The organism is Corynebacterium sp. 22-2729 (assembly GCF_053479475.1).
In genome coordinates, this window is record NZ_JBRBCA010000010.1 from 1 (window position 1) to 56352 (window position 56352).

Genomic DNA, 56352 nt, shown 5'->3' on the forward strand with positions numbered 1-56352 from the left:
AGGTGGTACAACACCGAACGCATCCAACAACGACTAAAGGGCCTGACCCCGATGCAATATCGGAATCAGACCCTTGAACCCCTCACCGCCTAGAATTAAACTAGTCCAACTTTCGGGGGCTAGTTCATAGGGTGCCGGGGACTTTTTCTGTTGTAGAGGTGGGGTAAACTGGCCACCAGTTTGAACCACGTCGAAAAATCGAAACTGTCGAAACTAAGGAGCAACTACGGTGACTACAGCCGAAAACCGTGAAGGCTACAAGCGCGTCATGCTGAAGCTGGGAGGTGAGATGTTCGGCGGTGGCAAGGTCGGCATCGATCCCGATGTTGTGCAGAATGTCGCGCGTCAGATCGCCGAGGTCTCCAAGTCCGGCGTGGAAGTAGCGGTGGTAATCGGCGGTGGCAACTTCTTCCGTGGCGCTGAATTGCAGCAGCGGGGCCTGGATCGTTCCCGCTCCGATTACATGGGCATGCTCGGCACGGTCATGAACTGCCTGGCTCTGCAGGATTTCCTGGAGCAAGAAGGCGTGGACTGCCGCGTACAGACCGCTATCCAGATGACGCAGGTGGCGGAGCCGTACCTCCCGTTGCGCGCATCTCGTCACCTGGAGAAGGGGCGCGTTGTTATCTTCGGTGCAGGTATGGGTATGCCGTACTTCTCCACTGACACCACCGCTGCTCAGCGTGCCTTGGAGATCGGTTGTGAGGTGCTGCTTATGGCCAAGGCTGTCGACGGCGTATACAGCGACGATCCGCGCACGAACCCGGATGCGGAGTTGTTCCACGAGATCACTCCGTGGGAGGTTATCGAAAAGAGCCTAAAGGTTGCCGACGCCACCGCGTTCTCCCTTTGCATGGACAACAAGATGCCGATTCTGGTGTTCAATCTACTGACCGAGGGCAATATTGCCCGTGCCGTCGCCGGCGAGCGCATCGGCACCCTCGTCGACAGCAATGTCAGCGCAAACTAGTGCCAACACGACCCCGACACCTCAACACTTTCCCCACCATAGGCTGGTAAATTCTTAAACATGATTGACGATATTCTGCTTGAGTCCGAAGAGCGCATGACCAGCTCTGTGGAGCACGCCCGCGAAGACCTGACGACCATTCGTACCGGTCGCGCGAACCCGTCTATGTTCAACGGCGTGGTAGCTGAGTACTACGGGGTTCCCACCCCGATCACCCAGATGGCTACCATTAGTGTGCCGGAGCCGCGCATGCTGCTGATCAAGCCCTACGAGCAGTCCACCATGGGAGAGATCGAGAACGCTATCCGCAACTCCGACTTGGGCGTCAACCCCACCAACGATGGCCAGGTGCTGCGTGTGACCATTCCGCAGCTTACCGAGGAGCGTCGTAAGGACATGGTTAAGATGGCTAAGTCCAAGGGCGAGGATGCAAAGATCGCCATCCGTAATATCCGCCGCAAGGGCATGGAACAGCTGGGGAAGATCCAGAAGGACGGCGAGGCCGGCGAAGACGAGGTTCGTGCAGCCGAGAAGGATCTGGAGAAGATCACTCACAGCTACGTCGATCGTGTCGATGAGCTGGTTGAGGCTAAGGAAAAGGAACTGCTGGAGGTTTAGCTCTCCTGCACTCTTTTGTGCCCGCGCAAGAAAGGCTCTGTACCCATCTCTGCTCGCCCGAAACCAAAGAATGGTCCCGGCCGTGACCTCAAGCAGGCTATAGCCGTTGGAGTTTTTCTAGGGGCCATTGCCATCGCGGGGTTGTTCACTCCCTTTGCGTGGTACCCCCTGGTCGCCCTTGCCATGTCGCTGGCCGTCTACGAAGTATGGCGACGTCTGTACGAGGGCGGGTATGTACTGAACCTTCCTGTGCTCTTCCTAGGCGCGCAGGTGATCGTGTGGCTATCCTGGCCTTTCGGACCAACGGGAGCCCTGGCGGGCTTTGTTATCAGTGTGCTGATGGTAATGGTCACGCGTCTTTTCCACTATGGGCGCTCCTCACCACCGCATAACTACCTGCGGGATACCGCGGTCGGCATTTTCGTTCTGACCTGGATCCCGCTGTTCGGCAGCTTCGCCGCGATGCTCTCGAGAATGCAGCGGGATCACATTGACGGTTGGGCTTTCATTGTCACATTCATGCTGTGCGTTGTCTGCTCCGACGTGGGTGGATATATCGCTGGTGTGCTCTTCGGATCCCACCCAATGGCGCCTGCCGTCAGTCCGAAGAAGTCCTGGGAGGGCTTCGTCGGTTCGCTTATTCTATCCACCGCCATTGGCGTGGCGTGTGTGACCTTGCTTCTTTCCGGCCCGTTCTGGATCGGCTTGTTACTCGGGCCCGGCCTTGCCTGCTGCGCCACGCTCGGTGACCTCGTGGAGTCGCAGTTCAAGCGCGATCTCGGCATCAAGGACATGTCAGGAATGCTGCCGGGACACGGTGGCCTCATGGATCGCCTGGATGGCATGCTGCCATCGGCGATGATCACCTGGGTCGTGCTGAATATGCTCAGCGGTGTGTAGAAGGCGGAAGTGTAGTTACTCCCGAACCTGCTTTCGTAGCTGTACGATGCGCACGCCTCCAACCAGCGCCATAATCAGTGCTCCGATGATCGCTGCGATCAGCATGCCCACGCCAATTGGGAAGGTCATCGTCCATGCAAAGAGCTGCAGCTCGGCGGATTCTTGATTCTGGAGGATGAAAACGAGCAACACAATCAGCAGCAGCACACCGACGATCAATCCGACCCACGTGGTGCCCGCCAGGGATTTCTTAACCTCGCGATGCTCTGGCTTTTGTACCGGTGCTGGAGTTGGTGTTGGAGTTGGTGTTGGAGTTGGTGTTGGGGTCGGTGCCGACGTTGGTCGTTGTACCGGTTCTGGCGTCTTTTCTGGTGACGCCGACTGCGGTGTCGGCTCGGGCTGCTGATTTAGGTTCTCGTTCATACCCACCATTCAACGGCAAAAGCACCCTGGGTTCAGATTTCGGCGATGTGAGGGTTACCCCCGGCCCGTGCAATAATGGGGCGCATAATGGCTACACCAGTGAAACTTCAGTTTGCAGCACCCAAAAGGGGAATGCCGCCGGCGCATATGGCGGATTTTGATTCGGAGACCTTGCAGCAGAAGGTCCAGGAGCTCGGTTTGCCGAAGTTCCGGGCAGATCAGATTCGGCGTCAATACTTCGGTCGCCTGCAGGGCGACCCGATGAAGATGACGGATCTGCCCGAGGCGAAGCGCGCAGCGGTGAAGGAGGCGCTGTTCCCAGAGCTTATGCAGCCCATCCGCAACATGGAGGCCGACGACGGGGAGACGCGGAAGACCTTGTGGCGCTTGCACGATGGCACGATGCTGGAAAGCGTTCTCATGCGCTACCCGGATCGGGCGACGTTGTGCATTTCCTCTCAGGCCGGCTGCGGTATGGCCTGTCCCTTCTGTGCGACGGGGCAGGGAGGACTGGACCGTAACCTATCCATCGGTGAAATGGTGGAACAGGCTCGCGCAGCTGCTGAGGTAATGCAGGACGAGGGCGGGCGCCTCTCCAATATTGTTTTTATGGGTATGGGTGAGCCGCTGGCGAACTATAAGCGCGTGGTGGAGACGATCCACAAGATCTCCGCTCCAGCTCCGGATGGCTTTGGCATTTCCCAGCGCAACATCACTGTCTCGACGGTGGGGCTGGCCCCGGCGATTCGCAAATTGGCGGACGAGCAGATGAAGGTTCGTCTGGCGGTTTCCCTCCACACTCCGGACGACGAGCTGCGCGATGAACTCGTTCCCGTCAACAACCGTTGGTCGGTGGAGGAGGTACTGGATGCTGCCCGTTATTACGCCGACACCTCCGGGCGCCGCGTTTCCATCGAGTACGCCTTGATCCGCGATATGAATGATCAGCCTTGGCGCGCCGACCTACTGGGCAAGAAATTGCGTGGGGCGCTGGGCACGAAGGTGCATGTGAACGTTATTCCACTGAACTCAACTCCAGGCTCGAAGTGGGATGCCTCGCCAAAGGAAAGGCAGGATGAGTTCGTCCGCCGTGTGGAGGCTCAAGGTGTGCCCTGTACGGTGCGTGACACTAAGGGGCAGGAAATCGCCGCTGCCTGTGGCCAGCTAGCGGCAGAGGAACGCTAAAAAACTGCGCAGGCTGTTGAAAGCCTGCGCAGTGTAAGGGGGAAGCTAAAACTAGCGGGTTACCGATGCCGGATCGATGTTCTGTGCACGCAGCTCATCGTCGGACAGGTTGGAGTATGCGCCCGTGAGGTTCAGCTGGTCAGCGGACCATACCGGCTCTACGTGACCCTCGGGCTTGTTGCGAGCGGTCACAGTCTTGCGGGGCTTGCCCAAAGACGGACGAGTAGCCCACAGACCCACACCGAGAAAGACCACAACTGCCAGGGCAATCAGCCAGATGTTTTCCACATTGCCCTTGTGGTTGCCGAACAGCATGCCCAGCAAGAACAGGCCGCCGATAACACCGGCGGTGATGATTCCGCGACGCGGAAGCTCGCTCCAGCCCCAAGCCGCAGACGGAACGTCCGCGGTGGATACGCCGTTGTAAACTTCAGCTTCCTTAGAGTGGTGCGCCACCGTTTCCTCCTGAAGGTCAAAAAAATTCTATCTCTCGTATTTTGACACATCGTGCCCGGTTTTTCCCTATCCGCACGCGTGCGTGGCCAGGAAAGTACCCAATTTAGGTGTGGAGGCTGGGCGTCCAGAAGAAAAGAAATAGAATAGGCCGCGTGAAAAAGCGAGTAATAGTCCTTGGTAGCACCGGTTCTATCGGCACACAGGCACTAGAGGTCATAGCGGATAACCCGGAGCGATTTGAGCTTGTAGGCATCTCCGCACACGGCTCCAAACCCGACGTGTTGGCGCAGCAGGTGCGCGAGTTTGGCCTGGATCTGCAATGCGTTGCTGTGGCCTCGGCGCGCACGGCGGATTGGTTGGACGGGGAATTCGGCAGCCGTTGCATCCGCGGGAAGGACTCTGCCCGCATGCTGGTCGAGGAGATCGGCCCGACGCTGGGGGAGAGCGACGTCATCCTTAATGCTCTCGTCGGTTCTTTGGGGCTTGACGCCACGTTGGCGACACTCGGCACGCAGGCCAAACTCGCCCTTGCTAACAAGGAATCGCTCGTCGCTGGCGGCCAGCTGGTGTTGAAGGCCGCGGACTCGGATCAGTTGATTCCCGTGGATTCCGAACACTCTGCAATGGCTCAGTGCCTCCGTTCAGGACGGGTAGACGAAGTGGACTCTCTGGTTCTGACTGCTTCCGGCGGCCCGTTCCGTGGCTATACGCGTGCGCAGTTGGAGGACGTCACTCCGCTGCAGGCCGCCAACCATCCCACCTGGTCTATGGGGCAAATGAATACTCTGAACTCGGCCACCATGGTGAACAAGGGCCTGGAGCTCATTGAAGCAAGCCTGCTGTTCGGTATTCCCGCGGAAAAGATCGAAGTGACCGTTCACCCGCAGTCGATCGTGCACTCCATGGTTACTTTCATCGATGGTGCGACCATCGCTCAGGCCTCCCCACCATCGATGAAGCTGCCGATCTCGCTAGCTCTCGGCTGGCCGGATCGAATTGCCGACGCCCAACCCAAGCTGGACTTTTCCGGTGCCACCGACTGGCACTTCGAGCCCTTGGACGATGATGTCTTCCCGGCCGTGATGTTGGCGCGCCAGGCAGTCACTTCCGGCGGCACCATGCCTGCGGTCTATAATGCAGCGAACGAGGAAGCTGCTGTCGAGTTCCTAAACGGCAGGCTTAGCTTCCCCCGCATCGTGGATACGGTCGCAGCAACCATGGAGGCCTGCCAGCACCTGTCCGCCGAACCCAATGACTTGGAGGATGTGCTGGCCGCGGAGCGCGAAGCTCGCGCGAAGGCACACGAAAGGATGGCCACGTGGCTTTCGGACTAGGGGTATTTCTCTTCGCCCTAGGCATTGCCCTTTCCATCGCCCTGCACGAGGCTGGGCACCTTATCGCCGCCCGTATGTCCGGCATGCGGGTGAGGCGCTACTTCATCGGCTTTGGCCCGACGCTCTTTAGCTTCCGCAAGGGGCACACTGAGTACGGGCTGAAAGCCATTCCCCTCGGCGGCTTTTGTGACATCGCCGGCATGACGAAGCTGGATGAAATGACCGACGAGGAGCGCCCGTACGCCATGTACGACAAACCGGCGCACCGTCGCATCTTCGTGATGCTCGGCGGCATCATCATGAACATCCTTCTGGCACTGGGAATTCTCTATGGAGTGGCTCTGGCCTGGGGACTGCCGGATCGCAGTGTGGTCTTCACTCCCACCGTCGAATCCACCCAGTGCGCCCCTGCAAAGCAAAATGCGGACGGAACATTGCAGAAGTGTACGGGTGACGGTCCGGCGGCGGAGTCGGGCGTCAAGACTGGCGATACATTCCTTTCCGTCAACGGCGAAGAGACAGAAGATTTCCAAGCCTTCACCAAGGCCATTGCTGCCGAGGCCGAGCGCGCAAGCGACGACGGCAAGAAGGTCGGGGATCGCATTACCGTCCCCGCAGTCGTCGATCGCGGTGGTCAGCACAAGAATTTGGATCTCCAGATTCAACTTGTTGAGCGAGTAAACTCCGCGGGCAACACCATGACCTCAGGTGCTGTCGGCATTCGGGCGAAGCGTCCACAGCTCGTGATGAATCACTACAATCCCGCCAGCGCAGTCGGCGGAACCCTGGCTTTTACCGGGGGAATGGTCAATGACACTTTCCACGGACTCATTGAGCTGCCACAGCGCGTGCCCGGCGTGGTCGAATCCATCTTCGGTGGCCACCGTGCCGATGATTCTCCCATGAGTGTGGTGGGTGCTTCTCGCGTTGGTGGCGAGTTGGTGCAGTACCAGCAGTGGATGAGCTTCCTTTTGACCTTGGCGAGCCTGAATCTCTTCCTCGCCGCCTTTAACCTGGTGCCGCTGCCCCCGCTGGACGGCGGTCACATTGCCGTAGTGATCTACGAAAAGATTCGGGATTTCTTCCGCCGTATGCGTGGTAAGCAGCCGGGTGGTCCTGCCGACTACACCAAGCTCATGCCCCTGACCTATGCGGCCACAGCGGTTTTGTTGGTATTCGGCATCATCGTCATCATCGCCGATGTAGTGAACCCAATCCGGATCTTCTAGATTCTCGCGGTAGAATCGGAAGGCAGTTTAACGGCATTCACGACTGAAAGGTTGTCTTCGTTCATGTCTGGTATTTCCCTGGGTATCCCCGACGGTCCGCCTCCGGTTTTGGCGCCGCGCCGCAAGACGCGCCAACTGATGGTCGGCGGGGTAGGGGTCGGCAGCGATCACCCTATCTCGGTGCAGTCGATGACCACGACGAAGACGCACGACGTCAACGCAACACTGCAGCAGATCGCCCAGCTGACCGCTTCCGGTTGCGATATTGTTCGCGTGGCATGCCCTAAAACCGTCGACGCCGAGGCTCTGCCCGCCATTGCCAAGAAGTCCCCGATCCCGGTGATTGCGGATATTCACTTCCAGCCGAAGTACATCTTCAGTGCTATCGACGCTGGTTGTGCTGCAGTGCGCGTGAACCCGGGCAATATCAAGGAATTTGACGGTCGAGTCAAGGAAGTTGCCAAGGCCGCTGGGGACGCCGGCATTCCGATCCGCATTGGCGTCAATGCCGGCTCGCTAGACAAGCGCATCATGGAAAAGTACGGAAAGGCCACGCCCGAGGCTCTTGTGGAGTCTGCGCTGTGGGAGGCTAGCCTGTTTGAGGAGCACGGTTTCGGCGATATCGCGATTTCCGTCAAGCACAACGACCCGGTCGTGATGGTGGAGGCCTACCGCCAGCTTGCCGCTAAGTCGGATTACCCGCTGCACTTGGGAGTCACGGAAGCAGGCCCGGCTTTCCAAGGAACTATCAAGTCCTCCGTGGCTTTCGGTGCGCTGCTGGCCGAGGGCATCGGCGATACGATCCGCGTGTCTCTCTCCGCCGACCCTGTGGAGGAGATCAAGGTGGGCGACCAGATCCTGCAGTCGCTCAACCTGCGCCCCCGCAAGCTGGAGATCGTGTCCTGCCCGTCCTGTGGCCGCGCCCAGGTGGATGTGTACAAGTTGGCCGACGAGGTCACCGCGGGCCTCGAGGGCATGGAGTTCCCGCTGCGTGTGGCCGTTATGGGCTGCGTGGTGAACGGCCCGGGTGAGGCCCGTGACGCCGACCTGGGCGTGGCCTCCGGCAACGGCAAGGGACAGATTTTCGTCAAGGGCGAGGTCATCAAGACTGTGCCCGAGGATCAGATTGTGGAAACCCTCATCGAGGAAGCTATGCGCATCGCCGATGAGGAGGGCCTTGAGGCTGTCGAAGGCCAGAAGGCCGATGTACGGGTGACTAACTAGTCGCCATTTCTACCTCGCGGACCTTGCCGTCGACTAGTTCGATGCGGCGGTCCAGCGTGGCCAGCTGCTCCTGATCGTGGGAGACATAGAGCACAGGCGTGTTTCGCTCGCGCGCCAGATCCACGATCAATTCGGTGACTCGCTGTGCATTGGTGGTATCCAGGGCCGCGGTCGGCTCATCAACCAGCAGCAGGGAGGGGTCATTCATTAGCGCGCGAGCCAGGTTTACACGAGCCTGCTGGCCGCCGGAAAGTTCGGAGACTTTCGCATCCTCGCGCCCTTCCAGGCCCACTTCCTTCAGCAAACGCTCGGCCTTTTCTTCCTGTTGACGCCACCTTTTCCCGCTGATACCGAATGGCTTATCCAGACGGTTCATCACCATGAGCTGTTCCTTAGCCGTCAGCGACGGCAGCAGGTTTGGCTGCTGGAACACGATGCCGAGGTGGCGACGACGGATTTCCGCAGCCTGGCGCCCCGCGACGGTGCCAAGTTCCAAAGTGGTTTCACCATGCAGAACGGCGGAGCCGGAGGTAGCGGTTTCCAGGCAGCCGATAATGGACAGCAGGGTAGATTTACCGGAGCCGGAGGGACCGGTGATGCCTACGACCTCACCGGGGTCAACGTTGAAAGAAACGTCCGTGAGTAGGTTGCGCTTTGTGGTGCCGTCGGTGATCTCGAGGGAGATGTTCTTTACTTCAAGTGCTGGGAAGATCATGAGTTCATTGCCTTTCGCGGATCGACCTTCATAACGGGGATGATGGATAGGCCGGCGCCGAGCAGACCCGCAAGCAGCAGGATGGCAGCCGGAATAAGAGTGGTGTGGGTGGAGACATCCATGGGGATTCCCTCCAAGAACCCACCGACACCGACGGTGAGCAGGGTGCCCGCGGAAATGCCGACGATAAGGACGACCAATGCTTGGCCGACGGCGTCGGTCAGGATGCTGGAGCGGGTACCACCCAGGGCGACGGTGATCGCTACGCCGCGTAGGCGCTGCATTGTCCACACCGTGAAGAATGCGCCGAGCACCAGTGCGGAGATGACGTAGAGCAGTACGATCATCAGATTCAGGGAGGACTGCTCGCCCTTGTAGGATGCGCTGGCGTTCAGCGCCTCCTTGTCCTTCAACATGACCGTGCCGGCGATTGGCTCCGCGTCGCTGGAGACCACGCCAAAGGTGGAGCTGCCGGGCAGTTTTTCTACCTCTTCGGTGCTCATCCAGTGGATGGGCTGGTGCTCTAGGTAAAGCTCTTCGCTGGGCTTGTTGCCGTTATCGGACATGGCGATGAATGACTGACCATCTGAATCTTTCGAGCGGGCCATAGTGACGACCTCGCCGTCGTGGCTTTCAACCTCGCGGGCTTGGGCGTCACTAAGCGAACCAGTGCTGAGGGAAACAGTGCCGCCAGCATCGTTGAGCACGAGCTGTTGGTTGCTACCGACCTTGTACTCCAGTGCAGAGGCGGATTGGAAGCTCAGACCTGCGGACAGGGAGCTCAGCAGAGTGACCATAGCGGTGATCAGCAAAACGGTGGTGATGATGAGCGCCGTTTTGCCACGGGAAGCGCGCAGTTCGCGTATCCCTTGGAACATAAATCCCCGGGTTGGGGTTAACGACTTATTGCTTAACATGCTCCTAATTCTGCGCGGGCAATAAGAAAAGCACATCGGGCAAAGTAGTAGTCCTCGACTCATACTTTAGGTGGAGGCGGGCTACACCCTGCGCTCGCTAAACTTAGAAGCGACTATGATTCACCAAGCTAAATCGAACAAGGTCGTAGCGCTGAATCGTGCGTGGTCCTACCTTGGGGTGGGCATACACCTGCTGATGGCGCTGCTGATGGCCGTGACCGTCATTAGGGACGGCTGGTCGTGGAATGCCGCTGCCCTGTGTTTTATTTATGTGATGGGTCTGTGGCTGCGCCCCACTTGGCTGTGGCTGACTTTGGTTATCGCCACCTGGGCGTGCCTACTACTAGTTGCTCCGAGCGCGGCATTTATGGCGTTTGCGCTGTTCTTCCTATGCGTTGGTGTGCTACCAATGTGGCCAGCAATCGTCTGCAATGTAGTGGTGACGTTCCTGTCTATCTACCAGAGTGGCGAGGCCCTGGGGCCTATCGTTGCCGCAGTGGTGGCCACTGTCGTTGGCCTGGGCTTTAAGGAATTGCGCGACGAGGCCAGTGCCCGGGAGGCTGCGAGCCGACATGCCGGGGAGATGGGTGAGCGCACGCGCCTGGCAGGGGAGATCCACGATACGGTCGCACAAGGCCTAAGCTCCATTCACATGATTCTGCAGGCCGTAGAAAAGCGGGTGGAAGATCCGGAGATCCTGGAAGATCTTCGCCTCGCCCGCACAACTGCCGAGGACAACCTGGCGGAAACTCGGCGCATTATCGCAGCCCTGCAGCCCGGCCCGCTGGTCGGCGGTGACCTGCCTATCGCATTGGCTCGAGTGTGCTCCGGCACGCCGATGGGGGAATCCCTAAGCTTTGAGGTCGAGGGGGCGCCCTACGATCTGGATGAAAAGGCTGAACAGGAGCTGACGCGTATTACGCAATCGCTGGTTTCCAATGTGGTGAAGCACTCCGAGGCCACGCAGGCGCGAGTGACCTTGACCTACCAGGAGGATCTGCTGAGCCTGGATGTTGTCGACAATGGTCGTGGCATGGATGAGGAGCAGGTTCGCAAGATCGCCGCTGAAAAGCTGAGCCTCTCGCCGGTAGGTCTAGCTGGTGTACGCCGCCGCGCTAACCTCATCGGTGCGACCATGCATGTAGAAAGCGCGCCCGACGCCGGCTGCGGCGTGTCTATCCAAATGCCGATCCGTTAGGAGTAGAGGATGCCAGGAAATCTTCGCGTTCTGATCTGCGATGATCACCCGGTTGTTCGCGCTGGGATCGAGGCTATGCTGCGGGGAGCGAGCGATGTGGAGATCATCGGCTCTGTCGGTGAACCCGAGCAAGCCGTCGCAATTGCTGCCGCAGAGCAGCCCGATGTTGTGCTGATGGATCTGCGTTTTGGCGAAGGCCCCGGCAGTGAGGGCGCCGAGTCCGGGGGAGTGTGGGCAACCCGTGCAATCCGCAAGAATAGACCTGCCCCGCAGGTGTTGATTCTGACCAACTACTCCACGGACAGTGACGTGCTCGGCGCTATTTCCGCTGGCGCAGTTGGTTACCTCCTAAAGGACTGTGCCCCAGAAGAACTGGCCGAGGGAATCCGCCAGGCCGCTGGCGGACAAACAGTGATGAACAATAACATCATCGGCAAGCTTCGGGGTCGCCTGGCCAATCCCTTTGAGTCCCTGACGAACCGCGAGCAGGAGGTCCTTACGCTTGCTAGCCAAGGCCTGTCGAACCGCGCAATTGCGAAGAGCTTGATCCTCACCGAGGCAACGGTGAAGTCCCACATGGCGCATGTCTTCTCCAAACTCAACGTAAAAAATAGGACAGCTGCGGTTGCTGTGGCGAGGGAGCGCGGAATTATCGATTAGCCCTGTTAATCTCTGGGGCTATGCGCACCACCTCTTGGACTCCTCGCCGCGCCATCACCGCCGCCGTCACGACGGCTGGGCTCGCTCTGGGCGTTGCTGCCTGCACCCCGAAACCCGATGTTGCTGATGACGCCGCACAGGCCTTCCTAGCGGCTCTTTCCAATCCCGGCGAGGCTTCCACCGCGGGAGGGGAAACCGATAACCCTGACAAGGCCACGCAAGCTATCTCACAGGCGTGGGCGTCTCTGCAGGCCGAAGGCCTGCAGACCGAACTGAAGGGCGTCAATACCCAGGACAATCAGGCAACCGCACAGTACGAACTGCGCTGGGACCTGCCCGGCGGACGTAAGTTCGCCTATGAGTCCTCCATGACTCTTACTCGCACGGGGAACGATTGGTCCGTACGCTGGCAGCCGGCGGTTCTCCACCCGGAGCTGGGTGCGAACCAACACCTGGAGCTGCGTAGCGTGCCGGCGAAAGTGGCAAATGTCGTAGGGTCCGATGGTGCGGTGCTGTTGGAACCTGGTACGCAGTACCGCATTCTTGTCGACAAGGACAAGGTCGCCGATGTTCTCGGAACTATGCGGCGCATTGCCGGCGAGCTCGACGCTTTGCGTGGTGCCGATAAGTCGGTTCCGAGTATCGACCCGGTGAAGAAGGCCGACGAGGCCAAAGACGTAGATGGTGAGTACTCGGTACTGACGGTCAATCAGGCCCAAGGTAAGCGTTTGGAAGGTGCCCTTGGTGGCGTTGAGGGCGTGCGGATGAACGAAGAGCCTTCCCTGGTGCGCCCGGATCCGTCCTTTGCGCCGGACATCATGGCCCGCGTGCGCAGCGTTGTTGAAGAAGACCTGCAGGGAGAAAATGGCTGGAAGGTAGTCGCTGCTACCAGCGAGGGGAATGAAGTTGCGAAGGTCGGGGGAGAGGACCCGAAGGCTTCTCCAAGCGTGCACGTGTCTCTGTCGCGCAAGGTGCAGGAGGCAGCGCAGAAGGCAGTGGATACTCGCGCCGATTCGAAGACGATGATGGTTGTCATGCGTCCTTCCACTGGCGAGGTGTTGGCCGTCGCGCAGTCGGAGAAGGCCGACGAAGATGGAAACGTCGCCCTCATGGGACAGTATCCTCCGGGTTCGACGTTCAAGATGCTCACGGCCTATGCGGGTCTGCAGAAGCAGGGCCTGACTCCGGATTCCATTGTCGGCTGCCCCGGCACTCAGGATATTGGCGGGCGTATCGTGACGAATTACAACAGTTTCTCTCTGGGAAGCACGCAACTGGAAAATGCTTTCGCTAAATCGTGCAACACTACCTTCGCGGATATCTCTACCAAGCTGAAGCCTGGCGAACTGAAGGACGTTGCCTCGCAGTTTGGCCTGGGAGCCGATTACGACATCGAGGGGCTAGATACCATCACCGGTTCCGTGCCCGAGGGCGAAAAGATGCTCGACCGTACTGAGGCGGGGTATGGCCAGGGTCTCGACCTGGCAAGCCCGTTTGGTATGGCCATGGTGGCCTCCAGCGTGGCTGCGGGACGGGCACCGACTCCTTATCTGATCAGCGGTGAGAACCATCACACGAAGGCTCAGAACGAAGAGGCCAAGACGGATGCTAAAAAGAAGCTGGATCCCAAGGTCATTGAACAGCTGCGGCGGATGATGCGCGCCGTGGTCACGAACGGCTCTGGATCTGGCGTAGCCGATGCCGGCGAGGTGTACGCCAAGACCGGTGAGGCGGAAATCAATGGGGGTTCGCACAGTTGGCTTGCCGGTTATCGCGGTGACCTGGCTTTCGCCACTCTGGTTGTGCTGGGCGGCGGGTCCGAACATGCCACGGCGGTAACGTCCAACTTCTTCAAGAACCTCGACGGGTCAGGAGCCAAGCGCCCGGAGTAGAATGGTGCGACATGACTCGAGCACCATTGACCCCTGGAAAGCCCACCCCCATCCGCACCGTGCCGGCCAATATTGAGCGCCCGGAGTACGCATGGAAGGACAGCGTTCAAGAAAACATTGGTGAGCCGTGGGTGCAGACGCCCGAGACGATCGAAAAGATGCGTGAAGCTAGCCGCATCGCCGCCGACGCACTGCACGCCGCCGGGGCTGCCGTCGCCCCCGGTGTGACCACCGACGAGATCGATCGCGTGGCGCACGAATACATGTGCGACCACGGCGCGTACCCCTCCACCCTCGGCTACCGGCACTTCCCGAAGTCCTGCTGCGTGAGCCTCAACGAGATCATCTGCCACGGCATCCCCGACAGCACCGTTATCCAGGACGGCGACATCGTCAACATCGACGTCACCGCCTACAAGAACGGCGTGCACGGCGATACCAACGCGACCTTCCTAGCCGGTGACGTCTCCGAAGAGCACCGCCTGCTGGTCGAACGCACCGAAAAGGCCATGTGGCGCGGCATTAAGGCCGTCAAGCCGGGCCGCCAGATCAACATCATCGGCCGCGTGATCGAGAGCTACGCCAAGCGCTTCGGCTACAACGTCGTGGAGGACTTCACCGGCCACGGCGTTGGTCCGACCTTCCACAACGGCCTTGTTGTGCTGCACTACGACCGCCCAACCATGTACACCGACCTGCTGGAACCGGGCATGACCCTGACAATCGAGCCGATGATCAACCTCGGCGGCCTTGACTACGAAGTCTGGGACGACGACTGGACCGTCCAGACCAAGGACCGCCAGTGGACCGCGCAGTTCGAGCACACCCTGCTGGTCACCGAAGATGGCTACGAAGTTCTCACGATCCCCAGCGAGTCCTAAGTCGACCGACTAACCTCCCAGAAGTATGGGAGACAAAACTATACCGCTGGGTCCAGGTCCCGTTTCACGCCGTGATCACCTACGTCGATTAGGTCCTTTCGGGGCTTTCGCCACCCGCGTGGGTGCGCGCGTGACCAAAAAGAAGAACCTCGGAGTGTTCGCCACCATCGGCCGCGCCCCGCGGTTGTTCTTCTTTTGGCTGCTCTACGGCGGCTCGATGATGCCCTTCGGCTACCTTTCGCGCGTCGAAACCGAAATGATCATCCTCCGCGTCGCCTACCTGCGCGGCAGCGCCTACGAAGCCGACCAGCACCGTGCCCTCGCGGCGAGGGTTGGGGTTAAGGATATTGACGCCCTGTTCCAGCCCGACCACGGCTTCACCGGCCGCCATGGCACCCTACTGGACGCCGCCGAGCAGCTCGTCCGCGATCGTGGGCTTTCCGCCGATATGGCTCAGCGCGTGCGGGATCTGCTGAGCGAGCGGGAGCAGGTTGCGTTCGTCATGCTAGTCACAAACTACGACGGCCTGGCCACGGCGCTGGACGTCATGGGAGTCCCGGTCGACGAGCCACGCTAGGCCGCCCGTCGACGATTCTCTGCCCGCTGGGCGAAGGTTTCTCGTCCTAGCGGACCGTTCGGTGCCGTCATCACCGTGTGCCCGTCGCCGTGGCTTGTCCAGGTCTCGTTGCCGTCGGGGTGGATGGTGACGTCCCAGGATCCTGTCGTCTTCGCGTTGTGGTGCTTCGTGCACAGGCAATGAAGGTTTGAGGTGGACGTAGGCCCTCCTGCCTGCGGGTTTTCGTGGTCGTAGCGCTGCACGTGGTCCAGCTGGCACTTGTGTGCGGGCACCGAACATCCCGGGAAGCGGCAGGTTCCGTCGCGGCCCTCCACGCTGGCCCGCACCAGAGGTGTGGGGGAGTAGCCCTCGTTGCTCGCCGTACCGGGGAACTGGACGTGCGTAACGCGGTCCTTCCATCTCTGCGTGGCCTTTGAGCTGACCCAGCCACCCGCGGCCCAGATCTGGGCATCCGGCTGATCCGTACTTTGATACAGGTTTAGCGTGATGTCTGCCGTGGTCTGCCTGCGCACCAGGCGCATCAGGGCTTCGGCGCGGGAACAGGAGTTGTTCTTCACCACGTTGTTGAGTGTCCGTTGAAGCTCTAGCCCTTCGAGCTTGGGTAGCGTCAAGAAGAAAACAGTGGTGGTATCCGGGCGATCGTCGATTTCTAGGCGCTTGTTGGAGCCGTCTTCGGTGTCGGCCGAGTCTTCCGGGAGTGCAAGGGGGTCGTACTTGCGAATGATTCTTTCTAGCCGGCTGCGGATCGTGGCCCTGGCTAGCATTGCCTGGTTGGGCACGGTGGGGGAGATCGCTTGAAAAATTTTTTCCTCGAAGATTTCAGGGATGTTCTGGCTGACCGGGCTGAGGCATTCGGCCATGCATCGAAGCAGGTCAAGAGAGTAAGCGCCCGTATTTGCTGCCTCACGGATAGTGGGGAATCGGCGGAACATGTGGCCGATCTCAACCAGAGTGAGTGCCCTGTATTCCGTTAAACCCAAGCGCACTGCGAGGCGTGTGGAAACGTCGATAACACACTCGTCTATCTCGGGAGTGCAGGCCACGGCGAGTTTGACGTGGCCGCGGTTGATTTCGCATGTTGCGGCACTCAATGGATCGCACGGATCGGTGACGCGCCAGCAGGGTGTGGTGGTGGAATGCTCGAACACGGTATTGCCCCTTTTTGCCTGTTCGCAGGTGGTGTGGTGGTGTTGCCAAAAAATTTTTCTTGGCTTGTGTGGGCAGTATATAAACCGCTCCGGACAACCCCTTTGCGTAGAGGAGTAATTAATCGAACAGCGAACTAGAAATTTTTTGTATTACCCGTAGTAACACAGTGTGTGTTAGTATATGTAATACAGATTCTGAAGGAGGCTTTCCGCACCGTGTATCTCACAGTGGATCCTGACTCGCCTGTACCGATCGCCCAGCAGATCCACGACGGTATCGTGGCGGGGCTCGTCTCCGGCGAACTGCAGGACGGGCAACCTTTGCTTTCGGTGAGACGGCTGGCGGTGGAATATGGCGTCAATCCCGCAACCGTGAAGAAAGCATATGACCAGCTACAAGAAGACGGATTAGTACGCACGGCCGCGCGATCGGGCACCGTGATTGCGCGGCCTAAGCGGCCTAGTGCACAGCAGCGTGAACAGCTGCGCGAGGACCTCCGAGCCACGGTGTGGCGGGCACTCGCGCAGGGTTTCAAGACTGATGACATCTGCGCGACGGTTGACGACCTTACGGTGAAGTGGGATTAGGAGAACCATCATGACTACATTCGATCCATTCCTTGCAGGAGTGTTCTGCGTGACAGCACTGCTTGTAGGGCTGATCCTGGTGTGCACGCCGAAGCTGTCGTCGCCGGGCGTACGGTTGGGCGTGCGCGTGCCGGAGACACATTGGGGCGACGATGTTGTGCGGCGACAAGAGGGTACGTTCCTTAAACGCCAGGTTGCGGCGACTGTGGTCTCTGCGCTGCTCGCGATACCGGCCGCTGTGGTGCCAGTAGTTGGCGCAGTGCTGACCCTCGTGCCGGTGGGTTTCTTTATGTGGAATCTCAACCAGGCCGGGCAGCCAATACGCGAGGCCAAGCAGCGAGAAGGCTGGTTCGACGGCGTGCGCACGGTCGTGGCCGGGGAGATCACGCCGGCAGAGGACACATTCCCGCAACGTGCATGGGTTTTCACCTGGGCGGCGCTGGCTGTGCTCACTGTCGCAGCCGGGTACGTGGCCGCGCGGTGGGGTGATATTCCGGAGCGCTTCGCCACTCATTTCGGCAGTGGCTTCGAACCGGATAGCTGGGATAGCAAATCTGTGGGTTCGGTGTTCTTCCCGACGTTCTTTGGTGTGGGAATGGTGCTGCTTTTTGCGCTGATTACGGTCGCATTGTTGCGCGTTAGCGTGCCGGCCCGAGCGGATACGTCGCTGCGGGGGAAGGTTTCGCAGAAGATTGTTTGGCGTCATACGGCGATGTGGCTGGCGGTGATGAACGTTGCGGTGGCCATCTTGCTCGCTAGCCTGCAGGTTGTGACCGTGCTGCACACGGACTGGGTGGCTCCGGCCATAATCGGTTCGCTCGTGCTCGTGTTTGCGGTTTGTCTGGCCATGGTCGTGGCTCTGGCGAGGAAGCAGTCCGCGCTAGCGAACACGAGCGGCGAGGGGCGGGACAACGACGAGCACTACAAGTGGGGCATGTTTTACCACAACCCGGAGGATCCGGCCGTGATGGTCGACAAGCGCTTCGGGGTCGGCATGGACTTCAACTACGCCCACTGGCAGGGCAAGGTGTTCCTCGCTTTTATTGCGCTCGTGTTGCTCGCCTCGATCTCGTTGCCGTTCTTACTTTGACGCCCATCGGAACCCAGCGTTAAGCGCCTTCATCGCTCCCTTGTAGGCCCAGGGGGCGTTAACTTGTGCCCAGCGGGCCACTGGGATGTCGGGGCTGGTGTTGATGAGGTACTTGCCCTTGTCCACGCCCTTCAAAATTTTTTGAGCCGCCTTGGCGGGAGTGACCGCGTGGCCCTGGAACAGGGCCGTTGCTTTCTGTATGCGCTTCTTGGAGCGATCCACGCCGTGGATGTCAATGGTGCGTACCAGGGGAGTGTCCACCGCGCCGGGGGCAACGGCGTGCACGTCCACGCCGTAAGGGGCCAGGTCGAAGCGCAGCACCTCGCACATGCCAAGTACACCACCCTTGGAGGCGGAATACGCCGCGTGCCACGGCAGCCCGATGATGCCGGCGGCGGAGGAGACGAACACGAACTTCCGGCGCCCCTCGCCGCGTTCCATGAGCCCCGGTGCGAAGGCCTCCACCATGTGCACGGACCCCATCAGGTTCACGTCGATCACGCGCTGCCATTTCTCGTGCGGCATCGTTCGCACGTCGCCCCAGATGGCAATGCCAGCCACGTGGTGCACCTGGTCGGGAATGCCGTGGGCGGCAATGATGTCCTCCGCCCAGGCCTTTACAGCATCCACGTCAGTGACGTCGACAGTGCGCTGATCGGCGACGGTGCCGCCACGAGTGGAGATGTCACTGGCGGTGGAGGCGAGTCCTTTCTCGTCGCGGTCGCTGATGGCGACTGCATAGCCCCGTTCTGCCAGTTGCAGTGCTACCTCCCGACCGATTCCCGAGGCGGCTCCAGTGACGACTGCGAACATGGCGAAGGCTCCTTCATTAGTTTTCGAGATCTAACCCCAGCAGGGCGTTCTCGACCAATTCTGTCAGAGCAGGGTGGGGCCAATACTGCTTTTCGGCGAAATCGCGTGCAGTGATGCCGAAGGTCATGGCGGTGACAAAGCTTTGGATCAACGAGCTGGCCTCTGGCCCCATTATGTGTGCTCCGAGGATCTCGCCGGTGGTGCGGTCGGCAATTACCTTGCAGAAACCAGTGGTGTCTTCCATTGCCCAGCCGTAGGCCACGTCGCCGTACTTTTGGATCTTTACGGCGATGGGGCGGTCAGTCGCGCGGGCTTCGGCCTCGGTCATGCCCACTACGCCGATCTGCGGATGTGTGAACACACCGCTCGGAACCACCTCGTGATTGAACTTCCGCAGGTCGTCGGAGTGTGCGAGATTGTGCGCCACCACGCGAGCCTCGGCGTTGGCCACATGCTTGAGCTCGAAATCATTGCAGGCATCGCCCAGCGCCCACACACCCTCGGCGCTGGTGCGGCCGTACTCGTCGACCTCTATTCGGCCGTTCTCGGTGGTATTGACGCCACCCTTTTCACAATCCAACGTGTCCGAATTATTGACCCGACCCATCGCTACAAGAACCTCCTCGCCAGTGACGATGGTTCCATCGTCCAGGGTGAGAGAGACCTGCCCGTCGGCGGTTTCCTCGGCAGCGGTAATGGTGCGCCCGAGGTGGTTAGTCCACTGAGAGTCTGCCTGAGTTGTAAATGCCTCGGAGATGTCGGCGTCCAACTTCCGCAACAGCTTGTCCGAGCGATTGATAAGCGTGACTTGGGTGCCGAGGCCAGAAAACATCGCTGCGAACTCGACGGCGACGATGCCACCGCCGACGATGATGAGGGACTTAGGCAGTTCGGCGAGACGCATGATGTCCTCGTTCGTGCGGTAACGCACATTGGCTAGCGCGGGGTGGGGGCGTGGGCGACCACCGGTGGCGAGAACGATATTGGTGCCCGTGATGGTGGGGCCATCGTCGATCTGCAGAGTGCGTGGGCCGACGAAACGGGCAGTGCCTTCGAAGAGGGTGATATTTGGGGTTTCGTTCCCTGCGCGGTACTCCGCACCGGCATGACTAATGGGATCAATGCGGTCGCCGAAGACGCGCTGCTGGATACCCTTCCAATCGACGTGCTCGAGCGAGCCGGTGAGGCTTAGACGGGATGCCTCGGAGAAACCGCGGGCGACGTCGGCGGTGTGGACGAACATCTTGGTAGGGATGCAACCGACGTTGATGCAAGTGCCGCCGAAAATGCCCTTTTCAACGATGGCGATTCTTTGGTGCTCGTTGGCTGGGCTGGGCAAAGAGTTACCAGAGCCCGTGCCAACGATGATGAGGTCAAAATTATCCATGATGGATCTTCCTTTCATTGAAGACATCCGTGAGCCACTCGTCGGCGGCGGCGAATGCTCGCGCGCGAACCGAGGGCCGGGAGAGGAAAACATCGTGCAGGGCACCCTCGATGACAATGGTGGTGGAAAGGGATGCGGCATTGGAAGCCTGCTGCCACATCTGGCTGGGCATAAGGATGAGATCGGCGTTATAGGACTGCCGGGAGAGCGTTTTGGAAAAGTGGTGAGTGTGGCTAGTGAGGATCAGCGTAGGAACGCCGGTGTCACCCTTGCCAGAGTGCAGGCGGCGGATTTCTCGGGCGACGCCGAGTAGCCATTGGATGTACTTGGGGCGAGGTTCTAGAGGCTTGAGACGCAGGTTGTAGTTCCACTCACCGGCCTCGGTGACGTGCAGAGATTTGCCGTAGACCGGGTTGATGCCACCAGGAAGCAGGAGGTTGGGCCTTAGCTTGTTGATGACAGGCAGCACGCGGTTAATGGCGAAGCGGACCACCGGATTGAACTGAAGACCAAACCACGGCGAGTTCAAGACGATGGCGGCGATGGAGTTGTGGAGAGGGGAATTGGCGTCATAAAGGCGATGAGCCCACATCGTCACATCCAACCCGCCGGTCGAGTGTCCGACAGGAACCACCGTGCCGTGGGCGGCGGCCAAGAGCGCGGCGGCGGTAGAGAGATCCTCGTCGTAGAGCGACTGATCGCTGACATGGTGCCATGTCTGGCCTTCGCGCCAGGAGCGGCCACACTTGCGAAGATCGATACCGTAGACGGCGAAGCCACGTTCATGGAAATGACGGGCGACGTGATCTTGGAAGAAATAATCCGTCATTCCATGGACAAAAAGCATGGCGGGGCGAGCGAAAAAGGAATCGTCGGCGGCGCCCGGGCAGTAACGCACCAGGGTGCAGCGAATGGGGGATTCGCCATCCGGGTCTGCGCCTAGTTCAAGGAAGCATTGTCCAAAGCCTTCGCCCAGTTCATCGGGTAAAAATGTGAGATCTGCGGCGGATGGTGGAATCGCGGGACTAGTAACCATGCCCTCATGCTAGCGCCACAGGTAGGCGGATATCGTTGAAACCTCGGCCTATAGGCGTAGAGTAAATATGACGCAATAACAGTCTAACTTTGACGCCTCCGAAGGAATGAATACATAGTGGCAAATAAAGATTCTGTGGATGTAGCACTAATTGGTGCAGGTGTTATCTCCACCACGCTGTCCGTCATGCTGAAGCAGCTGCAGCCGGACTGGAGCCAGGTGATCATCGAACGGCTGGACACCCCGGGCGCGGAATCGTCCGACCCGTGGAACAACGCAGGCACCGGGCACTCTGCACTGTGCGAGCTGAACTACACCCCAGAGGTTAATGGGAAGATCGACATTTCCAAGGCCGTTGGTGTGAACGAGAAGTTCCAGGTTTCTCGCCAGTTCTGGAGCTACCTGGTGGAGCAGAACGTGCTGGGCGACCCGTCTGAGTTCATCAACAAGGTGCCGCACGTCTCCTTCGCTCAGGGTATGGATCAGGTCGACTACCTGAAGGCTCGCTACGAGGCGCTGAAGGATCACCCGCTGTTCCCGAACATGCAGTTCAGCGATTCCGATGAAAAGTTTGCCGAGTTCCTGCCGCTGATGGCTAAGGGCCGCGACTTCAACAACCCAGTCGCGATCTCCTGGTTCGATGAGGGTACCGATATTAACTACGGTGCGCTGACTCGCCAGTACCTGGATGCTGTCACCGCCCAGGGCGTGGAGGTGCGCTACGGCAACGAGGTCAAGAACATCTCTCGCGACGGCGAGAAGTGGAAGATCACTTCCAAGAACCTGCACACCGGCGACACGTCTGTGATCACCGCGAACTTCGTCTTCGTCGGCGCGGGCGGCATGGCTCTGCCGCTGCTGCAGAAGGCCGGTATCCCGGAGATCAAGGGTTACGGTGGCTTCCCGGTATCCGGCCAATGGCTGCGCTGCACCAACCCCGAGCTTGTGGAACAGCACCAGGCGAAGGTCTACGGCAAGGCTTCCGTGGGCGCACCGCCGATGTCCGTTCCGCACCTGGATACCCGCGTGATCGACGGTAAGAAGGGACTGCTGTTCGGCCCCTACGCAGGGTGGACTCCGAAGTTCCTGAAGAAGGGCAGCTACCTGGATCTGTTCAAGTCCCTGCGTGTGGGCAACATCCCGTCCTACCTGGGTGTGGGCGTGCAGGAGATGGGTCTGACGAAGTACCTCATCGAAGAGGTTCTGAAGGATCAGGCGGCTCGCGTGGAATCCCTGCGCGAGTACATGCCGCAGGCTCGTGCAGAGGATTGGGAGCTGGTTACCGCTGGCCAGCGTGTGCAGGTGATTAAGCCGATCGGTGCGCCGAAGTTCGGCTCCCTGGAGTTCGGTACTGCACTGATTAACTCCAACGACGGCACCATCGCCGGCCTGATGGGCGCATCCCCGGGTGCTTCCATTGCGCCGTCCGCGATGCTGGAGGTTCTGGAGCGCTGCTTCGGCAACCGCATCGCCGACTGGGCACCGAAGTTGAAGGAGATGATTCCTTCCTACGGCACCCGCCTGGCCAAGGACTCCAACCTGTTCAACGAGCAGTGGGATCGTTCCCAGAAGGCTCTGAAGCTGGTCTAAGTACCGCAGTAGGTCGTGAACTCGGCTTCCTCGCGCGGCACTGCCGCATGGAGGCCGAGTTTTTCGTATTTATCGTCCCATTCAAAGGGATTTTGCAGCGCCTCCAGCGCCAGTAGATAGCGGGTCATGTCACCCTTTTCGGCCTGTTCGAGCGCTGCCTGCATGCCGTGATTGCGTGGGAGGTAGATCGGGTTACGAGGATGCGGATCGGACTCCGACCAGCGTTCCGTCCACTCAGCGGCGCCGGGAGTGGACTCCAGACCCTGAGGAATAACACCGGGGGTCAAGTTCGCCAGCATTGCGTTGTAATCGGGCGCGGCGACCTGCAACAGATCCAGCAATTGCTCTGCACAATCCGGCGCTCCGAGTGCAGCTGCCATCTGCGCGTCCCACGCCTCGGCATACTGCGGCTGGAAGCGGTAAAGGCGCTCTGTAAATTTTTTGACGCCCTCATCCACCAGTGGCACCAGCGCCTCAGCTAGGCGTGCGAGGTTCCACATCATGACGGCGGGCTGCTGGCCGTATGCGTAGCGGCCACGGGTATCGATCGAGCTATACACCGTGTCGGTGGCGAAGTAGTCCATGAAAGCGCAAGGGCCGAAGTCTATCGTTTCGCCGGAAATCGCGACGTTGTCAGTATTCATCACACCGTGGATAAAGCCGAAGCGCATCCACTGGGCGACGAGTTCGGCTTGGCGGGTGATGGTGGCGTCAAAAAGGTCGAGGGGAGAAGAATCATCCGGAAAGTGGCGGGCAAGTGTGTAGTCGACGAGGCGCTCGGTGACTGTCGGCCCCATCAGGGCGGCGTATTGGAAGGTACCGATACGGATATGGGAGCTGGCGACGCGCACGCCAATGGCACCGGGGTGAAGTCCATTGCGCATGATGGTGCCGCCAGTGGTGAGGACTGCCAGCGAGCGGGCAGTAGGCACACCGAGAGCGTGGAGAGACTCGGCGAAGGCATACTCCTTCAGCGCCGCATCGAGGGGGTAATGGCCGTCACCACCGCGTGAGAAGGGGGTGCGACCAGTTCCTTTGGCATGGATATCCCGGCCGTCTTCGCGCAAGAGGAGTGCACGACCATCGCCCATGCGTGGATTGAATTGACCAAATTGATGGCCTGCATAGCCGAGTGCAAAGCACTTCCCCTGGCCAGTAAGGAAATCGATGCCCGCGGGGCTGCGGAGCCACTCTGGATCTAAGCCGAGGTCCTTAGCCAACGGTTCGTTAAGCACCAGTACCTGCGGATCGGGGAAGGACTCACCGACGCAGGGCAGTGCGAGTTCCGGGAATTCTTCAGCGAAGGTATTCATGGTGCTGACCATTGTAGGGGTAGGCTGAGAACTCATGAGTGAGACAGGCAAAGTGGTGCTAATTGGCGGCGGACCAGGGGCGTGGGACCTTATTACGGTGCGCGGCATGCACGCGCTGCAACAAGCCGACGTGATCTTGACCGACCACCTGGGGCCAACCAACGAGCTCGACAAACTCTGCGACGTGGAGGCTAAGGAGGTCATCGACGTCGCCAAGCTGCCCTATGCCAAGCAAGTGAGCCAGGAGAAAACCAACGAACTGCTGGTGGAACATGCGCGGGCAGGTAAGAACGTTGTTCGCCTCAAGGGCGGAGATCCGTTTGTGTTCGGGCGGGGGTTCGAGGAGGTTCAGGCATGCGCGGCCGCGGGGATCGCGTGCGAGGTGATCCCCGGCGTGACCAGTGCAGTGAGCGTTCCCGCTGCTATCGGCGTGCCGGTTACACAGCGCGGAGTGGTCCATGCGTTTACCGTGGTCTCCGGCCATGTGGCGCCGGATAGCCCTCGTAGCCTAGTGGACTGGCGAGCGCTCGCGGCCTCTAAAGCCACACTGTGCGTAATCATGGGCGTGCGCAATGTCGCAGCCATTGCTGCAGAACTCCATGCCGGGGGCTTAAGCGCAGACACCCCGGCAGCTGTGATTCAGGAGGGCACCACGGAACAGCAACGCGGGTTCCGCTGCACACTCGGCACTCTGGCGGAAACCTTCGAGGTTAACCATGTGACCTCCCCGGTGGTGTATGTGATCGGCGAGGTGGCAGGGCTCTAGACCACCAGGGTGAGTTCCGTGGACGTTTCCTCGACGTTAAACCCGGCGGTACGGGCTATGTCGGCGACTTCACTAGGCGAGGAAGCTACGGGGTTCTGAACCAGGGCGCGAGCCAGCAGCCCCTTGTAATGCTTGTTGAAGTGGCTGACGACCTTGCGGCTGCCGTCCGGACGCACAGACTCGACGCGCACAGTGACAGCCGACTTTAGCTTCCCCAGTTGCTGGTACGCCCCGGAGCGCAAATCGACCACCAGGCCGTGTTCCTCCTCCGCGCGTTCGAGCGCCTCGGTAATGGCGGAACCCCAGCGCTTCTTCAACGTGGTTCCCGGCGGCAGCTTGGTGCCTCCGGAGAGTCGGTAGTGGGGGATCGGATCCTCAGCCATCACTAGGCCAAACAGTGCGGAGCCGATAGCTAAATGAGGTGTGGTGGCGTCGCTTAGAGAAGACGCATCGAGCGCATCGTAGAGCACACCCGTGTACCGGTGTACTGCGGGCATCGTCGGGGCGGTGCGGAGAATCTGATTGGCATCGACTTCACCGCGCAGCTTTTCGGACAGCCCGAGAACCTGCAGGGCAACGTCCGGTTCAGCGGTGCACAGGTCTACCAGATCCTCGGTTAGCTCTTCGCGGATCGGGTTGAGCTCCGGGAAGTGCAGCGGTGCGCCGGCGGGCAGAGTACCACCAGGAGCCTTGGTTTCGGATGGGGGAAGCACAACCAGCATTCCCAAAGACTAGCTAAACCCCCACCGATCGACACAAGTCAAAGGGGGAAAAGGTAAAGTCTTGATTCATGATTACTCGGATGTCACAACTATTCTTGCGGACCCTGCGTGACGACCCCGCAGACGCAGAGGTGCCCAGCCACAAGCTGCTGGTACGCGCGGGATACATCCGCCGCGTTGCCCCCGGCGTTTACTCGTGGTTGCCGCTGGGCCTACGGGTACTGCGCAACATTGAAAAAATCGTGCGCGAGGAAATGAATGCCATCGGAGCGCAGGAACTTTCCTTCCCCGCGCTGCTGCCCCGCGAGCCCTACGACACGACCGGACGCTGGGTCGAATACGGCGACGCATTATTCAGGCTAAAGGACCGCAAAGACGCGGATTACCTGCTGGGGCCGACGCACGAGGAAATGTTCGCCTCCATCGTGAAGTCTGAGTACAACTCCTACAAGGACTTCCCGGTAATCCTTTACCAGATCCAGACGAAGTACCGTGACGAAGAACGTCCGCGCGCTGGCATCCTGCGCGGCCGCGAGTTCATTATGAAGGATTCTTACTCCTTTAATATGGACGACGAGGGGTTGGAACAGTCCTATCAGCTGCACCGCAAGGCCTACCAAAATATTTTCGATCGTCTGGGTATCGAATATGCGATCTGCTCGGCGACCTCCGGCGCCATGGGCGGATCCGCTTCCGAGGAATTTCTGGCCGTGGCTGCCAACGGTGAGGACACGTTCGTGCGCTCTACTGACAGCGACTATGCCGCGAACGTAGAGGCTGTGGTGACGCAGGTGCCGCCGACTCGCCCGATTGAGGGGCAGCCGGAAGCCAAGGAATACGACACTCCCAATGCCGAAACCATTGAAGCTCTGGTGGAGTGGGCCAATAGCGAAGGCATCACCATCGACGGTCGTGCCGTGGAGGCTGGCGATACTCTGAAGTGCATCGTCGTCAAGGTTAACGATCCGACGCTGGACGAGGAAGGCAACCAGCGTGGTGAATCCCTGGCCGGTGTGCTGGTGCCCGGCAACCGCGAGGTAGATATGAAGCGCCTCGAAGCAGCCATGGAGCCGGCACAGGTTGAGCTGGCCGGTGAGGAAGAGTTCAAGAAGAACCCCTTCCTGGTTAAGGGATACGTTGGGCCGAAGAGCCTGGCGGACAACGGCGTACGAATGTTGGCTGATCCGCGCGTGGTGGAGGGCACCTCCTGGATTACCGGTGCGGATGCAAAGGATCGCCACATCGTCGGAATGGTTGCGGGGCGCGATTTCACCCCGGACGGGTTTGTGGAGGCAGCCGAGGTGCTGGAAGGCGACCCATCGCCGGATGGAAAGGGTACCTTGACACTGGCCCGTGGCATCGAGATTGGCCACATCTTCCAGCTGGGGCGTAAGTACACCGAGGCCTTTGATGTGAAGATTCTAGACGAGGCAGGCCGCCAGTCAGTACCGACCATGGGCTCCTATGGCGTGGGCGTGTCCCGCCTGGTCGCCGTGATTGCCGAGCAGATGCTGGACGATTCCGGCCTGCGTTGGCCCGCAGCGGTTGCGCCCTTTGATGTGCACGTGGTCATCGCCAACAAGGATGCCGCCGCAGGTGAGGCTGCGGTGGAACTGGTGGAGACCTTGTCGAACGATGGTCTCGAGGTGCTGTTCGACGACCGACCGAAGGTTTCCCCGGGCGTGAAGTTCAAGGACTCCGAACTGCTGGGTATGCCTTTGGTAGTCGTCGTAGGCCGTGGCTTTGCCAATGGCAAGGTGGAACTCCGCAACCGGATGACGGGGGAGACCTTCGAGGTCGACTATCCGGATGCGTTGGCTGAGGTTAAGCGGGCTCTCCGCGGAGAGTAATCTTTCGCGGATCTTTACCCTGGAGTCGTTCCAGTGCAGCCTCGTCGCAGGCAGTCGCCTTGAGCCAGCCCGTGGCGAACTCCACGGCCTGGGGGTTGGTTGCCCGAGCCGAGATGCGCCGAAGCTGCACGGAAATGGGCAAGATAGTGGGGTAGAGATACTCCGCCGCGGCTGTCATGTTATCTGCCTTGCCCTGGGTGTATCCGGGGTCCGGTGCGGGGACTTCCGCCCCCAGCTCCTCGAGAACGTCGATGCATTGATCCCGTAGCGTGCGGAGTTCATTAGCGATCTTCTGGATGCTCGCCCTGCCATCGGGGGTGGCGTCCTTCGCGAGAGCTACTCCAGTAGCAAAAATGGCGCCATAAGTGAGCGTCAAGACAGTGCCGAACTCGGCAGCGGCGTCAGAAAACCCATCTGCGATTTCTTTGGAAACGCGCGTGGGATGGGCGTTGGTCTGAGACATCTTCTGATTTGCGGCAACATAGGCTGCGTAAAGACCTGCGACGAGCCCCTTCTGATCACCATCCAGCGCGCGCTCGTAGGCCTCCTTTAAGGAGATACCCTGGTCCGCCTGTGAGCTATCGGTGTCTAAAAATTTCTCCTTGCACTGTTGAGGTGTATTACCGTCCTTGTCTACACCGCACTGTCGAAGCGCTTCTTGCTGTACAAGGTCATACTGCTTGCCGAGGAACTTTGACCACTTCGGGTCTCGCTGTGAGTTCTTGATCGCGGCGGCCAATCGCACAAGCTGTTCGTTGGGCTCTGGCTCTTTGGAAAATGACGCCAACCCGGTTTCACAGGCGGACAGTGTCAACCCCGCCCCAAGAAGTGCGCTGGTGCCGAGGAAACGACGGCGAGAAAGGGGCTGGCGGGGAAAGCGAGAGCTGGTCTTATTCATCAGGACTAGAAGTCTACTAGAAGGTGTTGCCTGCTAGACTCCGTGGTCATGGCATTTCCACACAAAGAGCAGCTGGAAAGCTCGCTGGGCGGGCTGGTTAAAGAATTCGGATTGGTGGTCGAGGACATCAAGATCACCAAAGCCGGGGCAAAATCGGCGATCCGCATTGCGGTGGATACTGCCGACCCACGTGCAGAACGACCGGATCTGGATCAGCTGGAGGAACTCAGCCGGGAGGTGTCGACCCACCTGGATGAGTCGGAAGCGAAAGGCGAGATGAGCTTCGGGCCGGGGTATACCCTGGAGCTATCGACACCTGGCGTCGACTTTCCATTGACAGAACAGCGCCACTGGGTGCGCAACATTGGGCGCCTTGTGCGTACACAGCAGGGACTGCGCCGCATCGCGCAGGTCGATGGCGAAGATGTCATATTGATCACACCTGATAAGAAACAGCCCAGCGTAAGCCGCGTGCGATTCGCAGATGTCGCCGGTGCGGTGGTAGAAGTGGAATTCTCACCAGCTCCGGCAGCAGAAGCCGACCTCGTTGGACTGACGATCGAGGCCTATGGATTGTCGGGTGCGGAAGACCAGCAGGATAGTCCGGCCGAAAACTAGGAGAAACAAGTGAATATTGATATGGCAGCGCTGCGCGCAGTCGAAAAGCAGGAGTCGGTTGATTTCGATGACCTGCTAGAGGGGGTTAAACGGGGTCTGCGCGAGGCGTATCGCGCAAACAGCCACTTCACGGGGCCAGTCGACGTGGACATTGATCCTATTAGCGGCGAGGTAACCATCTACCAGGTGGAAAAAGACGAAGATGGCAATGTCACCGGTCGTATCGATGACACCCCGAAGAACTTCGGTCGCGACGGCGCGCTGGCGGTCCGGGAGGCAATTCGCTACCGCATCAACTCCGCTCGCGTACAGAGCCGCTACGACGAATACGCCGAGCTGCGTTACCGTGTGGTCTCCGGAGTGGTCTCTGCTGATGCTCGTGCGAATGAGCGCGGCGTGACCGTCGTGCACCTAGGCACCGAGGCGCGAGGCCAGGACGGGCAGATCCTGCCTGCCGAGCACATCCCCGGCGAGAAGCTGGAGCACGGCATGCGCGTCAAGGCCTTCGTCACGGACGTTATTAACAATGCCAACCGCATGGTGCAGATCAACCTTTCCCGCACCCACCCAGAGCTGGTGAAGGGACTCTTCGCTCTCGAGGTGCCGGAAGTGGCCGATGGTTCCGTGGAAATTGTCTCCGTGGCACGCGAGGCTGGCCACCGCACAAAAATCGCCGTGCGATCCACTGTAAAGGGGCTCAACGCGAAGGGAGCCTGCATTGGGCCTCGTGGACAGCGCGTCTCCAATATTATGCACGAGCTGGGAGGGGAGAAGATCGACATCATTGACTTCTCTGATGATCCGGCAACGTTTGTCGGCAATGCCCTGTCCCCATCCAAGATTGTCAGCGTGAAGGTTACCGACCCGGAGATGCAGATCGCCCGCGCCGTTGTTCCGGATTATCAGCTCAGCCTAGCCATTGGTCGGGAAGGGCAGAACGCTCGCCTCGCAGCGCGTCTGACCGGTTGGAAGATCGACATTCGTTCGGAGACCGACGCCGCCGCGGAGGACACACCCAGTTAACCGTTTCCGTGGGCGGCGCGATACACTGGACAGGTGGTATCCCATGAGTGCCCCACAAACAAGCACCTTCCACTTAGGACGTGCATTGCAACAAAGCAGGTGATGGGAATAGATCACCTGCTCCGTTGCGTTGTACATCAAAGCGCGGAGGGGATTCAGGTCGTGCCTGACCCGGAAAAGAAATTGCCCGGGCGAGGTGCATGGATCACGCCGACTGTGGAGGCATGGGAAATCGCCGTCAAGCGTAGGGCTTTCAGCCGTGCGCTGAGGGTATCCGCCAACGTGGATGCAGACCCTGTACGTGACTACATCGTCACACTGCCAGTAACAGTGGAGAATACGTGACGACCGCGAAAGTGGGCGTCAACGAAAAGGACGAGGAACTTACGTCGACATGAAGAACAACGAACACTGATGAGAACGCGATGAAGCAGCATCAGCGATGAGTATCTACAAGTACGGGAGTCGTACGTAGCCCGGCTGCAGGTGAGCCTGCACGCTTGAGCGCACTACGGCTCCGCAAACATGAAGGAGAGTAGTGGCCGGAAAGCTACGCGTACACGAGTTGGCCAAGGAACTCGGAGTGACGAGCAAGGAATTGCTTGCCACCCTGAAGGAACAGGGCGAGTTCGTTAAGACCGCTTCCTCAACGGTGCAGCCGCCCGTTGTGAAGAAGATGAAGAAGCACTACGGGGTAGGACAGGAGTCCGCTAAGGAGCCTGCTAAGCCCGCAGCAAAGCCCGCCGCCAAGCCAGGCCCGAAGCCGGGGCCGAAGGCAGCATCGAAGCCTGGTGCGAAGCCTGGCCCCAAGCCGGGACCAAAGCCGGTTAAGAGCACCAACCCGGTTGCTAACGCTGGCACCAAGCCCACCTCCACCGTGAAGCCGGGCGAGAAGCCGGCACCCAAGCCCGCTCCAAAGCCGGGGCCGAAGCCCGGTGCCAAGCCAGGACCAAAGCCGGGGGCTAAGCCAGGCCCGAAGCCGGGTGGTCGCGCACCACGCGTGGCCAACAACCCGTTCTCTTCCGGTGAACCTGCTCCGCGTCCGCGCGGTGGACAGGCAGCGCCTGGGGATATGCCGCGTCCGGGTAGCCGACCGGGCAACAAGAAGCCCGGCCCGAAGCCAGGTGCAGGTAAGACCGGTGCAAAGCAGGGCGGTGCAAAGCAGGGCGGCGGTCGTCGTCCGTCGCCGGCCATGATGCCGAGCCACCCGAATCCCGCACAAATGCCGTCGAAGTCGGACAATAGCTTCGGCGGCGGACGTGGTCGTGGTGGACGCCATGGTGGACCGGGCGGCCCCGGTGGCCCTGGTGGTCCGGGAGGCCCGCGCGGTGGACGCGGTGGGCGTCGCGGCGGCACCGCAGGTGCATTCGGCCGTCCAGGCGGTGCCCCGCGTAAGGGACGCAAGTCGAAGCGTCAGAAGCGCAACGAGTACGAGGCAATGCAGGCGCCGAGTGTCGTTGGCGGCGTGAAGCTGCCTAACGGCAAGGGCGCAAAGATTCGCCTTGCACGCGGTGCATCCTTGATGGACTTCGCAGAGAAGATCGACGCAGATGCAGCAGCACTGGTCCAGGCTCTGTTCAACCTGGGCGAAATGGTGACCGCTACTCAGTCGGTCTCCGACGAGACATTGATGCTGCTCGGCGAGGAAATGGATTACAAGGTCGAGGTCGTCTCCCCAGAGGACGAGGACCGCGAGCTGCTGGAATCCTTCGATCTGCAGTTCGGTGAGGACGAAGGCCAGGATGAAGACCTGGCTCAGCGTCCTCCGGTGGTTACCGTCATGGGTCACGTCGACCACGGTAAGACTCGACTGTTGGATACGATTCGCGAGGCGAACGTCGGTGGCGGCGAGGCCGGCGGTATTACCCAGCACATTGGCGCCTACCAGGTCTCCGTGAACATGGAGGGCGAGGATCGCCTGGTCACCTTCCTGGATACCCCGGGTCACGAGGCCTTTACCGCCATGCGTGCTCGCGGCGCGAACTCCACCGATATCGCGATCCTGGTGGTCGCTGCGGATGACGGTGTAATGCCGCAGACCGTAGAGGCGATTAACCACGCCAAGGCCGCTGACATCCCTGTCGTGGTTGCGGTGAACAAGATCGATAAGGAAGGCGCCCAGCCGGACAAGATCCGTGGTCAGCTGACCGAGTACGACCTGATTCCGGAGGAGTACGGCGGCGACACGATGTTCGTGGATATCTCTGCAAAGCAGGGCACCAACATCGACCAGCTGCTGGAATCCGTCTTGCTGACCGCAGATGCTTCGCTGGATCTGCGCGCAAACCCGGATATGGACGCCCAGGGTGTGGCCATCGAGTCTCACCTGGATCGTGGTCGCGGACCGATCGCTACCATCATCGTGCAGCGCGGTACGCTGCGCGTGGGTGATTCGATTGTCGTTGGTGACGCCCACGGTCGCGTGCGCCGCATGATCGACGAACACGGCCGTGACGTTACCGAGGCAGGTCCGTCTTGCCCGGTACAGGTTCTGGGTCTGACCAGCGTGTCCGGTGCCGGCGACAACCTGTTGGTTGTTGACGAGGATCGCACCGCTCGCCAGATTGCCGATCGCCGCAATGCACGTCGCCGTAACGCCATGCAGGCCAAGAACCGCAAGCGTGTGTCCCTGGAAGATCTGGATGCGGTGTTGAAGGAAACCAACACCCTGAACCTGATCCTGAAGGGCGACAACGCAGGTACGGTCGAGGCTCTGGAAGACGCGCTGCTGAAGATCGAGGTCGACGACGAAGTGGATCTGAACATCATCGACCGCGGTGTCGGTGCGGTGACGGAAACCAACGTCAACCTGGCCGCGGCGTCGGACGCAGTCATCATCGGCTTCAACGTACGCGCTGAAGGTAAGGCTACCGAGGTAGCTAACGCCGAGGGCGTGGATATTCGCTACTACTCGATTATCTACAAGGCAATCGAAGAGGTTGAGGCAGCGCTGAAGGGCATGCTGAAGCCCATCTACGAGGAGCGCGAGATCGGCAAGGCGGAAATCCGCCAGATCTTCAAGGCTTCTTCTGTGGGCCTCATCGCAGGTTGCATGGTGGAAACCGGCAAGGTTCGCCGCAATGCACAGATCCGCCTCATCCGCGACGGCAGTGTCGTGGCGGAGAAGGCGACGATCGAGTCACTGCGCCGCGAAAAGGACGATGTCACCGAGGTCTCCGCAGGTTACGAGTGCGGTATGGTGCTGTCGTACCCGGATATCCAGGTCGACGACATCATCGAGGTCTTCGAGCTGGTCGAGATCCCGCGCACTTAAGGGTGCTCGAGTTACAAGGAGAGGTTCATGGTTGATCACGCACGTGCTGCACGCATGGCCAAGCGCATCCAGCAGATTGTTGCCACGGCTATTGAGCGGCAGATTAAGGATCCGCGCCTGGAGTTCGTGACCATTACGGACGCGCGCCTCACCGGCGACCTCCACGACGCGACGGTGTTCTACACCGTGCGTGGTAAGACCGTGGACGCGGAGCCGGATACCGCTGCGGCGGAGGAGGCCTTGACCAAGGCGAAGGGACAGCTGCGCAAAATCGTTGGCGATCAGCTGAGCGTGCGCTTCACCCCGACCTTGAGCTTTAGCCTGGACACTGTGCCGGAGGCGTCAGCGCACTTTGAGGAGCTGCTGGCCAAAGCGAAGGCTCAGGACGAGGCTCTGCGTGCGCAGTCCGCCGGCGCCCGTCCGGCGGGTGACGAGGATCCGTACAAGTCTTGATTAAACAAGACGCTACTGCCGGCCAGGCCGATGCCCGAAAAATTTTGGGATTGGCCTGGCCGGCCCTCGTTGTTTTGGCGGCCACACCGCTGTACTTGCTGTTAGATACGGCGGTCGTTGGGCGGCTGGGCGCTACCGACCTTGCCGCATTGGCTGCGGGCGCCACTGTTCTTAGCACTGTTACTACTCAGCTAACCTTCCTTTCGTATGGTACGACGGCTCGCGCTGCGCGTCATTACGGTGCAGGTCGCCGCGCTGCCGCTATTTACGAGGGGTTGCAGGCCACGTGGGTCGCGCTGGCGGTGGGAGCCGTGCTGGCGGTGTTGGTTTTCGCCTTTACTCCGCAGATTATGGGGTTGTTTACTAGTGACGCCGCCGTGGTCTCCGAGGCCACGAAGTGGATGCGAGTGACCTGTGGGTCCATCATCCCGGTGTTGTTCACCATGGCAGGCAATGGCTGGTTGCGCGGGATGTCGAATACTAAGCTGCCGCTGTGGTTCACGCTTGCCGGCGTGATACCGATGGCTGTGATCGTCCCACTGTCGGTGCAGCGCTTTGGGTTGGTGGGATCTGCGTATGCGAATGTTCTGGGGGAGAGTATTACCGCGGCGTGCTTCCTCGGTGCTCTGGTCGTGCATTGGCGAGCGGAGGAGGATGGGAAGTCTCTAGCTCCCAATTGGCTGGTGATTCGTTCTCAACTGGCGATGGGGCGTGATCTTATTTTGCGCAGCCTGAGCTTCCAGGCGGCGTTTATCTCTGCGGCTATGGTGGCAGGACGGATGGGGCCTGCTCCTTTGGGCGCCCACCAGGTGTTGCTTCAGCTGTGGAATTTTCTCACCTTGGTTTTGGACTCCGTCGCAATCGCGGCGCAGGCACTGGTGGGTGCGGCCCTGGGAGCTGGGTCGTTTGCGGCAGCCCGCAAAGTAGGCGTGTCCGTGCTGCGGTTTTCCGTGGCGGCATCGCTGATTCTGGCCGCTGGTTTGGCGGCGGGGGCGCACGTCATCCCGCGCATCTTTACGACGGATGCCGATGTGCTCGCTACCATTGGCGGTCCGTGGTGGCTGCTGGTGCTTTTGGTCTTGGCCGGGGGCGTGGTTTTTGCGCTGGACGGCGTGTTGTTGGGCGCTGCGGATACGGCATTCCTGCGTACCGCAACGATCATCTCGGTACTAGCGGGTTTCCTCCCTTTAGTGTGGCTTTCCTGGGCGTTTGGCTGGGGTTTGGTCGGCGTGTGGTGGGGTCTTTTTGCCTTCATCGTGATCCGTTTGATGTTCGTCAGCTGGCGCTTTAGTGGCGATAAATGGGATAACTAGTGTTACGCTTGTTAACACTTGTGACTTGAGCTGGAGAGGGGAGTACCCGATGCCCCGCACGCTGTGGGCGGTGAGCGACCTACACGTCCGTGCTCCCGGCAACAAGGACCTGGTACGTGATCTCGTTCGCCCCACGGATCCAGCAGACTGGCTGATCGTCGCCGGCGACATCGCCGAGGATCTGCCGTCCATCGAACGCACCCTCGGTCTGCTTCAAAGTCGGTTTGCACAGGTGATTTACACCCCTGGCAACCATGAGCTGTTCAGTCGCACGAGTGACCGCGTACATGGCCGCGCCAAGTACGATGCCGTCATCGCCACGGCGCAGCGCCTGGGAGTCCTTACACCGGAAGATCCTTTCCCGACATTCGCCGGTCGCACTGTCGCACCCCTGTTCACCCTTTATGACCATTCATGGCGTGATTCTTCTAAGACGCCCACTGCAGCGTTGGCCGCAGCTCGCGACAAAGGCATAGTGCTCATGGATGATTTTGCGATTGCCCCTTACGAGGACATCGTGCTCTGGTGCCGCGAGCGACTGCGTTACTCAGTGCGGCGCCTGGCGGCAGTGGAAGGGCCAACAATCCTGGTCAATCACTGGCCTTTGGTGCGCGAGACGATGGTCAACGTAAAGCACAAGGAGATCGGCCTTTGGTCCGGTACACGGCACACACAGGAATGGCCGCAACGCTATGAAGCGGATGTTGTGGTTTATGGGCATTTGCATATTCCGGTAGAGTTTTCGCTCGGCAATGTAACGCACACCGAGGTCTCACTCGGTTACCCGAGAGAGCGGAAGATCACACTTCCGCCCCGCTTGGAAAAGAAACTATGGCCCTATCCGGTAGCCGTAGATAGCAGTTGGCGATAGCAGTTCGAGGAGGTGACAGCATGAGACAGAACGGAACCCTAATTACGGATCTCGACGATGTAGCCGTCGTGGAGAGTTTCGGCGCACAGCAGCCGACCATTCCGCGCGGATTGCTGCCTCGCGGTGCTGCGTGCGCCGAACTGCATAACGAGGCCGGGGATCTAAGCCAGTTCCATGCACTCTCAGCTGAGGAGCAAGAGCTGGTGTGTGGAGCTGTGGATCGTCGCAAGGCTGACTTTGGCGATTCCCGGTGGTGCGCCCACCAAGCCTTGAAGAACTTTATGGATGCCCACCCGCCGATTCTGCGTGGCCCCCGGGGCATGCCGTTGTTCCCCGAAGGCGTAGTTGGTTCGCTCACGCACACAGCGGGCTTCCGCGCTGCGTTGCTGGCACCTGCCCGCCGCTGGGCCTCAGTGGGAATTGACGCGGAAAAGGCGATTCCTCTACCCGAGGGCGTGTTCAACACCATCGCCCGGCCGGGGGAACAACGGCGCATTCGCCGCACAATGCGTGCCAACGATCTTCAGCTTTTGGACACGGTGCTCTTTAGCGCGAAGGAAGCCACCTACAAGGCCTGGTTCCCTCTGACACATCGCTTCTTGGATTTCGACCAGGCCGATATTGATCTGCGCGCCGACGGAACCTTCACCTCGTATCTGCTGGCTCGTCCGGTTCCGGTGCCGTTTATTCAGGGGCGTTGGATCATCCGCAATGGCTTGGTCATCACTGCGGCAGCTGTGCCGGCTAACTAGGCAAGGCCCGCAGGGCGGGCGACGAAGACACTGGCGGCACGCTTTCCTTTCTCCTCAATCAGCGCGATCGCGTGCCCGGATGGGGCGACCGCTGCGGTAACGCCCTTGTTACCCACCGGCTCTAGCCATTTGCCCAGGGAAAGGTCGACGCCTTCAGACTCGCTGATCTCTCGTGTGGCGAAGCAGCGAACCATAGCTTCGTCCAGGTTTAGCGTGAGCGTAGGGTTCGCGTCGAGTTGCTCCAATGTGCGAGCCTCTGAAATGTCGAAAGGCCCCACCGATGTGCGACGCAACATTGTCAGGTGACCGCCCACGCCCAAGGCAGCACCCACGTCCCGTGCAATCGCCCGAATATAGGTGCCACTCGAACAGTGCACGGAAATGCTGACGTCGATGCAAGAGGGGGCGTCATTATCAACTACGTCGTGTACCTCCAGCGAGAAGATGGTAACGGGGCGCTCCGGCAAAACGACCTCGTGTCCCTCGCGAACTAATTCATGGGCGCGCTTGCCGTCGATCTTGATGGAGGAGACGGACGTTGGGCGTTGCATGATGTCGCCGGTCTGAGTGGCGAAGGCCGTGCGGATCTGCTCCTCGGTAAGAGTCGCCAACTTCTCCGGCGAGGCGGTAAAGGTTATGTCTCCCTGTGCATCGTCGGTGTGAGTTGCCATACCGAGACGCACGGTCGCCTCGTAGCGCTTATCGTGCGCGACGACATGAGCCAAAAACTTTGTTCCTCTTTCGACGCCCACAACTAGCAGCCCCGTGGCCAGGGGATCGAGGGTTCCCGAATGGCCAACCCGGCGCGTACCCATGATCCGGCGGAGCTTGGCCACCATGTCGTGTGAGGTAGGTCCGGAGGGCTTATCGACCAAAACCACGCCGGAGCGGCTCAGGATGGAAGGGGTACTGCGTTGATTCATACTCACAGAGTATCGACTAGCATGCTTGACGTGAGTATCTGGTACGGACTGGACAGAATTCCCGAGCATCTAGCCGCTGGTGGCACCGTCGTGACCATCGGCGTGTTTGACGGTGTGCACCGTGGGCACCAAGAACTAGTAAAGCGAGCCGTTGCGCTGGCGCGTGAGCGGGGAGTGCCGAGCGTGATGTTCACCTTCGACCCACATCCGACGGTAGTGTTCAGGCCGTCTGCTGTTCCGCCGTTGCTGTCTAGCGTGCGGCGACGCGCCGAATTGGCTCATGAGTACGGTATCGATCATGTGGTCGTCGTCTCGTTCACAAAGGAGATCGCCAGCTGGTCGCCTGAGGAATACGTAGACAAAGTACTGGTGGAACTTCTGAACGCGAAGGCCGTGGTGGTGGGGGATAACTTCACTTTCGGGCACAAGGCCGCGGGCACTTCAGCAATGCTGCAGGAGCTGGGCGAGGCGCGCGGAATGCGCGTGGACGTTCTGGGGCTCTTGGAGGACAGCGACCATGTGGTGTGCTCTACCTGGATCCGCCAGGCGCTTGCCGAAGGCGACGTGGAGGGGGCGAATGAGGCGCTAGGTCGCAACTTCCGGGTGTCTGGGGAAGTAACTCACGGGGCAGGCCGCGGTGGACGGGCTTTGGGATTCCCTACGGCGAACTTGTACTTTGCCGAGAGATTCGCCCTGCCCGCCGATGGTGTCTACGCAGGCTATGTGACGGTGCTGCCTGGTTATGGCATTGCCGCTGGAGCCACCGTGGGCACCATGCCGGTGGGTGAGCGCATGCCCTCCGCGATTTCTGTGGGCACTAACCCCACGTTCGGCCACGAACCGCGCAGCGTCGAGAGCTTTATCCTCGACCACGAAGCTGACCTATATGGTCTCGACATCGCCGTGGAGTTTGTCCACCGCCTGCGGGGGATGGAAACCTACAACTCGTTGGACGAGCTAATCGAGGCCATTGGCCGCGATGTCACCCAGACGCGCAAGGCGCTGGGCTAGGCATGTAAGGCTAGGCATTTAAGGCTAGCATTTTGGGTTAACACTGAACCACGTGCTAATATCCCCCAGGTTGAGCGACTGTGGTCTGCGGTAGTCGCCACTGTAACTTTTCGCGCGGACTGAAATAACTATCAAGGAGATTCATCCATGGCACTGTCCAAGGAACAGAAGACCGAGACTCTCAAGGAGTTCGGCCTGCACGAGACCGATACCGGCTCCCCGGAGGCTCAGATCGCACTGCTGACCGTTCGTATCCGTCAGCTGACCGAGCACCTGAAGTATCACAAGCACGACCACCACTCCCGCCGCGGCCTGCTGCTGCTGGTTGGTCGTCGTAAGGGCCTGCTGAAGTACCTGGCCGAGAACAACGTTGATCGTTACCGCTCCCTGATCGAGCGCCTGGGTCTGCGCCGCTAAGGCTCACTCCTAGATCACACGCCCGCCACCTCAAAGTCGCTTCTACCGCGACGAGGTGGCGGGCGTTTGTGCTACTTCGTGCTAGTCTTGGTGCCGGTTAAATACTAAAAGCCAATCGAATAGTGAAATAAATCTCCACGGTGGTGGCGTCGGCACCGAAGACCAGACGAAAAGTGAGCCGCCGTGGTGTGCAACGCAAGGTAACGCAGAAAGGCGATTGCGAAACTCCATCATGAGTACGAAGAAGCAGAACATTCAAGCAGAGCTCGTCGACCCGGACGCCGGGGTGTGGGAGGCAGAAGCCACCATCGACAACGGCGATTTCGGTACCCGCACCGTCCGCTTCGAGACCGGGCTGCTGGCCCGCCAGGCAGACGGCGCAGTGACGACGTACCTGGATGAGGACACGATGCTGCTGTCCACCACCGCAGCGTCCCGCCAACCACGCGAGGGCATCGACTTCTTTCCGCTGACTGTCGACGTGGAGGAGCGGATGTACTCCGTCGGCCGCATTCCCGGAAGCTTCTTCCGCCGTGAGGGTCGACCGGGTACGGATGCGATCCTGGCTGCTCGGCTGATCGACCGACCTCTGCGTCCGACCTTCGTACGTGGCCTGCGCAATGAGGTGCAGGTCATCGTCACGGTACTGTCGATGGATCCGCAGGATCGTTATGACGTGCTGGCTATCAATGGCGCTTCGGCCTCCACTCAGCTGTCCGGTTTGCCGGTTTCCGGTCCGGTTGGCGGCGTGCGCATGGCACTGGTTGTGGATGAGGATCATGCAGAAGGTCAGTGGATCGCTTTCCCGACGCGTGAGCAGGAAGAGAAGGCAATCTTCGAGCTGGTTGTTGCTGGTCGCGTCACCGAGTCGGTGAAGCCTTCCCGCGGGCGTGGTCGCGGTCGTGGCAGGAACGCCAATGCCGGTGAGCCGAACGTGGCCGTCATGATGGTAGAGGCTGGCGCGACCGACACGGTTGTCGAGCGCATCGCCGAAGGTGCACCGGCTCCGACCGAAGAAGTTGTGGCGCAGGGTATCGAGGCCGCGAAGCCGTTCATCGCCACGCTGTGCGAGGCACAGACTGCGCTGGCGAAGGCGGTGGACGCCGAGACGCGTGAGTTTGAACTATTCCCGCCCTATGGCGAGGACGTCTATGCCTCGGTTGAGGCGGAGGCAAAGGACGCACTCGAAGACATCATGGCCATCGCGGATAAGCAGGAGCGCGATGAGGCTCTGGCCACGAACATGCAGGAAAATGTCGACGAGTTACTGGCGGAGTTCCCGGAGCGAGAGGCGGAGATTCGAGCCGCTCACAACGAGGTAACCAAGGCAGTGGTTCGCCGCCGCATCCTGGAGGAGGGCTTCCGCATCGATGGCCGCGATAGCACCACGATCCGCGACCTGGGTATCGTCGTGCAGCTCATTCCACGTGCTCACGGTTCCGCTCTGTTCGAGCGTGGCGAAACCCAGATCCTGGGCGTGACCACGCTGGACATGCTGAAGATGGAGCAGCAGATCGACTCGCTGGGTCCGGAGACTACGAAGCGTTACATCCACCACTACAACTTCCCGCCGTACTCCACTGGTGAGACTGGCCGGGTGGGCTCCCCGAAGCGTCGCGAGATCGGCCACGGTGCTCTGGCGGAGCGCGCATTGACGCCCGTTATCCCCAGCCGTGATGACTTCCCGTACACTATCCGCCAGGTGTCTGAGGCTCTTGGTTCCAACGGTTCGACCTCCATGGGATCCGTGTGTGCCTCTACGCTGAGCCTGTACAACGCGGGTGTGCCGCTGAAGGCTCCGGTGGCAGGCATCGCTATGGGCCTAGTGACGGGCAAGGTCGGCAAGAACGGCAAGGACAAGTACGTCACCCTGACCGATATCCTGGGCGCCGAGGATGCCTTCGGCGATATGGACTTCAAGGTCGCCGGTACGAGCGAGTTCGTGACGGCTCTGCAGCTAGATACGAAGCTGGACGGCATCCCCTCCGACGTGTTGGCGGAGGCTCTGCAACAGGCCCGCACCGCGCGCCTGGAGATCCTGCAGCTGATGAATGAGGCTATCGACGCGCCTGATGATATGAGCGACCTAGCTCCGCACATCTCCAGCATCTCCATCCCCCAGAACAAGATCGGTGAGGTTATCGGCCCGAAGGGTAAGACGATCAACCAAATCACCGAGGAAACTGGTGCGAATATCACCATCGAGGACGATGGCACGGTATTCATCTCCGCTGTCGGCGGCGAGTCTGCACGTCAGGCAGAAGAAAAGATCAATGCGATCGCTAACCCACAGCAGCCGAAGGTCGGCGATCGCTTCCTGGGTACCGTCGTGAAGACCACTGCATTTGGTGCTTTCGTTTCCTTGTTGCCGGGCAAGGACGGTTTGATCCACATCTCCAACCTGGGTGGGGACCGTCGCATCGAGCGCGTCGAAGACGAAGTCTCCGTGGGCGACAAGCTCGAGGTGGAGATCGCGGACATCGACAACCGCGGCAAGATCTCCCTGGTTTTGGTCGAAGAGAACTAGTCGCAAACTAGCAGGAAAGAGTGATTATTTCATGACTCGCATTGGTGTATTGGGCGCTCGAGGCCGCGTGGGCAGTGCCATTGTGGCTGCCGTGGAGGCTGACGAGAACCACGAGCTGGTAGCTGCCATCGACCATGGCGATGACCTCCAGGCGTTGGTGGACAACAAGGCTGAGGTCGTGGTGGACTTCACTGTTCCCGATGCAGTGATGGGCAACCTCGAGTTCTGCATCAAGAACGGCATCCACGCGGTAGTAGGCACCACGGGCTGGACCGAGGAGCGCTTCGACACCGTTCGCGGCTGGCTCCAGGATGCTCCGCAGACTGGTGTGCTGGTTGCCCCGAACTTTGCTATCTCCGCTGTGCTGACTATGAAGTTTGCGGAGATTGCCGCGCCCTTCTTCGAGTCTGCCGAGGTTGTAGAATTGCACCACCCGAACAAGGTGGATGCTCCGTCTGGCACGGCTGTGCACACCGCAGAAGGTATTGCCCGCGCTCGCAAGGCCGCAGGTCTTGCTGAGCAGCCCGACGCCACAACACAGTCCCTCGACGGCGCGCGTGGCGCAGACGTCCAGGGAGTGCCTGTCCACGCTGTACGTATGACCGGCATGGTTGCCCATGAGCAGGTCATCTTCGGCACGAAGGGGCAGACCCTGACCCTCAAGCAGGATTCCTACGACCGTGAGTCTTTCGTACCCGGCATCATGATCGGCGTGGAAAAGATTGGTGCAAACCCTGGCCTGACAATTGGGCTGGAAAAGTTCCTAGGCCTCGACGGCGGTGCAGAGGCCTAGTTCATGGCTACCGTTGCACCCCTACAGATAGATCTGGTTGGCCACACGGCTTTTCACCCTGTGGCAGATCTGGATTGGCACACCGACGCTGAAGACAGCGCGGCCTTAGTCGAGTTTGCAGGAAGAGCCTGCTACGAGACGTGGGATAAGCCCAATCCCCACACAGCCACGAATGCGGCCTATGTGCGACACATCATGGACGTCGGGCACACCACCCTGCTGGAGCATGCCAGTGCATCGATGTACCTGCGGGGAGTTTCGCGTTCCTGCAGCCATGAAATTATGCGCCACCGGCACTTCAGTTTTAGCCAGCTCTCGCAGCGTTATGTGCCCGCGGATGAGGCACGTGTGGTGGTGCCCGAGGCTGTAGCCAACAATGCGGATCTCAAAAAGCTGTTTTTGCAGGCCGCTGATGTGGCATATGACGCCTACAGGGAGATTTTGGACGGCCTCGGCGAGGACTTCGCGGAGGAACCAAACGCCGTACTGCGCACCAAGCAAGCGCGACAGGCGGCCCGAGCGGTGCTGCCGAATTGCGTTGAGACTCGTTTCGTTATGAGTGGTAACTTCCGCAGCTGGCGACACTTCATCGCCATGCGCGCCGCCGAGCACGCCGATCCGGAGATTCGCCGGATTGCGGTGGCATGTCTCCGGCAGCTGCAGGCAGTGGCGCCGAATGTGTTCGAGGATTTTTCGATCACCCAGCTGCACGATGGCGGGGAAATGGCAACGAGCCCTTATGTAGGGGAGTCTTAGGGTAATTCGCCTCATTTGGTGCACAGCGAGTGCAAGACAATATCTAAACGCAAGGAAAAGCACCCAAATACGTGAGATTCTCGCGAAGGAAGGTAGTCTGGGAAGTCATGAGTACAGGTAACGCAGCAACAAGGGGATCCGCACACTTCGGAACTATCTCTCTTGCGATGGTGACCCCTTTTAAGAAGGATGGCTCCGTCGACTTGGACGCGGGCGTGGCACTAGCAGGCCACTTCGTGGATGAGGGCTGCGATTCTTTGGTCTTGGCCGGTACCACCGGTGAATCACCCACCACGGGTGCGACCGAGAAGCTTGACCTGCTCAGAGCAGTACGATCCGAGCTCGGCGACCGCGTTAAGCTGATTGCCGGAAGCGGGTCCTATGACACAGCTGTCACCGTAGAAATGTCCCGCGCCTCGCAGGAGGCCGGTGCTGATTCTCTTCTGGTTGTGACTCCTTACTACTCCCGTCCCAGCCAAGAGGGTATTTACCAGCACTTCACGACTGTTGCGGACGCAGTGGATATTCCAGTGTGTGTCTATGACATTCCCTCCCGTTCCGTCGTTCCGGTGGAGCCAGCAACCCTGCGCCGACTGGCCGATCACCCGCAGATCGCCGCTGTGAAGGACGCCAAGGGCGACCTGGCCGCAGCCATGGAGCTCATCGAGAACACTGACCTGGCGTGGTACTCGGGCGATGACCCGCTGAACCTGCCGTGGCTGGCCGCAGGTGCCACCGGCTTTATCTCCGTGATTGGCCATGTGGCAACGCGACAGCTTAAGGAACTAAGGGATGCGTTCGACGCTGGCGATATCGCCACTGCCCGTAGCATTGCAGTGCAACTGCAGCCGCTGCAGAAGGCACAGGCTCGCCTCGGGGGCGTGACATTCGCGAAGGCAGCACTGAAGCTAAAGGGAAAGGACGTGGGTGCACCGCGTCTTCCCATCATCGAACCAACCGCCGCTGAGATGGATCAGCTGGCTCAAGACCTGCAGACAGCAGGGGTATAGGGAAAATATGACTGAACAACGTTCCCGAGGCCGCAAGGTGACTCGGAAGGCCGCTCCGCCGAGCGCGGAAGCGGAAGCACAATCGGATAACACCGCTGTCTCCAACGCTGAGGCTGCGACCGTTTTCAACGACGGTGGCGTCGCTAAGAACAACGGCGACAACAGCGAAAGCAATGGCGAAAATAATGGCGGTAACAACGGTGGCGGCAACAAGAACAACAACCGCAACCGGAACCGTCGCTCCCGCGGCCGTGGCCGTGGTGGCAATGGTGGTAACGGCGGTAATGGCGGCAACAATAAAGGCCGTGGCCGCGGTGGCCGTGGGGGCGACCGTCGCAAGGGCGCTCTGAAGGCTATGCAGGGTGCTGACTTGACACAGCGTCTGCCGAAGCCGCCGAAGCAGCCAAAGGGCAGCCTGCGCATCGTTGCGCTGGGCGGTATCTCCGAAATCGGTCGCAACATGACCGTCTTCGAGTACGAAGGTCGCCTGCTGATTATCGACTGTGGTGTGCTCTTCCCGAGCTCCGGCGAGCCTGGCGTGGATCTGATCCTGCCGGACTTTAGCTACTTGGAGGACAAGTGGGATCGCGTGGAAGCGCTGGTCATCACCCACGGCCACGAGGATCACATCGGCGCTATTCCATGGCTGCTGAAGCAGCGTGCCGATATCCCGATCATTGCCTCCCGTTTCACGTGTGCTCTGATCGCGGCGAAGACGCAGGAACACCGTCAGCGTCCGAAGCTCATCGAGGTTGATGAGAACTCGCACGAGAGTCGCGGACCATTCGATCTGCGCTTCTTCGCTGTGAACCACTCGATCCCGGACTGCCTGGGCATTGCCCTGAAGACCGGTGCTGGTCTGCTGGTTCACACTGGTGACATCAAGCTGGATCAGACCCCGCTGGACGGTCGCCCGACCGACCTGCCGGCGCTGTCTCGCTTTGGCGACGAAGGCGTGGATCTGTTCCTGTGTGACTCGACGAACGCGACTACCCCGGGCGTATCCGGGTCCGAGGCAGATATTGCGCCGACATTGAAGCGCCTGGTGCGTGACGCCAAGCAGCGCGTAATTATCGCCTCCTTTGCCTCTAACGTTTCCCGTGTGCAGTCCGCTGTGGACGCTGCCGTGGCAGCCAACCGCAAGGTTGCTTTCAACGGTCGCTCGATGATCCGCAACATGGAAATTGCCGAGCGCATGGGCTACTTGAACGTGCCACGCGGCACTATCGTCTCTATGGACGACGCCGCAAGGATGGCTCCCCACAAGGTCGTGCTGATTACGACTGGTACACAGGGTGAGCCGATGGCGGCTCTGTCCCGCATGGCACGCCGTGAGCACCGTCAGATCACCGTTCGCGATGGCGACCTGATCATCCTGTCTTCGTCCCTGGTTCCGGGTAACGAGGAAGCGGTCTTTGGCGTAATCAACATGCTGTCTCAGATCGGCGCAACCGTCATTACTGGTCGTGACGCTAAGGTGCACACCTCTGGCCACGGTTACTCCGGTGAGCTTCTATTCCTGTACAACGCTGCCCGCCCGCGCAACGCTATGCCCGTACACGGCGAGTGGCGGCACCTGCGTGCCAACAAGGAACTGGCAATCAGCACTGGTGTGAACCCGAATAACATTCCGCTGGCGCAAAACGGTGTGGTCGTGGATCTCCATAATGGTCACGCCAAGGTTGTTGGCCAAATTACCGTCGGTAATCTCTACGTCGACGGCACCCGCATGGGTGACATTGACAGCAGCGTGCTGGAAGACCGCACGACGATGTCTGAGGGTGGCCTGATTTCGATCACCACTGTCATCGACAACCGCACCGGTCGTCCGCTGGAGGCGCCGAGCGTCCAGGCCAAGGGATTCTCCGACGACGCGCGCGACATGCTGAAGGAAATCCAGGAGAAGGTCGACAATGTGATGATCGACCTGGCTGGCGAGGGAGAGAACGATCCCTATCGCATGGCCCAGGCAATCCGCCGTAAGGTGGGCAAGCTCATCTCTGATAAGTGGAACCGCAAGCCGATGATCGTGCCGACCGTCGTCCCGATGAGCTCCGAGATCGTTGAAGAGCTCGAGGAGGAAGAAGCCCGCGAGTCCATCTAGCTTTTCGCTACGCTTGGGTGGCATGGAACCTTATAACGTAAGTACCTCCCAAGCAGAGCGCGAAGCGCTGGCAGATCTTCTACAGCAGTCCGGTCCTGATGCACCTACGTTGTGCGAGGGCTGGACTGCACGTGATTTAGCGGTTCATTTGGTGATCCGCGAGTATCGTCCAGATGCCGCTGCCGGCATGTTCTTTAAAGGGCTGGCGAATCGACTGGATACCGTAAGTCACGACTACGAGTCCAAGCCATTTGCCGAGCTGGTGGAGATGTACCGCAATGGCCCGCCCACGTGGAATCCAATGCGTTTGGCGGACAAATACGCCAACCTGGCAGAGAACTTTATTCACCATGAGGATCTGCGACGTGGGGGAGGGGATAACTCTCCGCGTGATTTGGCAAATTCTGCCCGAGAGAGCCTGTGGAAAGCCGTAAGCAAGATGGCGAAGTTCTGCCTGCGCTCCTCACGCATCCACGTCGTTATAGAGCGAACGGATGGCGCGGAGGCAGCAGTGGTGCGGGCTGGAGCCGATACCCCCGACGAGGTACGGGTGAGCGGTGACGCCGGGGAGCTGTTGCTATGGCTCTATGGCCGCGATTCTGCGGCTAACGTCACGCTCACACCGGGGGACGAGGCTACTGTAGCTCGCATTAAGCGACACATCTTCTAGCGATCTTTTTAGAACAAAGCGCGTGTTGCTCATGTGACTACTGTGATTGCTGCGACTAAAGTGGTGGCCATGTCTGTCACTAGTCGCTCTCGTAGCTCAGCGCCCCGCAGTAGGGGTTCGCACGCCAATCGACCGAGCTCCAGCCGGCGCGGTGGGTTCGAGGACACTCGTGCCGTTTCGCCGGTCAGCTCAGGCTACTCTGGCTTCGGTGACACGGGGGACTTTGAACGCACCGGCAGTGCCTTTGGTGTGGTGGGGCATTCCCTTGGCTCGGCCTTTAGCGGTGCAGCGCGCGGGATCGGCGGCTTGACTCGTCGCCTCGCTTCCCGCGGTAACGCAAGCGATTTTGACACTTTTGACGATGCAGATTTTCTAGAGGAGGCGGAAACGCAGGTGATCTCCAAGCGGGGTGGCCAGCGAGGATCTCGATCGAGTCAAGCGAAAAGGCTTGACAAGCGTCGTGGTGCTCGCGCCAGCGACGACTGGACGCCGGATACTGAGGACGATGGTTTCGACGCCGACTTCAGTGCCGAAGATCCCAACATGAGCAACGAGCCAGCGCGCATTGGAGGTTCCTACGACGGCGCCGCGATTGGAGTGTTCGCGGTAGCTCTGATCCTTGCCGGAACCTTGTGGTTCGGCGTTGGTGGTGCAGTGGGTAATGGAATTGCTGGACTACTGACTTGGATCATTGGCGCGGGTGGATACGTCGTCCCCATCGCCATGGCTTTTGCCGCCTGGGTACTGATGGTGGGCGTCGAAAGAACCCAACGCTCGACGGCTCGTCTGTGGCTGGGGACGGCTCTCATTGTGCTACCGATGCTGGGGTTGATTCACCTCTTTGCCGGACAGCCCACGGACGCTTCGGGCAAATCCGCTGCGGGCGGTCTGGTCGGTCAGGCCATTGGTACGCCGATGGCAGTCGGCTTCAGCACCTACCTCGCTATTCCGTTGCTGCTTCTGGCCATTGTTTATGGTGCGCTGCAGCTCACAGGACTGACCGTAAAGCAGATCTACAACCTGGCTGCTGATTTCCTGGGGGTCGGAAATTGGTGGAGTACTGGCAATGTCGACAGCTCCGAGGACTATGACTCCTTTGACGAGGATGACCAATACGGTCACGTAGATCACGAGATCACACGCGCGGCACGTCGAACCCCGATGGACAATTACCCGGTTCAGACTAGACAGGATGACGACGACTCGAATGAGACTCTCGTCCTGGATACGCCGAAGAAGCGCAAGCGTAAGCCCCAGCCGAAGAAGCCCGCACCCCAGGTGCAGGATGTTGCGGAGCTACTGGATGACGACGAGGCGGAGGCTCCAGCACCAGCACCCACGCCCAAGCCTGAGCCCAAGAAGGAGCCACAACCCAAGCCACGGGCGAAGAAGGATCCTGTCGCCAATTCTCGCGATTCTGTGCGACAGGCTATTGTCGCTCGTTCCGGCATAGATGCATCGGCCATTCCTGCCTCGACGCCCAAGTCGGAATTGGAAGAGGATGTGCCTGAGGGCGTCGTAAAGAAGGACAGCGACTACGCCTTGCCTTCAACGGACCTGCTGCTAAACGGGGAGGCGCCGAAGACTCGCAGTGAAACGAATGATCGGATGATCGAGGCGATCTCCGATGTATTCGAGGAATTTAATGTCGATGCGCAGGTGACTGGCTTTAGCCGTGGACCGACAGTAACGCGCTACGAGGTCGAACTGGGCCCGGGTGTGAAGGTTTCCAAGATCACCAACCTGCAATCCAACCTGGCCTACGCAGTAGCCACCGACAACGTGCGCCTGCTCACCCCTATCCCCGGCAAGTCTGCCGTGGGTATCGAGGTGCCCAACTCCGACCGCGAGATGGTGCGTCTGGGCGACGTGCTGGAAGCACCTAAGGTGATTTCCGACCACGACCCGATGGTCATTGGCCTGGGTAAGGATATCGAGGGCGACTTTGTGGCGCACTCTATTCAGAAGATGCCGCACCTGCTCGTGGCCGGTTCTACGGGCTCCGGTAAGTCGGCGTTTGTGAACTCGATGTTGGTGTCACTGCTGACCCGTGCGACTCCGGACGAGGTTCGCTTGATCCTGGTGGACCCGAAGATGGTGGAGCTGACCCCTTACGAGGGCATTCCGCACCTGATCACGCCCATCATCACCCAGCCGAAGAAGGCCGCCGCGGCCCTTAACTGGCTGGTGGAGGAGATGGAGCAGCGGTACATGGACATGAAGGCCAGCCGCGTGCGCCACATCAAGGACTTCAACCGCAAGGTCAAGTCCGGTGAGATCACGACTCCTTTGGGATCCGAGCGTGAGTACCGTCCGTACCCTTACATCGTGTGCGTGGTGGACGAGCTCGCCGACCTGATGATGACTGCCCCGCGCGAGATCGAAGATTCGATTGTGCGCATTACTCAGAAGGCCCGCGCTGCAGGTATCCACCTGGTGCTCGCAACGCAGCGTCCTTCCGTCGACGTGGTCACCGGTTTGATCAAGACGAATGTGCCTTCCCGCTTGGCCTTCGCCACTAGTTCCTCGACGGACTCCCGCGTGATCCTGGACCAGGGTGGTGCCGAGAAGCTGATCGGCATGGGCGATGGATTGTTCATCCCGCAAGGAGCCGGCAAACCACAGCGCATTCAGGGTGCTTTTGTCACCGATGAGGAAATCAGCGCTGTTGTCGAGGCCGCAAAGACCCAGGCCGAGCCTGACTATAGGGAGGGCGTGACTGAGGACAAGGCCGCAGAGGCGAAGAAGGATATTGACCCGGATATCGGCAACGATCTGGAAGATCTGTTGCAAGCCGTGGAGCTGGTTGTTACCAGCCAGTTCGGTTCGACGTCCATGTTGCAGCGTAAGCTGCGCATTGGTTTTGCCAAGGCCGGCCGCCTAATGGACCTCATGGAGACCCGCGGTGTGGTCGGACCTTCTGAAGGCTCCAAGGCACGCGAGGTGCTGGTGAAGCCGGAAGAACTTGAGACGATGCTGTGGATGATCAAGGGGGCTAACCCCGAGGATGCGCCTAAGGAGGTCATGGACGCCGAGGCGTCTGCCGCCGTTGAATCCGACGGCGTCGACGACTCAGATTCCGACACTCGCGTGGTCTCTGCGAACCCGCCGAGCGGACTCGTGTAAGGTTATCGACTGTTGGAGGGGAGTACCCTTACGCCAAATTCTTCGGCGCCCTCGACATTGATCGTCAACACGGCAGGTTTCATCCTCCCGGTCATGTCGGCTCGTCACTTCGGTGGAACGGGCAGGGGAGACCTCCGGTCTTTTTAGTGACGCCATTTAACGACCGGAGGATTTTTAATGGAAGTAAATGCTCTTACTTGGATCATCACCATTGTGGTGGTAGCCGGATTCTTTGTCTTCGACTTTTATAGTCACGTCAAGACGCCCCACGAGCCATCGATGAAAGAGTCGGCGCTATGGAGCCTTTTCTATATCGCGCTGGCCTTCTTGTTCGGTGGGTTCCTGTGGCTGACTTGGGGTGAACCGGACAATCCACACCAGCACGGCATGGAGTTCTTCGCAGGCTATATCACCGAGAAGGCCTTGAGCGTCGATAACCTCTTCATCTTTGCGCTGATCTTGAGCTCGTTTAAGATCCCCCGCAAGTACCAGCAAAAGGTACTGCTCATCGGCATCGCCCTGGCGCTGATCCTGCGCGGTGTTTTCATCGCCCTCGGTGCAGCGATTATTGAGGCTTGGTCCGATGTGTTCTACCTCTTCGGCTTTTTCCTGCTGTGGACGGCCGCCAAGTTGCTGTGGGATGAGATCTCCGGTGAGGAGGAGCAGGATCCGCAAGACATGATGATTATCAAGGCAGTGCGCAAGTTTATTCATGTCTCGGATCACTACGAGTCGGATCGCCTGTGGTTCAAGGAAAATGGCAAGAAGGTACTGACGCCACTTTTCATTGCCCTGGTGGCCGTCGGATTCGTAGACGTGCTGTTTGCACTCGACTCCATCCCTGCCATCTACGGCATTACGAGCGAACCGTACATTGTGTTCACGACTAACGCCCTGGCACTACTGGGATTGCGGCAGCTGTACTTCCTGCTGGATGGCTTGCTGGATCGTCTGGTGTACCTGTCCTACGGTCTATTCATCATTCTGGCCTTCATTGGAACGAAGCTGATTTTGCACGCTCTTCACGAAAACAACTTGCCGTTTATTAACGGCGGCCAGGGGCTGTCGGTTCCTGAGGTTTCCGTGGAAGTATCGCTGCTGACGATTGTGGGCGTGCTGATTGTGACAACAGTGCTGAGCCTTACGGTGGGCAAGAAGGCACAGGAAAACGAAGAGACCTCCGCGGTAGGATAGGTATCTGTGAATACTTCAGCACCGCGATCTTCGTTTGGAACGTTTGTCCATAGCGTGAGTTTGCCGAATGTCCTCACGTGCGTTCGCATTGCTCTGATCCCGGTGTTCCTATGGTTGATTCTGACTTCGGGGGATTGGGAGATCGCCGGGGCAGAAAGCGATCGGGCGCACCGCTGGTGGGCACTGCTGGCTTTTTGCCTGTTGATGTTTACCGACCAGCTGGATGGCTTTCTAGCGCGGCGTTACGAGGTCATCACCGACTTCGGAAAGCTCGCGGATCCAATTGCCGATAAGGCATTGATGATTTCGGCTTTTGTCAGCCTGAATATTCTCGGCGAGCTGCCGTGGTGGGTAACGGCAATTGTTGTTGTACGCGAGTTGGGAATTACCGTCTGGCGAATGGTGTTGGCTCGTCAGGGCAACGTCGTTCCCGCCTCGAAGGGCGGCAAGCTAAAGACCGTGCTGCAGACTCTGGCTGTGTTCCTCTATATCCTCCCATTCGGCGGGGTGGTACAGACCATTGCGATGATCGTTATGGGTGTGGCCGTTGTCCAAACAGTCGTCACTGGTGTGCAGTACATCCTCGACTCACGCAAGGAAAACGCCTAAATGCCCGTGAACCTGGCCGCACAGCATTTGGTCACCGAGTTCACCCGCAGTGGGCGAACCATTGCCACGGCTGAATCCCTCACTGCAGGTCTATGCGCGGCCACTATTGCAGAGGTACCGGGGGCATCAGCGGTTCTGCGAGGTGGCGTCATTGTTTATGCGACCGACACCAAACACGACCTAGCGGGAGTAAGTGAACAGACTCTCAAAGAGCACGGGCCGGTGGCTGCGGAGACGGCGGCTGAGCTCGCAGAGGGTGTAGCTGGGCGATGCAGTGCCGATGTGGGAGTAGCGCTCACAGGAGTTGCTGGGCCGGATCCCCAGGACGGTCATCCGGTGGGCGAGGTGTTTATTGGCATTTTTGATAGCTCGCGGGGCGCGAGGGTGGAGAACCTGTATGCGGAATTCATCCAAAGGCGTGAGGCTGGCGAGTTCGCCGGATTGGATTCTGTGGAGTTAAGGGCGAAGATTCGCCAGTTCAGCGCAATCCGCGCGATGGAGTTAGCGAGCGAGTAGACTGGCGGGAACAAATTCGCCGCCAGAGACGTTGGGATGATTGATGAGTCACAATACGATGGTCATGGATACGGTAGCGGTTGAGCGTCCGAGCGAGCGGATGCCGGCGGATGAGCCACTCCTGCGTGAAGCGTTGGGGGCGACGCTGAAGGAATACCGCACAAACAACGGTTTCACCCTGCGGCAATTGGCTGCGTTGGCGAACGTCAGTCCGGGATATCTTTCCGAATTGGAACGCGGACGCAAGGAAGTTTCCTCTGAGCTGCTGGCCAGCGTGTGCCACGCGATGGCGGTATCGGTGGCTTCGGTGATTTTGGAAGCAGCGTCGATGATGGCACTGGATGCCGCAGCGGCAGAGCTGGCCGCGAACATGGCGACGAGTGCAGGGGAACGGGCACGTACATAGGGCGAGACGACCCCTAAACTTGTTAGAATCATTCGCGTAAAACGAAAATTTTTTAACCCTTAAACCCCTTAAAAGGAGCCAGAACCCCCATGGCTAATCCGTTTGTGAAGGCGTGGAAGTACCTGATGGCACTCTTTGACAACAAGATCGAAGAGAACGCCGATCCGAAGATTCAGATTGAACAGGCCATTGCCGAAGCACAAAAGCAGCACCAGGCTCTTTCCCAACAGGCCGCTGCGGTGATTGGAAACCAGCGTCAGCTGGAGATGAAGCTGAACCGCCAGCTCGAGGAAGTTGAGAAGCTGCAGGCTAACACCAAGCAAGCGCTGAACCTGGCCGATAAGGCTCGCTCGCAGGGCGATGAGCAGAAGGCAACGGAGTACGAGAATGCTGCCGAGGCTTTTGCGGCCCAGCTGGTGACCGCCGAGCAGTCGGTGGAAGATCTGAAGAGCTTGCACGACCAGTCCTTGCAGCAGGCGGCACAGGCCAAGCAGGCGGTTGAGCGTAACTCCATGCAGCTGCAGCAAAAGGCGGCGGAGCGTACCAAGCTGCTGAGCCAGCTGGAGCAGGCCAAGATGCAGGAAAAGGTCGCTGACTCCCTGAAGTCGATGGATGCCGTTGCTGCCAATGGCACCCCGAACTTGGATCAGGTGCGCGAGAAGATTGAGCGCCGTTATGCCAATGCCCTCGGACAGTCCGAACTCGCACAGAACTCCGTTCAGGGACGTATGGCTGAGGTAGAGCGTGCAGGTATCCAGATGGCGGGTCATTCCCGTCTGGAGCAGATTCGCGCGGAGATGAATAGCGGCCAGAAGCAGCCGCAAGCCATTGAACAGGCCCAGCCACAGGCAGGGGCCGTCAGCCAGGACGCTGTCGCCGAACGTATGCGTCAGCTACGCGGCGAGAGCTAGTTACCCACCCCACGGGATTTCAGTGCCTCGCCTAGACGGCGGGCGCGCAAGAGGCTGCGGACTATCACCGGCACGCCGAAGGCCAGCACGGAGCGCGATGCGCCCCGTGCTTTTCTTGCGTCTAACACTTCGTTGACCGTTAGAGCGGTCAAGGGAATGAGGCGGATAGTCAGCGCCATGAGAAGGCTGATAGTTTCCACCGGCAGGCCAATCCGGCTCAATGGGCGAAGTCCTGCTTCCACCGCGTCCATGAGTGCCACGATGGTCGTGGTCAATGTTAGAAGCGTGGCCATCGATACTGCGGAGAGGATCACGACAAAATAGGTCAGCGCTGTGGAGAAGTCACGTTGCCACCACAGCAATAGCGCGAAGGCGACCAGCAGCAGCGACGGTGCAACAAGCTGTCGCAGCACGAGTTTGAAGGGAATCTGCGCCACGAGAAAGCACAGTGCCGTGATGCCCGCGACCACTGTGGCTTGCCATAGCTCGGTAGCCCAGATGGCACTGCCGACCAGGAAAATGAGCAGCAAAAAAATTTTTAAGCCCGCAGGTGCGCGGTGAACCGGGGAGTTCCCAGGGTGATAGACGGATAGTGGCACATGGATGTGCAGTGATTTTGCCATCGGTTGTGCCTCTATCCGCCGAAACTAGCCACGTAGTCGGCGATAACTTTGTCCGCAGGCCCATCTCCGCGTACCGTACCCTCATCGATCCACAGCACTCGTTCCATGTCCTCCAAAAGCTCCAGATCGTGGGAAACCACAATCAGCTGCTGTGGGAGATTAGCCAGGGTGGCGGCGATCATGCGCCTATTGCCGAGGTCGAGCAGAGTCGTGGGTTCGTCAGCAATCACCAGCTCCGGCTCGACGATCAGTACGGAAGCGAGAGCTAGCAATTGCTTTTCACCGCCGGAGAGAAAGTGTGGCGAGGCATCAGCTAGGTGCTCCAGTCCCATGTCATGCAGCATTGCCTCGACTTTTTCGCTTCGCTCGCGGCCGTTCTTGGAGATCGTACGCAGCGAAAACGCGATATCTTCGGCAACCGTCGGCATGATGATCTGGTTGTCGGCGTCGCTAAATACAAAACCGACCTTCTTGCGCACCTGGCGTCCGCGTTTGGTGACATTGAGGCCATCGACGAGAACCTGTCCGGTTGTTGGATCGGCCAGGCCATTAATGAGCCGGACTAGCGTGGATTTTCCGGAACCATTGGAGCCGATAATGCCGATGCGTCGTTCGCTTAATGTCAGGGTGATGTCGTGCAGAACGGTACGTTGACCTGCGGTGCCGTCGAAAGTGACGCCCACCTGGTCAAACTCAATGACGGGCATTTTAGGCCTTGCGCTTGGTCGGCAGCAGGTCGGGGACTGCCTTGGTCACAGCCAGGGCTATGGCGACGGCTAGCGTTACCTTGATTAGGTCTCCGGGGATGAACGGGCCATTGGTAGCGAGCGCGGTGCCGAGGCCGTAATCGAGGCGAACCATGAGGCCGACGGTACCGCAGATGTATTGGATGATCACGCCTACGATGCCAGCAAGGAAGAACACTGTGGCGCGGCCCTTAGAGTTGCGCGGCGCGTATTGGGCAATAAGGCCGATTACGAAGGCGGCGATGACGTAGCCGACGATGTATCCGACAGTGGGGCCGGCGACGGCAGCTGCGGCGGGTTTCCATCCGGCCATGTTGGGAACACCAACGAAGCCGACGGCGATGAACAGGGTGGTGGCCAGGCCGCCGCGCCAGAAGCCGAGAATGAGAGAGGCGAGGACGATGCCCATGTTTTGGAGAACGATAGGCACGCCGGAGATACCGACGGGAAACTGTACGCCACCGAGGACGATGATAAGTGCGGCGAAAACAGCAATGTATGCGAGGTCTACCGCTTTGAATTTTGTAGTTTCGGAGGTTGACATAAATGCCATATTAATCGGGATTGCGTTCAGACTTGAACACTGTTCAAGAAGTGTGGGGGGACGGGGGTGTAGATTGGGGAGCTATGCGCAGAACAGAGTTTGACCGACTAACCGAGGGGGAATTCGGCGATAGCTTCCGCGCTTTTATCGCAGATACCCATGTGCTGAGTTCCCTGGGGGATACGCCCGCAGCGCTAATCGAACAGGGGTATGATCCGCGCGATGTATGGATCGCTTTATGTGAGGACTTCGATGTTCCGGAAGAGCGCCGTTTAGGTGAGGATATCTAGTGTTGCTGGTTGTTTCTTATTGACGCCTACGTTGTGAGTCGCTAGGGCAATTGATTAAACAATCGAACAAAGGTTCGTGTAGGGTGTGTGTCGGAACGATGGTTGTCCGCATGGTCGAGTACAACTATCTATGAACCTTTTCGAAGCACCCTCGGTCTAAGGGGATCGGGGGTGCAAAGAAGATGGTAGCTATCACGCAAGAAGCGCAGGATGCGCAAATAAAACAAGGCAATCTAGACACAGCAGATGTAAGGAGTAGCAACTCTATGCCACCGAAGAAGAAGCAGACTGCCGCGGCGGGGAAGGATCGGTCTAAGGCTCTGGAGCTTGCAATGGCGCAGATCGAAAAGGATTTCGGTAAAGGCGCCATCATGCGTCTGGGCGACGATACCCGCCCGCCAATTCAGGCGATCTCCTCCGGCAATATCGCTATTAATGCGGCTCTGGGTATCGGTGGATTTCCGCGTGGTCGCGTGGTTGAGATCTATGGCC

Annotated in this window: 57 protein-coding genes (1 of these 57 only partly in view); 42 read left to right on the forward strand and 15 right to left on the reverse strand. The window is 59.6% G+C overall.

Going from position 1 to position 56352, the window contains the following annotated elements:
• The 4 genes from ACUY2T_RS08100 to ACUY2T_RS08115 all read left to right on the forward strand — a co-directional run.
• On the forward strand, positions 1 to 93 hold a 93-nt coding region (locus ACUY2T_RS08100; RefSeq protein WP_448307600.1), incomplete at its 5' end, for an IS3 family transposase.
• A gap of 175 nt (positions 94 to 268) precedes the next feature.
• Positions 269 to 970: a UMP kinase gene (gene pyrH / locus ACUY2T_RS08105; RefSeq protein ID WP_448308286.1), complete on the forward strand. Its 702-nt coding sequence runs from the start codon at positions 269 to 271 to the stop codon at positions 968 to 970.
• A gap of 60 nt (positions 971 to 1030) precedes the next feature.
• Positions 1031 to 1588 carry a ribosome recycling factor gene (frr, locus tag ACUY2T_RS08110; protein ID WP_448308212.1) on the forward strand — a complete coding sequence of 186 codons (558 nt, stop codon included), beginning with the start codon at positions 1031 to 1033 and terminating at the stop codon, positions 1586 to 1588.
• A gap of 45 nt (positions 1589 to 1633) precedes the next feature.
• Positions 1634 to 2488: a phosphatidate cytidylyltransferase gene (locus tag ACUY2T_RS08115; RefSeq protein ID WP_448308287.1), complete on the forward strand. Its 855-nt coding sequence runs from the start codon at positions 1634 to 1636 to the stop codon at positions 2486 to 2488.
• Positions 2489 to 2503: 15 nt separating this feature from the next.
• Here ACUY2T_RS08115 and ACUY2T_RS08120 read toward each other — a convergent pair whose 3' ends face one another.
• On the reverse strand, positions 2504 to 2911 hold the full coding sequence (locus tag ACUY2T_RS08120) for a LapA family protein (protein ID WP_448308213.1): 408 nt from the start codon (positions 2909 to 2911) through the stop codon (positions 2504 to 2506).
• 87 nt (positions 2912 to 2998) lie between these two features.
• Between ACUY2T_RS08120 and rlmN the strand changes: the two genes are divergently transcribed.
• Positions 2999 to 4096: a 23S rRNA (adenine(2503)-C(2))-methyltransferase RlmN gene (gene rlmN, locus ACUY2T_RS08125; RefSeq protein ID WP_448308214.1), complete on the forward strand. Its 1098-nt coding sequence runs from the start codon at positions 2999 to 3001 to the stop codon at positions 4094 to 4096.
• Between the two features lie 51 nt (positions 4097 to 4147).
• Here rlmN and ACUY2T_RS08130 read toward each other — a convergent pair whose 3' ends face one another.
• The gene (locus tag ACUY2T_RS08130) at positions 4148 to 4552 is read right to left on the reverse strand and encodes a DUF2631 domain-containing protein (RefSeq protein ID WP_448308215.1); all 405 of its coding nucleotides are present in this window, start codon (positions 4550 to 4552) and stop codon (positions 4148 to 4150) included.
• 107 nt (positions 4553 to 4659) lie between these two features.
• On the opposite strand from ACUY2T_RS08130, the gene dxr reads away from it, so the two are divergent.
• The 3 genes from dxr to ispG all read left to right on the forward strand — a co-directional run bounded on the left by dxr (position 4660) and on the right by ispG (position 8339).
• Positions 4660 to 5886 carry a 1-deoxy-D-xylulose-5-phosphate reductoisomerase gene (dxr, locus tag ACUY2T_RS08135; protein ID WP_448308216.1) on the forward strand — a complete coding sequence of 409 codons (1227 nt, stop codon included), beginning with the start codon at positions 4660 to 4662 and terminating at the stop codon, positions 5884 to 5886.
• Positions 5871 to 7115 (forward strand): M50 family metallopeptidase, encoded by a 1245-nt coding sequence (locus tag ACUY2T_RS08140; protein ID WP_448308217.1) that lies wholly within the window; start codon positions 5871 to 5873, stop codon positions 7113 to 7115. Before dxr ends, ACUY2T_RS08140 begins: the two co-directional genes overlap by 16 nt.
• Before the next feature lie 63 nt (positions 7116 to 7178).
• Positions 7179 to 8339, forward strand: coding sequence for a flavodoxin-dependent (E)-4-hydroxy-3-methylbut-2-enyl-diphosphate synthase (gene ispG / locus ACUY2T_RS08145; RefSeq protein WP_293790069.1), 1161 nt, complete (start codon positions 7179 to 7181; stop codon positions 8337 to 8339).
• On the opposite strand, the gene ACUY2T_RS08150 is transcribed toward ispG, so the two are convergent.
• On the reverse strand, positions 8332 to 9054 hold the full coding sequence (locus ACUY2T_RS08150; RefSeq protein ID WP_448308218.1) for an ABC transporter ATP-binding protein: 723 nt from the start codon (positions 9052 to 9054) through the stop codon (positions 8332 to 8334). The genes ispG and ACUY2T_RS08150 overlap by 8 nt on opposite strands.
• The gene (locus tag ACUY2T_RS08155) at positions 9051 to 9971 is read right to left on the reverse strand and encodes an FtsX-like permease family protein (protein ID WP_448308219.1); all 921 of its coding nucleotides are present in this window, start codon (positions 9969 to 9971) and stop codon (positions 9051 to 9053) included. The genes ACUY2T_RS08150 and ACUY2T_RS08155 overlap by 4 nt, the downstream gene beginning before the upstream one ends.
• A gap of 115 nt (positions 9972 to 10086) precedes the next feature.
• Between ACUY2T_RS08155 and ACUY2T_RS08160 the strand changes: the two genes are divergently transcribed.
• From ACUY2T_RS08160 to ACUY2T_RS08180, 5 genes are all read left to right on the forward strand, one after another.
• A complete protein-coding gene (locus tag ACUY2T_RS08160) occupies positions 10087 to 11169 on the forward strand; it encodes a sensor histidine kinase (protein ID WP_448308220.1) in 1083 nt (360 codons plus the stop codon).
• 9 nt (positions 11170 to 11178) lie between these two features.
• Positions 11179 to 11829 carry a response regulator gene (locus tag ACUY2T_RS08165; RefSeq protein WP_448308221.1) on the forward strand — a complete coding sequence of 217 codons (651 nt, stop codon included), beginning with the start codon at positions 11179 to 11181 and terminating at the stop codon, positions 11827 to 11829.
• A gap of 20 nt (positions 11830 to 11849) precedes the next feature.
• Positions 11850 to 13721 carry a penicillin-binding transpeptidase domain-containing protein gene (locus tag ACUY2T_RS08170; RefSeq protein ID WP_448308222.1) on the forward strand — a complete coding sequence of 624 codons (1872 nt, stop codon included), beginning with the start codon at positions 11850 to 11852 and terminating at the stop codon, positions 13719 to 13721.
• 11 nt (positions 13722 to 13732) lie between these two features.
• Positions 13733 to 14602 carry a type I methionyl aminopeptidase gene (gene map, locus ACUY2T_RS08175; protein WP_448308223.1) on the forward strand — a complete coding sequence of 290 codons (870 nt, stop codon included), beginning with the start codon at positions 13733 to 13735 and terminating at the stop codon, positions 14600 to 14602.
• Positions 14603 to 14732: 130 nt separating this feature from the next.
• Positions 14733 to 15179, forward strand: coding sequence for a carboxymuconolactone decarboxylase family protein (locus ACUY2T_RS08180; protein ID WP_448308224.1), 447 nt, complete (start codon positions 14733 to 14735; stop codon positions 15177 to 15179).
• On the opposite strand, the gene ACUY2T_RS08185 is transcribed toward ACUY2T_RS08180, so the two are convergent.
• Entirely contained in the window at positions 15176 to 16327 is a 1152-nt protein-coding gene (locus tag ACUY2T_RS08185) for an HNH endonuclease signature motif containing protein (RefSeq protein WP_293790092.1), read from the reverse strand. The genes ACUY2T_RS08180 and ACUY2T_RS08185 overlap by 4 nt on opposite strands.
• A gap of 171 nt (positions 16328 to 16498) precedes the next feature.
• Between ACUY2T_RS08185 and ACUY2T_RS08190 the strand changes: the two genes are divergently transcribed.
• Both ACUY2T_RS08190 and ACUY2T_RS08195 read left to right on the forward strand, forming a co-directional pair.
• Complete coding sequence (locus tag ACUY2T_RS08190; protein ID WP_448308225.1) at positions 16499 to 16915, forward strand: GntR family transcriptional regulator; 417 nt, start codon at positions 16499 to 16501, stop codon at positions 16913 to 16915.
• Positions 16916 to 16925: 10 nt separating this feature from the next.
• A complete protein-coding gene (locus ACUY2T_RS08195) occupies positions 16926 to 18005 on the forward strand; it encodes a DUF5808 domain-containing protein (protein WP_448308226.1) in 1080 nt (359 codons plus the stop codon).
• Here ACUY2T_RS08195 and ACUY2T_RS08200 read toward each other — a convergent pair.
• Genes ACUY2T_RS08200 through ACUY2T_RS08210 form a run of 3 tightly spaced genes read right to left on the reverse strand, consistent with a single transcriptional unit; the run spans position 17997 to position 21241 of the window.
• Positions 17997 to 18818: an SDR family oxidoreductase gene (locus ACUY2T_RS08200; protein WP_434814156.1), complete on the reverse strand. Its 822-nt coding sequence runs from the start codon at positions 18816 to 18818 to the stop codon at positions 17997 to 17999. The genes ACUY2T_RS08195 and ACUY2T_RS08200 overlap by 9 nt on opposite strands.
• 16 nt (positions 18819 to 18834) lie before the next feature.
• Positions 18835 to 20205 (reverse strand): mycothione reductase, encoded by a 1371-nt coding sequence (gene mtr / locus ACUY2T_RS08205; protein WP_448308227.1) that lies wholly within the window; start codon positions 20203 to 20205, stop codon positions 18835 to 18837.
• A complete protein-coding gene (locus ACUY2T_RS08210; RefSeq protein WP_448308228.1) occupies positions 20198 to 21241 on the reverse strand; it encodes an alpha/beta hydrolase in 1044 nt (347 codons plus the stop codon). The genes mtr and ACUY2T_RS08210 overlap by 8 nt, the downstream gene beginning before the upstream one ends.
• A gap of 117 nt (positions 21242 to 21358) precedes the next feature.
• On the opposite strand from ACUY2T_RS08210, the gene mqo reads away from it, so the two are divergent.
• The gene (mqo, locus tag ACUY2T_RS08215; protein ID WP_293790108.1) at positions 21359 to 22831 is read left to right on the forward strand and encodes a malate dehydrogenase (quinone); all 1473 of its coding nucleotides are present in this window, start codon (positions 21359 to 21361) and stop codon (positions 22829 to 22831) included.
• Here mqo and ACUY2T_RS08220 read toward each other — a convergent pair.
• Positions 22828 to 24195: a protein adenylyltransferase SelO family protein gene (locus ACUY2T_RS08220; RefSeq protein ID WP_448308229.1), complete on the reverse strand. Its 1368-nt coding sequence runs from the start codon at positions 24193 to 24195 to the stop codon at positions 22828 to 22830. The genes mqo and ACUY2T_RS08220 overlap by 4 nt on opposite strands.
• On the opposite strand from ACUY2T_RS08220, the gene cobA reads away from it, so the two are divergent.
• A complete protein-coding gene (gene cobA, locus ACUY2T_RS08225; protein ID WP_448308230.1) occupies positions 24179 to 24910 on the forward strand; it encodes a uroporphyrinogen-III C-methyltransferase in 732 nt (243 codons plus the stop codon). The two genes, ACUY2T_RS08220 and cobA, sit on opposite strands and share 17 nt — an antisense overlap.
• Here the strand turns inward: cobA and yaaA are convergent.
• Positions 24907 to 25632 (reverse strand): peroxide stress protein YaaA, encoded by a 726-nt coding sequence (gene yaaA, locus ACUY2T_RS08230; protein WP_448308231.1) that lies wholly within the window; start codon positions 25630 to 25632, stop codon positions 24907 to 24909. The two genes, cobA and yaaA, sit on opposite strands and share 4 nt — an antisense overlap.
• 68 nt (positions 25633 to 25700) lie before the next feature.
• Here yaaA and ACUY2T_RS08235 point away from each other — a divergent pair, with 68 nt between their 5' ends.
• Positions 25701 to 27482 (forward strand): proline--tRNA ligase, encoded by a 1782-nt coding sequence (locus tag ACUY2T_RS08235; protein ID WP_448308232.1) that lies wholly within the window; start codon positions 25701 to 25703, stop codon positions 27480 to 27482.
• Here ACUY2T_RS08235 and ACUY2T_RS08240 read toward each other — a convergent pair.
• On the reverse strand, positions 27457 to 28380 hold the full coding sequence (locus ACUY2T_RS08240; RefSeq protein ID WP_448308233.1) for a twin-arginine translocation signal domain-containing protein: 924 nt from the start codon (positions 28378 to 28380) through the stop codon (positions 27457 to 27459). The two genes, ACUY2T_RS08235 and ACUY2T_RS08240, sit on opposite strands and share 26 nt — an antisense overlap.
• A 42-nt stretch (positions 28381 to 28422) precedes the next feature.
• Here ACUY2T_RS08240 and rimP point away from each other — a divergent pair, with 42 nt between their 5' ends.
• The 8 genes from rimP to ACUY2T_RS08280 all read left to right on the forward strand — a co-directional run bounded on the left by rimP (position 28423) and on the right by ACUY2T_RS08280 (position 36684).
• Positions 28423 to 28998, forward strand: coding sequence for a ribosome maturation factor RimP (gene rimP / locus ACUY2T_RS08245; RefSeq protein ID WP_448308234.1), 576 nt, complete (start codon positions 28423 to 28425; stop codon positions 28996 to 28998).
• 9 nt (positions 28999 to 29007) lie between these two features.
• Positions 29008 to 30021: a transcription termination factor NusA gene (gene nusA, locus ACUY2T_RS08250; protein ID WP_293790127.1), complete on the forward strand. Its 1014-nt coding sequence runs from the start codon at positions 29008 to 29010 to the stop codon at positions 30019 to 30021.
• A gap of 33 nt (positions 30022 to 30054) precedes the next feature.
• Positions 30055 to 30366: a YlxR family protein gene (locus tag ACUY2T_RS08255; RefSeq protein WP_448308235.1), complete on the forward strand. Its 312-nt coding sequence runs from the start codon at positions 30055 to 30057 to the stop codon at positions 30364 to 30366.
• A gap of 193 nt (positions 30367 to 30559) precedes the next feature.
• Entirely contained in the window at positions 30560 to 33295 is a 2736-nt protein-coding gene (gene infB / locus ACUY2T_RS08260) for a translation initiation factor IF-2 (RefSeq protein ID WP_448308236.1), read from the forward strand.
• Between the two features lie 27 nt (positions 33296 to 33322).
• Positions 33323 to 33748 carry a 30S ribosome-binding factor RbfA gene (rbfA, locus tag ACUY2T_RS08265; protein ID WP_293790135.1) on the forward strand — a complete coding sequence of 142 codons (426 nt, stop codon included), beginning with the start codon at positions 33323 to 33325 and terminating at the stop codon, positions 33746 to 33748.
• Complete coding sequence (locus ACUY2T_RS08270; RefSeq protein ID WP_448308237.1) at positions 33745 to 35061, forward strand: MATE family efflux transporter; 1317 nt, start codon at positions 33745 to 33747, stop codon at positions 35059 to 35061. Before rbfA ends, ACUY2T_RS08270 begins: the two co-directional genes overlap by 4 nt.
• A gap of 49 nt (positions 35062 to 35110) precedes the next feature.
• Entirely contained in the window at positions 35111 to 35932 is an 822-nt protein-coding gene (locus tag ACUY2T_RS08275) for a metallophosphoesterase family protein (RefSeq protein WP_448308238.1), read from the forward strand.
• Between the two features lie 20 nt (positions 35933 to 35952).
• On the forward strand, positions 35953 to 36684 hold the full coding sequence (locus tag ACUY2T_RS08280) for a 4'-phosphopantetheinyl transferase family protein (protein WP_448308239.1): 732 nt from the start codon (positions 35953 to 35955) through the stop codon (positions 36682 to 36684).
• Here the strand turns inward: ACUY2T_RS08280 and truB are convergent.
• A complete protein-coding gene (truB, locus tag ACUY2T_RS08285; RefSeq protein ID WP_448308240.1) occupies positions 36681 to 37607 on the reverse strand; it encodes a tRNA pseudouridine(55) synthase TruB in 927 nt (308 codons plus the stop codon). The two genes, ACUY2T_RS08280 and truB, sit on opposite strands and share 4 nt — an antisense overlap.
• Before the next feature lie 30 nt (positions 37608 to 37637).
• Between truB and ACUY2T_RS08290 the strand changes: the two genes are divergently transcribed.
• The 14 genes from ACUY2T_RS08290 (at position 37638) to ACUY2T_RS08355 (ending at position 53657) form a co-directional block, all read left to right on the forward strand.
• Positions 37638 to 38618 (forward strand): bifunctional riboflavin kinase/FAD synthetase, encoded by a 981-nt coding sequence (locus ACUY2T_RS08290; protein WP_448308241.1) that lies wholly within the window; start codon positions 37638 to 37640, stop codon positions 38616 to 38618.
• A gap of 147 nt (positions 38619 to 38765) precedes the next feature.
• Positions 38766 to 39035: a 30S ribosomal protein S15 gene (rpsO, locus tag ACUY2T_RS08295; RefSeq protein ID WP_005295163.1), complete on the forward strand. Its 270-nt coding sequence runs from the start codon at positions 38766 to 38768 to the stop codon at positions 39033 to 39035.
• A 232-nt stretch (positions 39036 to 39267) separates the two neighbouring features.
• Entirely contained in the window at positions 39268 to 41562 is a 2295-nt protein-coding gene (locus ACUY2T_RS08300; protein ID WP_448308242.1) for a polyribonucleotide nucleotidyltransferase, read from the forward strand.
• Positions 41563 to 41593: 31 nt separating this feature from the next.
• Positions 41594 to 42355 (forward strand): 4-hydroxy-tetrahydrodipicolinate reductase, encoded by a 762-nt coding sequence (gene dapB / locus ACUY2T_RS08305; protein ID WP_448308243.1) that lies wholly within the window; start codon positions 41594 to 41596, stop codon positions 42353 to 42355.
• A gap of 3 nt (positions 42356 to 42358) precedes the next feature.
• Entirely contained in the window at positions 42359 to 43111 is a 753-nt protein-coding gene (gene thyX, locus ACUY2T_RS08310) for an FAD-dependent thymidylate synthase (RefSeq protein ID WP_293790158.1), read from the forward strand.
• A gap of 107 nt (positions 43112 to 43218) precedes the next feature.
• Positions 43219 to 44121, forward strand: coding sequence for a 4-hydroxy-tetrahydrodipicolinate synthase (gene dapA / locus ACUY2T_RS08315; protein ID WP_448308244.1), 903 nt, complete (start codon positions 43219 to 43221; stop codon positions 44119 to 44121).
• Between the two features lie 7 nt (positions 44122 to 44128).
• Positions 44129 to 46225, forward strand: a complete 2097-nt coding sequence (locus ACUY2T_RS08320; RefSeq protein ID WP_448308245.1) for a ribonuclease J — start codon at positions 44129 to 44131, stop codon at positions 46223 to 46225.
• A 22-nt stretch (positions 46226 to 46247) separates the two neighbouring features.
• Entirely contained in the window at positions 46248 to 46895 is a 648-nt protein-coding gene (locus tag ACUY2T_RS08325) for a TIGR03085 family metal-binding protein (RefSeq protein WP_293790167.1), read from the forward strand.
• A 69-nt stretch (positions 46896 to 46964) separates the two neighbouring features.
• Positions 46965 to 50021, forward strand: coding sequence for a DNA translocase FtsK 4TM domain-containing protein (locus ACUY2T_RS08330; protein WP_448308246.1), 3057 nt, complete (start codon positions 46965 to 46967; stop codon positions 50019 to 50021).
• 177 nt (positions 50022 to 50198) lie between these two features.
• Complete coding sequence (locus ACUY2T_RS08335; RefSeq protein WP_448308247.1) at positions 50199 to 51215, forward strand: TerC family protein; 1017 nt, start codon at positions 50199 to 50201, stop codon at positions 51213 to 51215.
• Between the two features lie 6 nt (positions 51216 to 51221).
• Positions 51222 to 51824 (forward strand): CDP-diacylglycerol--glycerol-3-phosphate 3-phosphatidyltransferase, encoded by a 603-nt coding sequence (gene pgsA / locus ACUY2T_RS08340; protein WP_293790174.1) that lies wholly within the window; start codon positions 51222 to 51224, stop codon positions 51822 to 51824.
• Complete coding sequence (locus ACUY2T_RS08345) at positions 51825 to 52340, forward strand: CinA family protein (protein ID WP_448308248.1); 516 nt, start codon at positions 51825 to 51827, stop codon at positions 52338 to 52340.
• A gap of 58 nt (positions 52341 to 52398) precedes the next feature.
• Positions 52399 to 52746, forward strand: a complete 348-nt coding sequence (locus tag ACUY2T_RS08350; protein ID WP_448308288.1) for a helix-turn-helix domain-containing protein — start codon at positions 52399 to 52401, stop codon at positions 52744 to 52746.
• Between the two features lie 89 nt (positions 52747 to 52835).
• Positions 52836 to 53657, forward strand: coding sequence for a PspA/IM30 family protein (locus tag ACUY2T_RS08355; RefSeq protein ID WP_293790180.1), 822 nt, complete (start codon positions 52836 to 52838; stop codon positions 53655 to 53657).
• On the opposite strand, the gene ACUY2T_RS08360 is transcribed toward ACUY2T_RS08355, so the two are convergent.
• The 3 genes from ACUY2T_RS08360 to ACUY2T_RS08370 are packed head-to-tail and all read right to left on the reverse strand — an operon-like array spanning position 53654 to position 55579.
• The gene (locus ACUY2T_RS08360) at positions 53654 to 54280 is read right to left on the reverse strand and encodes a CbiQ family ECF transporter T component (protein WP_448308249.1); all 627 of its coding nucleotides are present in this window, start codon (positions 54278 to 54280) and stop codon (positions 53654 to 53656) included. The genes ACUY2T_RS08355 and ACUY2T_RS08360 overlap by 4 nt on opposite strands.
• Positions 54281 to 54291: 11 nt before the next feature.
• Positions 54292 to 54987 (reverse strand): energy-coupling factor ABC transporter ATP-binding protein, encoded by a 696-nt coding sequence (locus ACUY2T_RS08365; RefSeq protein WP_293790186.1) that lies wholly within the window; start codon positions 54985 to 54987, stop codon positions 54292 to 54294.
• 1 nt (position 54988) lies between these two features.
• Positions 54989 to 55579, reverse strand: a complete 591-nt coding sequence (locus ACUY2T_RS08370; protein ID WP_293790189.1) for a biotin transporter BioY — start codon at positions 55577 to 55579, stop codon at positions 54989 to 54991.
• A 74-nt stretch (positions 55580 to 55653) separates the two neighbouring features.
• Here ACUY2T_RS08370 and ACUY2T_RS08375 point away from each other — a divergent pair, with 74 nt between their 5' ends.
• Entirely contained in the window at positions 55654 to 55860 is a 207-nt protein-coding gene (locus ACUY2T_RS08375) for a DUF3046 domain-containing protein (RefSeq protein WP_293790192.1), read from the forward strand.
• 266 nt (positions 55861 to 56126) lie between these two features.
• Positions 56127 to 56352, forward strand: the start of a protein-coding gene (gene recA / locus ACUY2T_RS08380; RefSeq protein ID WP_448308250.1) for a recombinase RecA. Its footprint extends 902 nt past the window's final position; only the first 226 of its 1128 coding nucleotides appear in the window; its start codon is at positions 56127 to 56129; the stop codon falls past the right edge of the window.

Excerpts from the sequence above, each read along its gene's own strand:
- pyrH (WP_448308286.1), top strand. The coding sequence starts at position 269 with ATGCTGAAGCTGGGAGGTGAGATGTTCGGCGGTGGCAAGGTCGGCATC.
- frr (WP_448308212.1), top strand. The coding sequence starts at position 1,031 with ATGATTGACGATATTCTGCTTGAGTCCGAAGAGCGCATGACCAGCTCT.
- ACUY2T_RS08120 (WP_448308213.1), bottom strand. The coding sequence starts at position 2,911 with ATGAACGAGAACCTAAATCAGCAGCCCGAGCCGACACCGCAGTCGGCG.
- rlmN (WP_448308214.1), top strand. The coding sequence starts at position 2,999 with ATGGCTACACCAGTGAAACTTCAGTTTGCAGCACCCAAAAGGGGAATG.
- ispG (WP_293790069.1), top strand. The coding sequence starts at position 7,179 with ATGTCTGGTATTTCCCTGGGTATCCCCGACGGTCCGCCTCCGGTTTTG.
- ACUY2T_RS08150 (WP_448308218.1), bottom strand. The coding sequence starts at position 9,054 with ATGATCTTCCCAGCACTTGAAGTAAAGAACATCTCCCTCGAGATCACC.
- ACUY2T_RS08155 (WP_448308219.1), bottom strand. The coding sequence starts at position 9,971 with ATGTTAAGCAATAAGTCGTTAACCCCAACCCGGGGATTTATGTTCCAA.
- ACUY2T_RS08160 (WP_448308220.1), top strand. The coding sequence starts at position 10,087 with ATGATTCACCAAGCTAAATCGAACAAGGTCGTAGCGCTGAATCGTGCG.
- ACUY2T_RS08165 (WP_448308221.1), top strand. The coding sequence starts at position 11,179 with ATGCCAGGAAATCTTCGCGTTCTGATCTGCGATGATCACCCGGTTGTT.
- ACUY2T_RS08170 (WP_448308222.1), top strand. The coding sequence starts at position 11,850 with ATGCGCACCACCTCTTGGACTCCTCGCCGCGCCATCACCGCCGCCGTC.
- map (WP_448308223.1), top strand. The coding sequence starts at position 13,733 with ATGACTCGAGCACCATTGACCCCTGGAAAGCCCACCCCCATCCGCACC.
- ACUY2T_RS08195 (WP_448308226.1), top strand. The coding sequence starts at position 16,926 with ATGACTACATTCGATCCATTCCTTGCAGGAGTGTTCTGCGTGACAGCA.
- ACUY2T_RS08200 (WP_434814156.1), bottom strand. The coding sequence starts at position 18,818 with ATGTTCGCAGTCGTCACTGGAGCCGCCTCGGGAATCGGTCGGGAGGTA.
- mtr (WP_448308227.1), bottom strand. The coding sequence starts at position 20,205 with ATGGATAATTTTGACCTCATCATCGTTGGCACGGGCTCTGGTAACTCT.
- ACUY2T_RS08210 (WP_448308228.1), bottom strand. The coding sequence starts at position 21,241 with ATGGTTACTAGTCCCGCGATTCCACCATCCGCCGCAGATCTCACATTT.
- cobA (WP_448308230.1), top strand. The coding sequence starts at position 24,179 with ATGAGTGAGACAGGCAAAGTGGTGCTAATTGGCGGCGGACCAGGGGCG.
- yaaA (WP_448308231.1), bottom strand. The coding sequence starts at position 25,632 with ATGCTGGTTGTGCTTCCCCCATCCGAAACCAAGGCTCCTGGTGGTACT.
- ACUY2T_RS08235 (WP_448308232.1), top strand. The coding sequence starts at position 25,701 with ATGATTACTCGGATGTCACAACTATTCTTGCGGACCCTGCGTGACGAC.
- ACUY2T_RS08240 (WP_448308233.1), bottom strand. The coding sequence starts at position 28,380 with ATGAATAAGACCAGCTCTCGCTTTCCCCGCCAGCCCCTTTCTCGCCGT.
- rbfA (WP_293790135.1), top strand. The coding sequence starts at position 33,323 with ATGGTTGATCACGCACGTGCTGCACGCATGGCCAAGCGCATCCAGCAG.
- ACUY2T_RS08275 (WP_448308238.1), top strand. The coding sequence starts at position 35,111 with ATGCCCCGCACGCTGTGGGCGGTGAGCGACCTACACGTCCGTGCTCCC.
- ACUY2T_RS08280 (WP_448308239.1), top strand. The coding sequence starts at position 35,953 with ATGAGACAGAACGGAACCCTAATTACGGATCTCGACGATGTAGCCGTC.
- truB (WP_448308240.1), bottom strand. The coding sequence starts at position 37,607 with ATGAATCAACGCAGTACCCCTTCCATCCTGAGCCGCTCCGGCGTGGTT.
- rpsO (WP_005295163.1), top strand. The coding sequence starts at position 38,766 with ATGGCACTGTCCAAGGAACAGAAGACCGAGACTCTCAAGGAGTTCGGC.
- ACUY2T_RS08300 (WP_448308242.1), top strand. The coding sequence starts at position 39,268 with ATGAGTACGAAGAAGCAGAACATTCAAGCAGAGCTCGTCGACCCGGAC.
- dapB (WP_448308243.1), top strand. The coding sequence starts at position 41,594 with ATGACTCGCATTGGTGTATTGGGCGCTCGAGGCCGCGTGGGCAGTGCC.
- thyX (WP_293790158.1), top strand. The coding sequence starts at position 42,359 with ATGGCTACCGTTGCACCCCTACAGATAGATCTGGTTGGCCACACGGCT.
- dapA (WP_448308244.1), top strand. The coding sequence starts at position 43,219 with ATGAGTACAGGTAACGCAGCAACAAGGGGATCCGCACACTTCGGAACT.
- ACUY2T_RS08320 (WP_448308245.1), top strand. The coding sequence starts at position 44,129 with ATGACTGAACAACGTTCCCGAGGCCGCAAGGTGACTCGGAAGGCCGCT.
- ACUY2T_RS08325 (WP_293790167.1), top strand. The coding sequence starts at position 46,248 with ATGGAACCTTATAACGTAAGTACCTCCCAAGCAGAGCGCGAAGCGCTG.
- ACUY2T_RS08330 (WP_448308246.1), top strand. The coding sequence starts at position 46,965 with ATGTCTGTCACTAGTCGCTCTCGTAGCTCAGCGCCCCGCAGTAGGGGT.
- ACUY2T_RS08335 (WP_448308247.1), top strand. The coding sequence starts at position 50,199 with ATGGAAGTAAATGCTCTTACTTGGATCATCACCATTGTGGTGGTAGCC.
- ACUY2T_RS08345 (WP_448308248.1), top strand. The coding sequence starts at position 51,825 with ATGCCCGTGAACCTGGCCGCACAGCATTTGGTCACCGAGTTCACCCGC.
- ACUY2T_RS08350 (WP_448308288.1), top strand. The coding sequence starts at position 52,399 with ATGGTCATGGATACGGTAGCGGTTGAGCGTCCGAGCGAGCGGATGCCG.
- ACUY2T_RS08355 (WP_293790180.1), top strand. The coding sequence starts at position 52,836 with ATGGCTAATCCGTTTGTGAAGGCGTGGAAGTACCTGATGGCACTCTTT.
- ACUY2T_RS08360 (WP_448308249.1), bottom strand. The coding sequence starts at position 54,280 with ATGGCAAAATCACTGCACATCCATGTGCCACTATCCGTCTATCACCCT.
- ACUY2T_RS08365 (WP_293790186.1), bottom strand. The coding sequence starts at position 54,987 with ATGCCCGTCATTGAGTTTGACCAGGTGGGCGTCACTTTCGACGGCACC.
- ACUY2T_RS08370 (WP_293790189.1), bottom strand. The coding sequence starts at position 55,579 with ATGGCATTTATGTCAACCTCCGAAACTACAAAATTCAAAGCGGTAGAC.
- ACUY2T_RS08375 (WP_293790192.1), top strand. The coding sequence starts at position 55,654 with ATGCGCAGAACAGAGTTTGACCGACTAACCGAGGGGGAATTCGGCGAT.